Here is a 57,671-nt window from a genome sequence, read left to right as displayed (position 1 = left end):
CCGCCGGCTCCTGGATCTACATCGGCACCCAGGGCATCCTCCAGGGCACCTACGAGACCTTCGCCGCCGTCGCCGCGAAGAAGTTCGGCGGCACGCTCGCCGGGACGATCACCCTGACCGCCGGCCTCGGCGGCATGGGCGGAGCCCAGCCGCTCGCCGTCACCATGAACGACGGCGTGGCCATCTGCATCGACTGCGACCCGCGCGCCATCGACCGGCGCATCGAGCACCGCTACCTCGACGTGAAGGCCGACTCCCTGGAGCAGGCCCTCCAGCTGGCCGTTGAGGCGCGCGACCAGCGCAAGGCCCTCTCCATCGGTGTCCTCGGCAACGCGGCCGAACTCGTCCCGCAGCTGCTCGCCATGAGCGCGCCCATCGACATCGTCACCGACCAGACCTCCGCCCACGACCCGCTGTCCTACCTCCCGGTGGGCGTCGACGTCGAGGACATGGCCGACGCCGCCGCCAAGGACCCGGCCGGCTTCACCACCCGGGCCCGCGAGTCCATGGCCCGGCACGTCGAGGCCATGGTCGGCTTCATGGACGCCGGCGCCGAGGTCTTCGACTACGGCAACTCGATCCGTGGCGAGGCCCAACTCGCCGGGTACGAGCGGGCGTTCGCCTTCCCCGGGTTCGTCCCCGCCTACATCCGGCCGCTGTTCTGCGAGGGCAAGGGCCCGTTCCGCTGGGCCGCGCTGTCGGGTGAGGCGTCCGACATCGCCAAGACCGACAAGGCGATCCTGGAACTGTTCCCCGAGAACGAGTCCCTGGCGCGCTGGATGAAGATGGCCGGCGAGCGCGTCCACTTCCAGGGCCTGCCCGCGCGCATCTGCTGGCTCGGCTACGGCGAGCGCGACAAGGCGGGCGAGCGGTTCAACGACATGGTCGCGAGCGGTGAGCTCCAGGCGCCGATCGTGATCGGCCGCGACCACCTCGACTGCGGCTCCGTCGCCTCCCCGTACCGGGAGACCGAGGCCATGCTCGACGGCTCCGACGCGATCGCCGACTGGCCGCTGCTGAACGCGATGGTGAACGTGGCGTCGGGCGCGTCGTGGGTGTCGATCCACCACGGTGGCGGCGTCGGCATGGGACGGTCCATCCATGCCGGCCAGGTGACGGTCGCCGACGGCACCGCGCTCGCCGGGGAGAAGATCCGGCGGGTGCTCACCAACGACCCCGGCATGGGCGTGATCCGGCACGTGGACGCCGGGTACGACATCGCGGAGTCGGTGGCCGGCGAACGCGGAGTGCGCGTGCCCATGCGCGAGGGTGAGGAGGCGTGACGCGGCATCCGGCCGACCCGAGCGAGGTCCGCCCGGCCGCGACGCGGACCCCGTCGCCTGCCGTGGGCGACTCCTTCCACACGATGTGGCGGGAACTGCTCCCCGTCGGGCGCCACCCCGAGTCCGGCGGCTACCGGCGATTCGCCTGGACCGCGGCCGACGCCGAGTGCCGTGCCTGGTTCCGGCAGCAGGCCGAGGACCGCGGGCTGGCCTACGAGGTCGACCGCAACGGCAACCAGTGGGCCTGGCTCGGGGATCCCGCGGCCGGGGACGCCGTGGTCACCGGGTCGCACCTCGACTCCGTGCCCGACGGCGGGGCCTTCGACGGCCCCCTGGGCGTCGTGTCCTCCTTCGCAGCCCTCGACGAACTGCGCGGCAGGAACGCGCGGTTCACCAAGCCACTGGCCCTCGTCAACTTCGGCGACGAGGAGGGCGCTCGGTTCGGGCTGGCCTGCACCGGCTCGCGGCTGACCGCCGGACAGCTCACCGTCGAGCAGGCGCACCGGCTCACCGACGCCGACGGGGTCACGCTGCCCAGGGCCATGGAGGCCGCCGGGTACGACCCCGACGCCATCGGCCCCGACCCGGAGCGGCTCGCGCGCATCGGCGCCTTCGTCGAACTGCACGTCGAGCAGGGACGCGCCCTCGACCTGACCGGCGACCGCGTCGGTGTGGCCAGCGCCATCTGGCCGCACGGGCGGTGGCGGTTCGACTTCCGGGGCGAGGCCAACCACGCGGGCACCACCCGGCTCGTCGACCGGCGCGACCCGATGCTGTCGTATGCCGAGACCGTGCTCGCCGCCCGGCGCGAGGCAACGCTCGCCGGTGCCGTCGCCACCTTCGGCAAGATCGCCGTCGAGCCGAACGGCGTCAACGCGATCCCGTCCCTGGTGCGCGGCTGGCTCGACTCCCGCGCCGCCGACCAGGCGACCCTGGACACCGTGGTCACCGGCGTCGAGAAGGCGGCCCGCGAGTACGCCGCCGCGCACGGCGTCGACCTGGACGTGGTCCGCGAGTCCTTCACGCCCGTCGTCGAGTTCGACCACGCCCTGCGCGACGAGCTCGCCCGCCTCCTGGGCACGGACACTGACCTGAAGGTGCCGGTGCTCGGCACGGGCGCCGGACACGACGCCGGAATCCTGTCCGGGAGCGTCCCGACCGCCATGCTGTTCGTGCGCAACCCCACCGGTGTCTCGCACTCCCCGGCCGAGTTCGCGGCCGAGGACGACTGCGTGGCCGGGGTGCGCGCGCTCGCCGACGTACTGGAAGGGCTGGCCTGCACGTGACCCCCACCGAGCAGACGCGGACGTACTGGCTGGAGCAGGCCTGGCTCGGCACCCATGTCGAGCCGGGCGTGGCCCTCGACGTGCGCGGCGGCCGCATCGCGGCCGTCCGCACCGGCGTGCCCGTCCCGCCGCCGGGAGCCGAGGCGCTGCGGGGACTCACGGTCCCGGGACTCGCCAACGCGCACAGCCACGCCTTCCACCGGGCTCTGCGCGGCACCGTCCAGGTCGGCTCCGGGACGTTCTGGACCTGGCGCGAGGTCATGTACGCCACCGCCGGCCGGCTCAGCCCCCAGACGTACCACGCGCTGGCCCGCGCGGTGTACGCCGAGATGGCGCTGGCCGGCATCACCGCCGTCGGCGAGTTCCACTACGTCCACCACGCTCCGGGAGGCGCCCGGTACGCCGACCCGAACGCGATGGGCGAGGCGCTGATCGAGGCCGCCGCCGAAGCCGGAATCCGCATCACCCTCCTCGACACCTGTTACCTGTCCTCCGGGTTCGGTCAGCCGCCCGACACCCACCAGCTCCGCTTCTCCGACGGGACGGCCGAGGCCTGGGCCGAACGCTGTTCAGTTCTCAAGGAACGGGATCACGCGCGGATCGGTGCCGCCGTGCACTCCGTACGGGCCGTGCCCGCGCGGGAACTGGCGACGGTGGCGCGGTGGGCCGAGGAGCGGCGGGCCCCGCTCCATGTGCACCTGTCGGAGCAGACCGCCGAGAACGACGCCTGTCAGGCCGCCCACGGCTGCACCCCGGCGCGGCTGCTGGCCGACCACGGCGTGCTCGGCCCGCGCACGACCGGCGTGCACAACACCCACCTGACCGACGAGGACATCGCCCTGCTCGGCGGATCCGGCACCGGCACCTGCATGTGCCCGACCACCGAGCGGGACCTGGCCGACGGCATCGGGCCCGCCGCCGCCCTCCAGCGCGCCGGCTCCCCGCTCTCCCTCGGCTCCGACAGCCACGCCGTCGTCGACCTGCTCGAAGAGGCCCGCGCGATGGAGCTGAACGAGCGGCTGCGCACCCGCACCCGCGGCCACTGGACGGCCGCGGCCCTGCTGCGCGCCGCGACCGCCGACGGGCACGCCGCCCTCGGCTGGTCCGACGCCGGCAGCCTCACCCCCGGCGCCCTCGCCGACTTCACGACGATCGCGCTGGACTCGGTCAGGACAGCGGGGACGCTGCCCAGGCTCGGCGCCGAGACGGCCGTATTCGCGGCGACCGCCGCGGACGTACGCCATACGGTCGTGGCCGGTCGGCACATCGTGCGGGACGGCGCCCACACCCTCGTACCCGACGTGCCGTCGGCGCTTGCAGGCGCCGTCGAGGCACTGCGCGGATGAATCCCCCCGTCACCCTTGAGGACACCATGAGCAGCACCGTCATCACCAACATCGCCACGCTGGTCACCAACGACCCCTCCCTCGGTGACGGATCCCCCCTCGGACTGGTCCGGGACGCGGCCGTCGTCATCGAGGGCGACCGCATCGCGTGGACCGGTGAATCCAGCAAAGCACCCGCCACTGACAACCGGGTCGACGCCGGCGGCCGGGCGGTGATCCCCGGCTTCGTCGACTCCCACTCCCACCTGGTCTTCGCGGGCGACCGCACCGAGGAGTTCAACGCCCGCATGTCCGGCCGGGCCTACAGCGCGGGCGGCATCCGCACCACGGTCGCCGCCACCCGCGCCGCCACCGACGCGGAGCTGGAGGCGAACCTCACCCACTACCTCGCCGAGGCCCTGCGCCAGGGCACGACCACCTTCGAGACCAAGTCCGGCTACGGCCTCACCGTCGCCGACGAGGCCCGCGCCCTGCGCATCGCCGCCGCGCACACCGACGAGGTCACCTACCTCGGCGCCCACATCGTCTCCCCGGACTACGCCGAGGACCCGGCCGCGTACGTCGCCCTGGTCACCGGGGAGATGCTGGACGCCTGCGCCCCGCACGCCCGCTGGGTCGACGTCTTCTGCGAGAAGGGCGCCTTCGACGGCGACCAGGCCCGGGCGATCCTCACCGCGGGCAAGGCCAAGGGCCTGCTCCCGCGCATCCACGCCAACCAGCTCACCTACGGCCCGGGCGTCCAGCTCGCCGTCGAGCTGGACGCGGCCAGCGCCGACCACTGCACCCACCTGACCGACGCGGACGTGGACGCGCTGGCGAACGGGGACACGGTCGCGACCCTCCTGCCCGGCGCCGAGTTCTCCACCCGCGCCCAGTGGCCCGACGCCCGCCGCCTCCTCGACGCGGGTGTCACGGTCGCCCTGTCCACCGACTGCAACCCCGGCTCGTCGTTCACCTCCTCGGTGCCCTTCTGCGTCGCGCTCGCCGTACGGGACATGGGCATGACCCCCGACGAGGCGGTCTGGGCGGCGACGGCGGGCGGTGCGAGGGCCCTGCGCCGCGACGACGTCGGCCGTCTGTCCCCGGGCGCCCGCGCCGATCTCGCCGTCCTGGACGCGCCCAGCCACGTCCACCTGGCCTACCGGCCGGGCGTTCCGCTGGTCACCCAGGTCTGGCGGCGCGGCGTACGCGAGGTCTGAGCAGGGCCCGTCCGGCGGATCGAGCCGCAGGAGACCGAGGGAAGGCGCCCCACCGGCCGCCCGGGTCCCGCCCGGGACCGGTCAGGCGCTGCCCGCCCGCCACTTCTGCGCCGTACCCCCGCCGCGCGGGTCGAGGGAGAGGTAGCCGTCCGTGTGCGGGGTGAGAGCGGTCCCGGTGGCAATGGCCGGGCGGATCACGCCGTCCGGGTCGACGGTGAAGCGCAGATTGAGGCCGTTCCTGCCGTCGACCGACGAGCACCTCCAGATGCCGACGCCGTTGTCCACGGAACCGCGGCTGTCCAGGCAGAAATCGGGGTCCGCCGCCGACTGGAGCACCTGGCGCGAGGCGTCGAACCGCCAGAGCTGGCTGGACGCGGGCCCGCACGGGGCGGTGACGACGTCCGTGCCGTTGTCGAAGTCACCGGCCACGTCCAGGCAGCGGTCCGAGGCGGCGTTCACCACCTGCGCGTAGGACGCTCCGGGTGGATGCACCGGCGAGGGCGACGGGCTGGGCGGCGGCTTCGGGTGCGCCGTCCGGGAGCGGCCCGGCGTCGGTTCGGGGGACGGATGCCGGGAGGGGGGCCGGGAGGTCGCGGACGGAGAGGGTGCGGGCGGGGTCGCCGACACCGTGGCGGTCACCGTGACCCGTACCGGCGGCGTGGGCACGGTCACCGCGCCCGCCGCCCGCTGGTGCGGTGTGCCGTCGTTCGAGGTGAGCAGGAACAGCAGCAGCGGCGCGAGGGCCACGCCGAGCGCCGCCGAGGCCAGCACGTAGCGGCGGGAGGGCGGCCAGGCGGCGGCCCGCGCCCGGGCTCCCGGAGGCGGATCGGCCGGACGCCGTGCGACGTAGGCGGCGCCGCCCCAGGGCAGCAGGCCCTCGGCCACCGCGGTGCGCGGGTCGTCGCGCAGGGCGGACTGCTCCTCGAACGCGGCCGAGCAGTGGCCGCAGCGCGCCATGTGGGCGTGCAGGTCCAGGCTCGCGCGGGGGTGGTCCGGCCGTACCGCCTCCTCGATGAGCCGGCGGAAGTCACCGCAGCGCGGGTCGTCCGAGGCGGCCAGACGTGTCCTCAGACAGGCCTGGGCCAACGCCTTGAGCGCCTGCGGGGTGCCGTGCACCACGTCCTGGCGGGTGAGGCCGAGGAACCTGGCCGTCCGCTCCTCGGGTTCCTGCTCCGCGATCCCGTACCAGACCAGGCCCTGGACGCGGGTCGGCAGCGACCGGAAGGCGCTGAGCAGAGGCGGTACGGGGCCCTCGGGGCCGGCCGTGTTCAGGACCAGCAGCAGCCCGGGGTCGACGCCGCCGGACCGCTCGTCCCGCGCCCAGGCGGCGGTCAGCCGGGCGGTGAGCAGCAGCAGGCGCAGCCGGACCGGGACGCCCGGGTCCGCACCGCGCGCCGTCTCGCGGGCGGCGAGGGTGAACGCCTGCGCCGCGAGTTGACGGGCGGCCGACTCGCCGGCGGTGCAGTGCCGGGCGTGGGCCAGGACCGGGGGCAGGTGGCGGGCGCGCAGTTCGCGCAGTGCCGGATAGACGGTGGGGGTGTCGGCGCGGAGCAGTTCGGTGAGCCATGTGTCCGAGGCGTCCTCGTACGGTCCACCGCCCGTGTCCCCGGTCTCGACGCCGTCGTCGGTCCCGTCGGCCCGAGCCATTGACCCGCCCTCCTCGCACCCCTGGTGACACGGCCGGACTCCGGACGTACCGGCCGGTAGGGAGTGACCCATAGTGGGGGAAGCAGGCCCCGGGGGAAAGAGGTTGCCCAGGGTTTCCCGGGGTAACGGTGCCGGGGCGGCGGGCTTCTCGGCGCACGCCCCGCACGCCTCGCACGCCCCGCACGCCCCGCAGCCACGCAGGCCCCACACACTCCGCACGCCCCGCACGCGCCGGGCGGGCCGAGGTGCTGGGGCCGCGGTCCGCCCGGCGCCACTGACGGCACCGGACGGAAACGTCCCCTTCACCCCATCACGCCTTCACCCGGTCACTCCTCGAGTGTCAGACCCTTGCGCAGTTGTCCGAGCGTCCGGGAGAGCAGCCGAGAGACGTGCATCTGCGAGATGCCGAGTTCCTCGCCGATCTCCGACTGGGTCATATTGGCCACGAACCGCAGGGACAGGATCTTCCGGTCCCGGGAGGGCAGCTGGGCGATCAGCGGCTTCAACGCCTCGACGTACTCGATGCCTTCGAGCCCGTGGTCCTCGTAGCCGATGCGGTCCGCGAGGGCGCCCTCGGAGTCGTCCTCCTCGGGCTGGGCGTCCAGCGACGACGCGGTGTAGGCGTTCGAGGCGGCCATGCCTTCCACCACCTCGTCGTTGGACAGCCCGAGGTGCTCGGCGAGTTCGGCGACCGTGGGGGCGCGGTCGAGCCGCTGGGCCAGTTCGTCACCGGCCTTGGCGAGGTCGAGGCGCAGTTCCTGGAGCCGGCGCGGGACGCGCACGGACCACGAGGTGTCGCGGAAGAACCGCTTGATCTCGCCGATGATGGTGGGCATCGCGAACGTCGGGAACTCCACGCCCCGGGACAGTTCGAACCGGTCGATCGCCTTGATCAGGCCGATGGTGCCGACCTGGATGATGTCCTCCATCGGCTCGCTGCGGGAGCGGAAGCGGGAGGCGGCGAACTTGACGAGCGCGAGGTTGAGCTCGACGAGCGTGTTACGGACGTACGAGTAGGCGTGGGTGCCTTCCTCGAGGAACTCAAGCCGCTCGAAGAGGGCCTTGGACAAGGCCCGGGCGTCGTCGGGGGCCACCTCGTCGTACGGGGGGATGTCCGGAAGTCCGGCCAGTGCGTCGGCCTGATCGGCCCGCTCGGCGCGTACGTCGTGGAACTCGATGGGATCCAGGTGCTCCGCTGGGGATGCCGACGTCGCCATCTGGGTATGCGATGCGTCGAGCCGGGGTGACATGATGTCCTCCATCGTTCTCGGCATATGGCTGCCGAAGCCAATTCGTGCACTGCGGTGTGCGGCGCCTCCAAAGCCGGCCGTGTCGGGTGCGGGTCCCTACTAGCCCTACCCGCTTTCCCAACACCGCCGCAAGTTCCTTATGTGGGGGTATGTCCGTTTGTGTGCGGATGTTCGGCTGTCGGAGCGGTGAGGGAAGGCGTAGTGTTCGAGGGCGTCAGACAGCAGCCAAGACCCCGGGAGAGAGAGACGGCATGGACCGCGGGACGGTCGGCAGCGCACAGTCGGGCCGGCTTCTGGTGGAGGTGCGGCAAGAGGGTTCCAGTGCCGTCGTGACGCCGGCGGGTGAGCTCGATCACCACACGGCCGACCTGCTGCGCGAACCGCTCGAGGAGTGCCTCGACAAGGGGCGCTCGCGCCTGGTGGTGGATTGTTCACGCCTGGAGTTCTGCGACTCCACGGGGCTGAACGTGCTGCTGGGCGCGCGGCTGAAGGCAGAGGCGGCCGGAGGGGGTGTGCATCTGGCCGGGATGCTGCCGGTGGTGGCCCGCGTGTTCGAGATCACAGGGGCGGACGCGGTCTTCACCGTGCACGACTCCCTGGAGGATGCCCTGGCCGACGAGGCCGACTGAGCCGGCCTCGGGTTCGTTGACGTGCCCCTTCCGTGTTTCGCGCCCGGCGTATGCCGGGCGCACGTACGGCGGGCCGAAAACGGGGGTGTTCCCCCCGATCGGTCGGGCAGGAGACATCCTGAGTGGATCGGTCGCCCTCGCGGGAGCCGGCGACCGGGGTTTCGGCATGTGTACGGACGTACCGAGTGTGTACGTGTGAAGTGACTGGTGACTTTTGAATCGTGAACTGGTGAATCGGTGAGGTGAAGCGCTGATGAGCACCACCCGGCCTTACTCGCCGGGCGACCGCGGCCCGGAGCCCAGCGGCGCTTCCGGGGCGTCCGAGGGGGACGCGCCGACGGGCGCGGTACCCACAGGGGGTGCGACGGCCGTGCCGGCGGCCCCGTCCGGGAGTCGCCAGATCCGCAGGCTGAGCTTCGATGGCGAGAGCGGCGTCGTGCCGCTCGCCCGCGACTTCACCCGCCAGGCACTGTACGCGTGGGGCTGGCTGCCCGCCGCGACCGCCGACCAGCGGGCCGCCGCCGAGGACGTGCTCCTCGTTGTCTCCGAACTGGTCACCAACGCCTGCCTGCACGCCGAGGGTCCCGACCAGATGGAGATCACCTGCGACAACAAGGTGATCCGCATCGAGGTCTCCGACCGCGGCACCGGCCAGCCCGCCCCGCGCACCCCGCACCGCGCCGGCCGCCCCGGCGGCCACGGCATGTTCATCGTCCAGCGGCTGTGCCTGGACTGGGGCGTCGTCCGCGCTCCCGGCGTCACCGGCAAGAGAGTGTGGGCCGAGCTGGGGGCGCCCGCCTGAACGCGGAGCCGCTCGGCGAGGCCCGACGGCGACCGCGACACCAGGACCGCGACACCAGGACCGCGACACCAGGACCGCGACACCAGGACCGCGACACGAAAGGGCCGCCCCACGAGGGGCGGCCCTTTCGGCGATCGGGGGGTGACGTCAGTGGACGTCGCCCATCAGGGACTTCACCTTCCGGCGGTACATGTAGACCGCGACACCGGCGAGGGCGGCGAGGACCGCCTCCAGGGTGACCGCCCCCGTGCCGCTGAGGTCGACCCCGGCCACGGCGGGGTTGGACAGCAGGCTGGTGATGGAGTCGCCCGCGGTGACCGCGAGGAACCACACGCCCATCATCTGGCTGGCGTACTTGGCCGGCGCCATCTTCGTCGTCACCGACAGGCCGACCGGGGAGAGGCACAGCTCGCCGACGGTCTGGATCAGGTAGATGCCGACCAGCCACATCGGGCTGACCAGGGTGTCACCGTTGGCCATGCCCAGCGGCAGCAGGAAGAAGAAGAACGAGACGCCGATGAAGAACAGGGCGGCCGCGAACTTCGCGACGGTGCTCGGCTCCTTGCCCTTGCGGCTCAGCCACAGCCAGAACCAGGCGAAGACCGGGGCCAGGGCCATGATGAACACCGGGTTCAGCGACTGGTACCAGGAGGACGGGAAGTCGAAGCCCAGCAGCGAGGAGGAGGTCTTGGTCTCACCGAACGCCTGGACCGTGGAACCGCCCTGGTCGTAGATCATCCAGAAGGCGGCGGCCGCGACGAAGAACCAGATGTAGCCGGTCATCTTGGACTGCTCGACGGTCGACAGCTCCTTGTCGCGCTTGATGCGCAGCAGGACGCCGGCCGGGATGACCAGACCGATGACGGTGAGCGGGATCATCGCCCAGTTCAGGGTGAAGTGGCCGGTGAAACCGACGATGCCGTAGAAGACGGCGGCGATGGCGAGCCAGGTCAGGCCCTTGCGCAGCCAGGAGGCACGCTCGGCGGTGTCCAGCGGCTTGGGCACGACGTTGCTCTGCGGGCTCAGGTTCCGGGTGCCGATGAGGAAGGCCGCGAGGCCGATCGCCATGCCTACGGCGGCGAGGCCGAAGCCCAGGTGCCAGCTGACCTGCTGGCCGACGGTGCCGATGATCAGCGGCGCGAAGAAGGCACCCATGTTGATGCCCATGTAGAAGATCGTGAAGCCACCGTCGCGGCGCGGGTCGTCCGGGCCCTTGTAGAGGTGGCCGACCATGGTGGAGATGTTGGCCTTCAGCAGGCCGGAGCCGAGCGCGACCAGCGCGAGACCGGCGAAGAAGGGCGCCTGGCCGCCGGGCAGCGCCAGCACCGTGTGGCCCGCCATGATCGTGATCGCGGCGATCGCCACCGTCTTGCGGGGACCCCAGACGCGGTCACCCAGCCACCCGCCGGGCATGGCGAGCAGGTACACCATCGACAGGTAGACGGAGTAGATGGCGGTGGTGGTGGCCAGATCCATGCCGAGGCCACCGGTCATGCTCCCCTTCTTGGCGTCGGGGCCGCCGGAGAGCAGGTACACGACGAGAAGGGCTCGCATGCCGTAGAAGCTGAAGCGCTCCCACATCTCGGTCATGAAGAGGGTGGCCAGGCCGCGGGGGTGGCCGAAGAAGGTCTTTTCGGAACCGGGGGTGCCCGGATGGACCGAGTCCTTCGTCAGGCTGGACGCCATGGTCGTTCCTTGCTGGTCGGGACGCGCCGCCCTCGGCGGGTACGCGCCCGGTGGGGGTGGCCGGCACCGGCAGGCCCGAGGTCCACCCCACGCCCAGGGGGATCCCGCTCCGGATCGCGAAGCGGCGGACGACGGCCACCGGGATCCACACCTCTGCCCGCGTCGACGCGCGTACGAGGCCCGGCCCTAGGTCATTCTTCCCGGGCCGGTTGGGGCCGACCCGCCCACAAAAGAGACCTTCAGCGTCAAGACGATCGCCAAAGGTCCCCTGTGTGCATCAGACGTTCAAGCCACCATACGGCAGGACACTGCCGGATATGGAAGGACTTGAGACACGGATCACAAGTCGCTCGGGAACCCTGCCCGGCTTTCGAAGGTCTATTACCAAGGCCTCAAAGGATCGCATTCCGCGCCGACCGGTCCGTGCCACGGGGCCGCACAGGCGGCCCCCGACCGGCCGCAAGGTAAGAACCGTGCGTGCCGATCAGACCGCGGGACCACCCCAGCGGGCGGCGCGGGCGGACTACCATCGGCTCATGACCCGTGTACTGCTCGCCGAGGACGACGCGTCCATCTCGGAGCCGCTGGCCCGCGCACTGCGCAGGGAAGGTTACGAGGTCGAGGTGCGTGAGGACGGACCCGCCGCGCTCGACGCCGGAATGCAGGGCGGTGTCGACCTGGTCGTGCTGGACCTCGGGCTGCCCGGCATGGACGGCCTGGAGGTCGCCCGTCGGCTGCGCTCCGACGGCCACACGGTGCCCATTCTGATCCTGACCGCACGCGCCGACGAGGTGGACACCGTCGTCGGCCTCGACGCGGGCGCCGACGACTACGTCACCAAGCCCTTCCGGCTCGCCGAACTGCTCGCCCGTGTCCGGGCCCTGCTGCGGCGCGGCGCCGCCGAGCCGCAGCAGCCGCCCGCCACGCACGGCGTGCGCATCGACGTCGAGTCCCACCGCGCGTGGATGGGCGACGAGGAGCTCCAGCTCACCGCCAAGGAGTTCGACCTGCTCCGGGTGCTCGTACGGGACGCGGGCCGGGTCGTCACCCGCGACCAGCTGATGCGCGAGGTCTGGGACACCACCTGGTGGTCGTCCACCAAGACCCTCGACATGCACATCTCCTGGCTGCGCAAGAAGCTCGGCGACGACGCGGCGAACCCCCGGTACATCGCGACCGTGCGCGGCGTGGGATTCCGATTCGAGAAGAGCTGAGCCGGCCGCCCCGCGCTTTCGTCAGGTAGGAGGACATGCGCCGCCGACTGATCCAGTCCACGCTTGCCGTGGTCCTGGTCGTGATCGCCGTCTTCGGCTTGTCCCTGGTGATCGTCGAGACCCGCACCATCAGCAGCAGTGCCCAGGAGCGGGTCGACTCCGAGGCGCTGCGGCTGGCCAGCATCGTTGACAGCAGGCTGCTCGGCGCGGCCACGGTCAACGCCGACGTCCTGCGCAACCAGGTGGCCGACGGCCAGTACGCCGTGATCGGCATCCCCGGGCAGCAGCCCATCAAGGTCGGCGCCAAACCGTCCGGCGACGTGATCCACTCCACGGCCAAGGGAGAGCAGGGCGAGACCGTCCGGGTGGAGGAGCCCCGCTCCTCGGTGACCCGCGAGGTCGGCCGCACCCTGCTGATCATCGGCCTGGTGGCGCTGCTCGCGGTGGTCGCCGCGGTGCTGCTCGCCGTCCGCCAGGCCAACCGGCTCGCCTCCCCGCTGACCGACCTCGCCGAGACCGCCGAGCGCCTCGGATCCGGCGACCCGCGCCCCCGCCACAAGCGCTACGGCGTGCCGGAGCTGGACCGGGTCGCGGACGTGCTCGACGGATCGGCCGAGCGCATCGCCCGCATGCTGACCGCCGAGCGGCGGCTCGCCGCCGACGCCTCCCACCAGCTGCGTACGCCGCTGACCGCGCTGTCCATGCGTCTGGAGGAGATCACCCTCACCGACGACCCGGACACGGTGAAGGAGGAGGCGAACGTCGCGCTCGCCCAGGTCGAGCGGCTGACCGACGTGGTGGACCGCCTGCTGACCAACTCCCGCGACCCCCGTACCGGCTCCGCCGTCTCCTTCGACCTCGACGAGGTCATCCAGCAGCAGATCGCCGAGTGGCGCCCCGCCTACCGCAGCGCCGGCCGGGCGATCGTCAGCTCCGGCAAGCGGCACCTCCAGGCCGTGGGCACCCCGGGCGCCGTCGCACAGGTGCTGGCCGCGCTGATCGAGAACTCCCTGATGCACGGCGGCGGCACGGTGGCGCTGCGCACCCGCGTGACCGGCAACCAGGCCGTGGTGGAGGTCACCGACGAGGGCTCCGGCGTCCCCGCCGACCTGGGCGCCCGTATCTTCGAGCGCACCATCAGCGGCCGCAACTCCACGGGCATCGGGCTGGCCGTCGCCCGCGACCTCGCCGAGGCCGACGGCGGCCGCCTGGAACTGCTCCAGGCCCAGCCGCCCGTCTTCGGCCTGTTCCTGTCCCGCACCCCGCCGTCGAAGAAGCAGTCGGAGGACCACCCGACGGTGCGCTGACCGCGGCCGGCACCGACGGGACCCAGCGGAAGAGCCAGGACCGGCAGGTCCTAGCGGAAGACCTCGGGCCGGGGCTTCTTCGACTCGGTCTCGAGGAAGTACTCCGCGCCCGCCACGGTCTCCCGGGCCGGCAGGGTGCGGAAGACCCAGGTGCGGTACGACCAGAAGCGGAACAGGGTCGCGACGCCGATGCCGAGGAACTTGAAGACGTTGCTCTGCAGCGGGCTGTCCCAGCCGAAGCCGTACGTCGCCAGGTACAGCACGCCGTTCTCGATCACCAGGCCGACCACGCTGAACAGGAGGAACAGCGTCAGTTCCCGGGTGCGCCCGCTCTTCTCGCGGTCCCGGTACGTGAAGTAGCGGAAGCCGACGTAGTTGAAGGCGATCGCGACGACGGTCGCGATGACACTGGCCCGCACCACCTGAAGTCCGGTCACGTGCCGCACCAGGTTGAACACGAGCAGGTTGACCAGCAGCCCCGCTCCGCCCACCGCGCCGAACTTCACGACCTCGCGCCACAGCTGGTCCACGCGCCTGCGAAGCGCGCCGCGGGGCGCCTGGGGCGCCGGTCGAAGCCCCGAGGAACCATGTTCCATGGTCGTGCAGGCCCCCGTCTCGGTCGGTTCGGTCAACCCGGCCATGCTAACCAGCGCTCCACACCCGCGCCTGTGGACAAGGCATCAGCTCGGGAACAGGTCGGAAAGAGTCCGGGAAAAGGCGGGAAAGAGCCGTCGAAGCGACTGGTAAGAGCGCCGACGGGCACGCCGGCGCGGTCGGGTGCGTACGTCCGTGCGGCGGGTGACGTCCCCGCGAGGCGTCGGCGCGGCCCCGGCGGGCGCGGAAGCGGGCCGCACTGCGGCGGCCGATACCCTAGGAGCGTGACATTCCCGGTAGTCGGCATGGTCGGCGGGGGTCAGCTCGCTCGTATGACACACGAGGCGGGCATCCCGTTGGGCATCAGGTTCAAGCTCCTCAGTGACACTCCCCAGGACTCCGCGGCACAGGTGGTGAGCGACGTCGTCATCGGCGACTACCGCGACCTGGACACGCTGCGCGCGTTCGCGCGGGGCTGCGACGTGATCACCTTCGATCACGAGCACGTCCCCACCGAGCACCTGCGGGCCCTGGAGGCGGACGGCATCCCCGTACGCCCCGGCCCCGACGCGCTCGTGCACGCCCAGGACAAGGGCGTGATGCGCGCGAAGCTCGACGCGATCGGCGTGCCGTGCCCGCGGCACCGGATCGTGACCGACCCGCAGGACGTGGCTGCGTTCGCGGCCGAGGGCGACGGTTTCCCCGTGGTCCTCAAGACCGTCCGCGGCGGTTACGACGGCAAGGGCGTGTGGGTGGTCGACTCCGCCGAGGAGGCCGCAGAGCCCTTCCGCGCCGGCGTGCCCGTCCTCGCCGAGGAGAAGGTCGACTTCGTCCGGGAGCTGGCCGCCAACGTCGTACGCTCCCCGCACGGCCAGGCCGTGGCCTACCCGGTCGTGGAGTCGCAGCAGGTGAACGGTGTCTGCGACACCGTGATAGCCCCGGCCCCCGACCTGGACGAGAGCCTCGCCCTCCAGGCCGAGCAACTCGCGCTGACCATCGCCAAGGAACTCGGTGTCGTCGGCCACCTCGCCGTCGAGCTGTTCCAGACCCGCGACGGGCGCATCCTCGTCAACGAGCTGGCGATGCGCCCGCACAACTCCGGCCACTGGTCGATGGACGGCGCCATCACCTCCCAGTTCGCCAACCACGTCCGCGCGGTCCTCGACCTGCCGCTCGGCGACCCCCGCCCGCGCGCCAGGTGGACCGTCATGGCGAACGTCCTCGGCGGCGACTACCCCGACATGTACTCCGCGTACCTGCACTGCATGGCCCGCGACCCCCAGCTCAAGATCCACATGTACGGCAAGGACGTGAAGCCCGGCCGCAAGGTCGGCCACGTCAACACCTACGGCGACGACCTGGACGACGTGCTGGAACGCGCCCGTCACGCAGCCGGCTACCTGAGAGGCACCATCACCGAATGAGCCCAGTTGTTGGCATCGTCATGGGGTCGGACTCCGACTGGCCCGTCATGGAGGCCGCCGCCGAGGCGCTCGACGAGTTCGAGATCTCCTACGAGGTCGACGTCGTCTCCGCGCACCGCATGCCGCGCGAGATGATCGCGTACGGCGAGCGTGCGGCGGAGCGCGGACTGAAGGCGATCATCGCGGGCGCGGGCGGGGCCGCCCACCTGCCCGGCATGCTCGCCTCCGTCACGCCGCTGCCGGTGATCGGCGTGCCCGTCCCGCTCAAGTACCTGGACGGCATGGACTCGCTGCTGTCGATCGTGCAGATGCCCGCCGGGGTCCCGGTGGCGACCGTGTCGGTCGGCGGCGCCCGCAACGCGGGTCTGCTCGCCGCCCGGATCCTCGCCGCGCACGACGAGGAGCTGCTCGCCCGGATGCGGGAGTTCCAGCAGGAGCTGAACGACCAGGCCACCGAGAAGGGCAAGCGGCTGCGCGCCAAGGTCGAGAACTCCGGCGCCTTCGGCTTCGGCACGGGGAAGTGACGCCGGTGTCCTCGCTGAACGAAGCCCGGGACCTGCTGCGCGAGTTCCCGGTCGTCGACGGCCACAACGACCTGCCCTGGGCGCTGCGCGAGCAGGTCCGCTACGACCTCGACGCCCGCGATATCGCCACCCCCCAGAACGCCCATCTGCACACCGACCTGCCGCGCCTGCGCGAGGGCGGCGTCGGCGCCCAGTTCTGGTCGGTCTACGTCCGCGCGGACCTGCCCGACCCGGTGCCGGCGACGCTGGAGCAGATCGACTGCGTACGGCAGCTGCTCGCCCGCCACCCGGCCGACCTGGCCCCCGCCCTGACCGCCGCCGACATGGAGGCGGCCCGCGTGGACGGCCGGATCGCCTCCCTCATGGGCGCCGAGGGCGGCCACTCCATCGCCGACTCCCTCGGCACGCTGCGCGGGCTGTACGCGCTCGGCGTGCGCTACATGACGCTCACCCACAACGACAACGTGGCCTGGGCGGACTCGGCGACGGACGAGCCGGGCGTGGGTGGCCTGTCGGCCTTCGGCCGCGAGGTGGTCCGGGAGATGAACCGGCTCGGCATGCTGGTCGACCTCTCCCACGTGGCCGCGACGACCATGCGGGACGCGCTCGACACCACGAGCGCGCCGGTGATCTTCTCGCACTCCTCCGCGCGGGCCGTGTGCGACCACCCCCGCAACATCCCGGACGACGTGCTGGAGCGGCTGCCCGTCAACGGCGGGATCGCGATGGTCACGTTCGTGCCGAAGTTCGTGCTCCAGGCGGCCGTGGACTGGACGTCCGCCGCCGACGAGAACATGCGTGCGCACGGCTTCCACCACCTCGACACCACCGCCGAGGCGATGAAGGTCCACCGTGCCTTCGAGGAGGCGAACCCGCGCCCGGTCGCCACGGTCGCGACGGTGGCCGACCACCTCGACCACATGCGCGAGGTCGCCGGCATCGACCACCTGGGCATCGGCGGCGACTACGACGGCACGGCCTTCACCCCCGACGGCCTGAACGACGTCTCCGGCTACCCGAACCTGATCGCGGAACTGCTCGACCGCGGCTGGTCCAGGACGGACCTGGCCAAGCTCACCTGGCAGAACGCGGTCCGCGTCCTGGGCGCCGCGGAGGACGTCGCCCGCGACCTGCAGGCCACCCGGACGCCGTCCAACGCGACGATCGCCGAACTGGACGGGTGACCCGGTACCGGGCGGCGGGAGGCCGTGTACCTCCTGCCGTCCGGCGCACACGACGGCTGACGGACGCCTCTCAGCAGGCGCACAGGCAGAACGGGTGCCCGGCGGGGTCGGCGTAGACCCGGAAGCCACGCGCCCGGTCCGTCGCGTCCAGCGGTCGCGCGCCGAGTGCCAGCACCCCCTTCTCCGCCGCGTCCAGATCGTCCACCACCAGGTCCAGGTGGGACTGCTGCGAGGCGTCCGCGCCCGGCCACTTCGGCGGCACGAACCCCGGCGCCTTCTGGAACGCCAGCGCCGACCCGCCCGGCACCTTCAGGTCCACCCAGTCGTCCTCGCCCTCCACGGTCCCGCCGAGCACCTCGGCGTAGAAGCCGGCGAGGGCGCGCGGGTCGGGACAGTCCAGGACGACGACACCCAGCTTGGCGAGAGCCATGACTTCCTCCCAGTCGGGGATGGTGTTACCCGTTGAGCCGGGTAACCAGTAACCGTTACTGCATGCTGGCGCATAGCGGGTAACGACGCAACCGGTTTCGCGAGGTACCGTCGCTGACATGAGTGAGAGATCGTCCGCGCCCGGAGGCCTGGCGCTGGTCGAGTCCTTGGTGAACACGCTGGACATCGAGACGGGCGCCGACTCGCTCGACACGGCGGAGGGCCGGGCGCGCCTGGGGATCCCCGAGGCGGAACTGCCGCAGGCGCGCGAGCTGCGCGAGTCGCTGCGCGCCACGTTGCTGGCCCACGCCGGGCATCCGCCCCACCGGACGGTGACACCGCTGGGCGAGCTGCTGGCGGGAGCGCCCCTGCTGGTGGCCGTCGACGCCCGGGACGGCTCCGCCACGCTCGCTCCCGCCGACGACGGCCCCCTGCTCTCCCGGGTCGCGGCCGCCGTCGCCGAGGCCCTCGTCGCGGGCACCTGGGCCCGGCTGAAGGCCTGCGAGGCGGTCACGTGCCACTGGGCGTACTACGACCGCAGCCCGGCCGGCCGCGGCCGCTGGTGCTCGATGCAGGTGTGCGGGGCGCGCGCGAAGATGCGCCGCTATCGGGCGAAGCGGACGTGATCCACGGGGAGTTCACTGCTCACGCCGCGCTCCGGTGGTGCACAATGCGTGCAGACGCCGGTTCGGCCGACTGAGCCTCGGCCGAACCGGCGTCACATGTCTGCGTACGTCTAGGTATGTCTGGGGATGTCCGCCGGTCTGGGGCTATGCGGTCGGGCGTCCCATCGCCCGGTACGTCCACCCGGCCCGCCGCCACAGCTCCGGGTCCAGCGCGTTGCGCCCGTCGAGGATCACCCGGGCGGCCACGGCCTCGCCCAGCCCGGCCGGATCCAGCTCGCGGAATTCCCGCCACTCGGTCAGGTGCAGGACGACGTCCGCGCCGCGCACGGCCTCCAGCGCGGAGCCGGCGTACCCGAGCGTGGGGAACACCAGCCGGGCGTTGTCCATGCCCTTGGGGTCGTAGACCGTCACCTGGCCGCCCTGGAGGTGTATCTGACCGGCGACGTTGAGCGCGGGGGAGTCCCGTACGTCGTCCGAGTCCGGCTTGAAGGTGGCGCCGAGCACCGCGACCCGCTTGCCGAGGAACGGCCCGCCGCCCAGCGCCTGCCGGGCCATCTCCACCATCTGCCCGCGCTGGCGCATGTTGATCGAGTCGATCTCGCGCAGGAAGGTCAGGGCCTGGTCCGCGCCCAGCTCGCCGGCGCGTGCCATGAAGGCCCGGATGTCCTTGGGCAGGCAGCCGCCGCCGAAGCCGATCCCGGCCCGCAGGAACTTGCTGCCGATCCGGTCGTCGTGCCCGATGGCCTCGGCGAGCTTGGCCACATCGCCGCCGGCGGCCTCGCAGACCTCGGCCATCGCGTTGATGAAGGAGATCTTCGTGGCCAGGAAGGAGTTCGCGGAGGTCTTCACCAGTTCCGCGGTCGGGAAGTCGGTGACCACGAACGGGGAGCCCTCGCCGATCGGTGTGGCGTACACCTCGCGCAGCAGCTTCTCCGCCCGCTCGCTGCGCACGCCGACCACGATCCGGTCCGGGTGCAGCGTGTCATGCACGGCGAAGCCCTCGCGCAGGAACTCCGGGTTCCAGGCCAGCTCCACGTCCGCGCCCGCGGGCGCCAGCTCGGCGATCATGCGGGCCAGACGGTCGGCGGACCCCACGGGCACGGTCGACTTGCCGACGACGAGCGCGGGACCGTTCAGGTGCGCGGCGAGCGAGGTGACGGCGGAGTCGACGTAACTCATGTCGCAGGCGTACTCGCCGTGCTTCTGCGGGGTGTTCACGCAGACGAAGTGGATGTCGCCGAACGCGGCCGCCTCCGCGTAGTCCGTCGTGAAGCGCAGCCGCCCGGTCGAGCCCTCGATCCCGGCCACGTGCCGGCGCAGCAGCTCCTCCAGGCCGGGCTCGTACATCGGGACCTCGCCCCGCCGGAGCATCTCGATCTTCTCGGGGACGACGTCCAGACCCAGCACCTCGAACCCGAGGTCGGCCATGGCCGCGGCGTGTGTCGCGCCGAGATAGCCGGTGCCGATCACGGTGATCTTGAGGCTCATGGGTCCTCCAGGGGAGACGATGGTGATGCGGTGCCCGAGCATATCGGGGGCATGCGCGGGGCCTACGCCGGGCAATGTCCCCGCTGTCGCCAAGCTCACGTATCACTGGCGTGAGCGGGCGCCTAAAATTTGGGTTACTTAACGGTAATTAGCGTTGGAGCGTGAGAGACCTTGGCCGGATCGGCTGACTTCGACCTGTACCGCCCGTCCGAGGAGCACGACATGCTCCGTGACGCCGTCCGCTCGCTGGCCGAGGCGAAGATCGCGCCGTACGCCGCCGCGGTGGACGAGGAGGCCCGCTTCCCGCAGGAGGCGCTGGAGGCGCTGGTCGCCAACGACCTGCACGCCGTGCACGTGCCCGAGGAGTACGGCGGTGCGGGCGCGGACGCCCTCGCGACGGTCGTCGTGATCGAGGAGGTGGCCCGCGTCTGCGCGTCCTCCTCCCTCATCCCGGCCGTGAACAAGCTGGGCTCGCTGCCGGTGATGCTCTCCGGCTCCGAGGAGCTGAAGAAGAGGTACCTGGCCCCGCTCGCCAAGGGCAACGCGATGTTCTCGTACTGCCTGTCCGAGCCGGACGCGGGCTCCGACGCGGCCGGCATGAAGACCAAGGCGGTCCGCGAGGGCGACACGTACGTCCTCAACGGCGTCAAGCGCTGGATCACCAACGCGGGCGTGTCCGACTTCTACACGGTGATGGCCGTCACCGACCCGGACAAGCGCAGCAAGGGCATCTCGGCGTTCGTCGTCGAGAAGTCGGACCCCGGGGTCTCCTTCGGCGCCCCGGAGAAGAAGCTCGGCATCAAGGGCTCCCCGACCCGCGAGGTCTACCTGGACAACGTCCGGATCCCCGCCGACCGCATGATCGGCGCCGAGGGCACCGGCTTCGCCACGGCGATGAAGACCCTGGACCACACCCGCATCACCATCGCGGCCCAGGCCCTCGGCATCGCCCAGGGCGCTCTCGACTACGCCAAGGGCTACGTCAAGGAGCGCAAGCAGTTCGGCAAGCCGATCGCCGACTTCCAGGGCATCCAGTTCATGCTCGCCGACATGGCCATGAAGATCGAGGCCGCCCGCAACCTCACCTACGCGGCCGCCGCCAAGTCCGAGCGCGTCTCCGCCGGAGGCGGAGAAAGGGACCTCACCTTCCAGGGCGCCGCCGCCAAGTGCTTTGCCTCGGACGTCGCCATGGAGGTCACCACGGACGCCGTCCAGCTCCTCGGCGGCTACGGCTACACCCGCGACTACCCGGTCGAGCGCATGATGCGCGACGCCAAGATCACGCAGATCTACGAGGGCACGAACCAGGTCCAGCGGATCGTGATGGCCAGGAACCTTCCCTAGCAGTCTCCTGGCACGCGTCCGACGGCCTCCGGCATTTGAGCCGGGGGCCGTTCGCGATGCGCCGGGGGAGGGCCGCCGGGCGCGGGCCGTAAGCCGAACGGCGGTACCCGGTCCGCTGTCCGCGCCGGATGGCGCGGGGACCCGGGCGGGCGTACGACGGAGGGGTACAGGGCCCCGCCCCCGGTGCCCTTCGCCCTCCAGGAGGAGCCATGACCCAGCCCGGAACCATGACCCCCATGAGCAAGGAGATGCAGGACTGCGTCCAGGCCTGCATGTCGTGCCACACCGTCTGCGAGGAGGCCATGAGCTCCTGCATGCAGATGGGCGGCCAGGCGCAGATGCAGATCATGCGCGCGCTCATGGACTGCTCCGAGATGACCCGCATGTGCGCGGACATGATGATGCGCCGCTCGCCCATGGCGGCCGAGATGTGCGCGATATGCGCCAAGGCCTGCGACATGTGCGCCGAGGCGTGTATGTCCATGCCCGACGACAAGATGATGAAGCGCTGCGCTGAGGCGTGTCGCCGCTGCGCCGAGATGTGCCGTGCGATGGCGAGCGTCAGGATGTGACCTGAGCCCGGCCGGACGGCGAGAGCCCCGCGGTGCCGGCCGGCACCGCGGGGCTCTCCTGGCAGGGGTCGGGTCAGTTGCCCGTGACCGTGACCTTCTCGTCGTTCTTCAGCTCATTGACCAGCCTCTTGACCTTCGGCATGTCCCAGGCGAGGTTGCCGCCGGTCGAGCCGGATATCGGCATGTTCATGGAGACGCCGTCGCCGCCGTTGACGTTCTTCATCGCCCAGAACATGGAGGCCAGGTTCCACAGGCTCATGTCCTTGTCGACGATCAGGGAGTCCAGGCCCGCACCCATCGTCGGGTAGAGCTTGAACGGGTTCAGGACCGTCGAGGGGGACGCCACCTGGTGGGACAGCGCGGCGAGGAACTTCTGCTGGTTCTTCGTGCGCTGCAGGTCGGAGGTGGCGAACGCGTGCCGGGTGCGCACGAAGGCCAGGGCCTGCTGGCCGTCCAGCTTCTGCTTGCCCGCCTGGAAGTCGGCGCCCGAGTACTTGTCCTTGAAGCCCTTGTCGATGTTGAGTTCCACGCCGCCGACCGCGTCCACGATGTTCGCGAAGCCGGCGAAGCCGATCTCCACGTAGTGGTCGATGTGCAGGCCGGTGTTGTACTCGATGGTGCGGACCAGCAGCTCCGGACCGTCGAAGGCGTAGGCCGCGTTCAGCTTGTTCGGTCCGAGGGGGCCCTTGATCTTGCCGGACTCCGAGCCGCGGAACTGCGGGATCGTGACGTTGGAGTCGCGCGGCAGGGATATCAGCGTGTCGCCGTTGTCGCCGACGTGCAGGATCATCATCGAGTCCGTGCGCTTGCCCTCGGCGGACCCGGTGTGCAGCTTCTTCTTCTGCTCCGAGGACATGCCCTCACGGCTGTCGGAGCCGACGATCAGGTAGTTCGTGCCCTTGCCGGCCTCCGGCCGGTCGATGACCTTGGACAGGTCGACCTCGCGGCGGAGCTTGGAGTCGGCCCAGAAGTAGGTCGCGACCGAGGTCACCACGAGCAGCGTGACCAGGGTGATCACGGCCCACTTGAAGCGGCGCCCCCAGTTCGGCGCGGGACGGTAGTCGCGCGGGTCGCCCCCGCCCGGTCCGCCGTAGACGTGGCCGCCGTTGTAGCCGCTGTCGTACCCGTCGTAGTTGCCGGGGTCGTCGTACCCGCGGCCGTCGACGTACGACGGTTGCTGCGGAATGCCGTACGGCGGCGCCGAGGGGCCCGGGCCGCCGGGCGGCGGGTATCCGCCCTGCCCGCCGGGTGCCCCCGGGCCGCCGCGCCGTACCTGGCGCATCGCACGCGCCCCTTCCGGCGTCGCGCTGCCGCGTCCGTATCCGGGTCCGCGGTTGCCGCCGGACCACCCCTCGGGCCAATCATTCATGCGCCCCAGTGTGCAGGGCACCGCTGTGTTCCTTACAAGGGGCGTCAGGAAATAAGGGCACCGCTGTTGCGAAGCTGACACAAATTCCCCGGATGCCGCCTCGGCATAAGGTAGGGGTCATGACAGAGCAGGCCTCCACCGCGGAATCTGAGATTCCGGACATCCCCGGCAAGCCGACTTCGGCGTCCCGGACCACCCTGAGCCACATCATGACCCACAACGACACCAACCTGCTGGGGACGGTGCACGGCGGTGTGATCATGAAGCTGGTCGACGACGCGGCGGGCGCGGTGGCCGGCCGGCACAGCGGCGGGCCCGCCGTCACGGCGTCCATGGACGAGATGGCGTTCCTCGAACCGGTCAGGGTCGGTGATCTCGTCCATGTGAAGGCCCAGGTCAACTGGACCGGCCGGACCTCCATGGAGGTCGGCGTGCGGGTCCTCGCCGAACGCTGGAACGAGTCCACCCCGACCACCCAGGTCGGCTCGGCGTACCTGGTCTTCACCGCCGTGGACGCCGACGGCAAGCCGCGCCCCCTGCCGCCCGTCCTGCCCGAGACCGACCGGGACCGGCGGCGCTACCAGGAGGCCCAGATCCGCCGCACCCACCGCCTGGCCCGCCGCCGCGCCATCATGGAACTGCGCGAGAAGCGCGCGGCCGAGGGCTACGAGGACTGACGCCGCCAGGTCGTCACTCCGTCAGCCGCACAGCACCTCGTCGCCCGTCATGGCGGCACCCTGCACCTGGTCCTCCACCCGCACCTGGCGCACCTGGCGGTAGTCGCTTCCCGCGATCACCTTGAGCGTGGCGCCCTGCCCCGGCGCGGCGCGCAGCTCACTGCCCGGCAGCGCCGCGGCGAGCGACTTCGCCGACCGGTCCCACCGGGGGTCGTAGAGCACGACGGTCCGCCGCGCAGTGGGCTGCTTGGCGTCAGCGGGCGCGCCCGTCGTACGGAACCCGGCCGCCGCCAGCGCCTGGTCCACCCGTTTGCCGAGCCCGGTCGCGCCGGTGCCGTTCTGCACCTGGACGCGGATCTGCTGCGGGGCGACCCGCACGGTCACCGCGGGGTTCGCCTGCCGCGGCCGCCGCACGGTCAGCGGCCGGTCCTCCCGCAGCGACTGGAAGAGCCGGTCGGCCTTGGCCCGGTCCCACTTCACCGTCGAGCCGACGCCGTTGACGGGGTAGGACGGCTGCGCGATCGGGACGGTGGCGAACTCCGAGGAGGACGGGGAGAAGTTGCGCATCGCCCGCCCGAGGTCCAGCAGCTCGTCGGTGTGGAAACCCTGGTCCGCCCGTACCGAGCTCAGCACGGTCAACGCCACGTTCCGGAACTTCATGGGGTTCAGCAGCACCTGGGAGGAGGTCGCCCGCTCGATCAGGGCGGCCAGGAACCGCTGCTGGCGCTTCATCCGGCCGAGGTCGCTCGCCGCGTCGACGTGCCGGGAGCGGACGTACTGGAGGGCCTGGCCGCCGGAGAGCGTGTGCGTGCCGGCCGCCAGGTCCAGGCCGGAGTAGCTGTCCTTCATCGGTTCGGCGGTGCAGATCTGCACCCCGCCGAGGACGTCCACGGTCCGCATGAAAGTGGTGAAGTCCACCTCCAGGTAGTGGTCGATCTTCAGCTGGGTCAGGTCCTCGACCATGCGCACGGTCAGATGGGGGCCGCCCTCCGCGTACGCCGCGTTGAGCTTGACGGGGTGCGGCCCGTGCCGCCGGCCCGTGTTCTGGTCGACGTGACCGGGCAGCTCGGCGTAGGAGTCCCGGGGCAGGCTCACCACGCTGGCCCGCTGCCGGTCCTGTGACACATGCACGATCATCATCGTGTCGGTGCAGTGGCAGGCCTGGCCGCCCAGCCGGTACTGGCGCCGCTCCTGCGCGCTGATACGGTCCCTGCCGTCGGTGCCGACCAGCAGGACGTTCATGCCGTGGCCCGCCCGCGGGCGGTTCTTCATGTCCTTGAAGGGGTCGACCCGGGCGATGTCCGCGTCCAGGCCGGAGACCACCGCGTGCCCGATCCCGGCGGAGGCGAGCACCACCGCCGACAGTGTGGTCGCCGCCCGCATGGCCCAGCGCGGTCTCCGGCGCGGTGCGGACGCGTGCGGGACCCGGGCCGGCCGCGGCGGTGCGGCGCGGCGCTGCGGGGCGCGCGGTGGCCGCGGGCGGGGCCGGGACGGCGTGGGGGGCATGGGGACACCTCCGCATGGGCGTGGGTGGGCACCGTGAGCACCGTAGGGCCATACGATCTGCTGACCGGCGCAGTGACCCCCACGGCGCGCACCGGTGTCCCCCGTTCGCGGTAACGTGAGCACCGATGAACGCCAAGCCCGACGTGCGACTCCCCGCCGTTTCTGTGATCATGCCCGTCCTCAACGAGGAACGGCACCTGCGCGGGGCCGTCGAAGCGATCCTCGCGCAGGAGTACGGCGGCGAGATGGAGGTCGTGATCGCCCTCGGTCCGTCCGCGGACCGCACGGACGACATCGCCGCCGAACTCGTGGCCGAGGACCCGCGCGTGCACACGGTCCCGAACCCCACCGGCCGCACCCCCGCCGCGCTCAACGCCGCGATCAAGGCCTCCCGCCATCCGATCGTGGTCCGTGTCGACGGCCACGGGATGCTTTCGCCGGACTACATAGCCACCGCGGTACGGCTCCTGGAGGAGACCGGCGCGCAGAACGTCGGCGGCATCATGCACGCCGAGGGCGAGAACGCCTGGGAGCATGCCGTCGCCGCCGCGATGACCTCGAAGATCGGGGTGGGCAACGCCGCCTTCCACACCGGCGGCCAGGCCGGCCCGGCCGAAACGGTCTACCTGGGCGTCTTCCGCCGCGCGGCCCTGGAGCAACAGGGCGGCTACAACGAGGAGTTCATCCGCGCCCAGGACTGGGAGCTCAACTTCCGCATCCGCGAGGCGGGCGGCCAGATCTGGTTCTCGCCCGAGCTGCGGGTGTCCTACCGGCCCCGCCCGAACGTCAAGGCCCTCGCCAGGCAGTACAAGGACTACGGCCGCTGGCGGCACGTCGTCGCCCGCTACCACCAGGGATCCATCAACCTGCGCTATCTCGCCCCGCCGGCCGCGGTGTGCGCCATCGCGGCCGGGATCGTGGTGGGCGCGACCCTGACCCCGTGGGCTCTGGTGGTCCCCGGCGGCTACCTGGCGGCGATCGCCGCCGGATCGGTCCCCGCCGGCAAGGGCCTTCCCCTGGCGGCACGGCTGCGCATCCCGGTCGCCCTGGCCACCATGCACATGTCCTGGGGCTGGGGTTTCCTGACCAGCCCCAAGTCGCTGGCCAGGAGGGTCATCGCCGCCCGGAGGCCGGCGGTCACCGCCGCCGACTGAGCGTTCGCGCCGGGAGTTCTCAGGGCCCCTCTCCACGGGAGAGGGGCCCCGCTCGTGCTACCAGCGGTAGGGCGCGTACACGTCCATGCACTGGCTCTCGTCCGAGCCGTTGATGGCGTCGGAGTTGTCGGGCAGGTCGCCGGCCTTCGGAGCGGCCTCCTTCGGATAGGTGCTCCCCGTACGCCAGTCGGCGCCGACGACGACGGTGACACCGGAGACATCGGTCGACTTCCGCACCGAACTCAGCGGAATCCCGAGGGCCTTGGCGACGCTCTGCGCGTCGCCCTCCAGGTCCGCGCTCGGGTAGCGCACGAGCGTCTCCTCCTCCGACAGCGCCGCCGAGGTGTCGGAGGAGGCCCGGGTGAAGCCCTTGCCCGCCAGCTCCTGGCCGATCTCGCGCGCCCGGCCGCCGACCGGGGCCTGGGTGGCGGTGCGGGTGCCGTTCTGCACCAGTACGCCCAGCCGGTCGGCCGGGACCGAGGGAGTCCTGTCCGCGGCGCTCTCGCCCGTACGCTTCTTTGAGTTCTTCGCGTCCGGCGCCGGGCCCTTGTCGTCGAAGGGCACGTCGTCGCGGAGCATCTTCCACACCTTCGTGGCGCCGGCGCCGTCCGGGACGACGTGGTTGTCGTCCTGCGGGTCGGCGACATTGGGCATCGTCGTCATGGTGATGCGGTCGGTGGGGACCGTCTTGAGCTGCATGGCCAGGTGGTACAGCTTCTCGACGGTGCCGATCTCCTCGGAGACCTGGAGCGACTTCGTCGCCGCCTCCGCGAGGCCCATGAGCCGGCCGGAGTCGGTGAAGACGTTCTGGCTCCGCAGGGTGCGGATCATCGAGTTCATGTACATGTGCTGGGCCCTGGCCCGCAGCAGGTCGCTGCCCCAGGCGTGCCGGGTGCGCAGCCACTGGAGGGCCTCTTTGCCCTTGACCTTGTGCTTGCCCGCCGTCAGCTTCAGGCCGGAACCCCCGGGCGCCAGGGGCGTGGGGCGGTCCCACACGTTCTGCTTCACACAGACCTCGACGCCGCCGATGGCGTCCGCCATCTTCACCACGCCCGCGAAGTCGATCGTCATCCAATGGTCGATGTACACACCGGTGAGGCTCTCCCAGGTGGCGAGCGTGCAGCCGGCGCCGCCGCGGGCCAGCGACTCGTTGATGATCTCGTTGACGGGCGGATAGACCTTGCCGGTATCGGGGTCGGTGCACTTGGGGATGTCGACGCGGGTGTCCCGCGGGATGCTCACCACGGCGGCGCTCTTGCGGTCGGCGGCCAGGTGGATGAGCATCTGCACATCGCCCCGCGGCGGGGTGCCGCGGTTGTCCCGGCTGCCGCCCAGCGCGACGTTGGCGTCGGAGTTACGGCTGTCGGAGCCGATCAGCAGGATGTTCACGGGCGTCTGGCCGGCCGAGTTGGGCCTCGCCCTCTGCGCCTTGGAGTCACCGCTGCTGCGCTGGCCCTTGCGGATATTGCCGTTCAGGTGCTGGTAGTAGAGGTATCCGGCGCCGGCCGTGCCGAGTACGACCAGCGCGAGCACCATGGCCGACCAGCGCAGTACGCGCCGCGCGGGGCCTCTGCCCGCGGCATCGCGCTTCTTCCCGCCGCGTCCTCCTCCGCCGTGCCGGCCGCGGCCGTCCGAAGTGCTGCCCTTGCGCGGCGCGGGAGGTATCGCTTCCTCGACCGCCGACCCCTCCCCGCGCAGACTGCTCTGCGTCACTCCCCGTCCTCCCACCCTGGTGCCATGCCATGAAACAGGCCTGCCGTGCGCCGGGTTAGACGCATGACAGGCCCATAAGGTGGTGCTGTGCGCTCAACTTGCGCACTCGACCTTGTCCGCCGTGGACTTCCCGTCGACCTCCGGGGCCTTCGTCGGCGGCGTGAGCGGCACACCGGCACCCTTGAAGTCCTTGCCCAGGGTCAGCGTCATCGTGGGCATCCCCTGGGAGTTGGTGAAGCTCTCGCCCGGCTTCAGCGCGGCCCCGGACAGTCCCATGAGCGCGGCGAGCTTACGGGCCTGCGGCGCCTGGTCGGGCGCGTACTCGAGCGTGGTCTTGGCGATGCTCTCGGGTGCGTTGGCCGCGTTCTCCGACTTGAGCACGCCCACGGAGGTCTGCAGCCAGCTGACGGTCTCCTGGGCGGCACCGCCGGCGGCCCCTCCGTTGAAGACCCGGACCCGCACCTCGGAGGCCTCGGACTGGGTGCCCTTGAGGCGGGCCGCCTCGGCGCTCTTCTCGGCCTTCTTCTTTTTCTTCACGGCGGTGAAGGAGACGTCGTTGGCGATGGCGTCGAAGACCGGGGAAGCCTGGGTTGGATGGACTACGACAGTCGCGCGGACCTTTTCGGCCGGGTTGTCCACGACCGGGACCGTCAGGAAGGTGATGTTCTTCGTCGGCACCTTCTTCAACTCCTGCGCCACGTCCATGAGGGTGTTGACATTGCCGATGCCCTTGTCGACGGTCAGGGCCTTGGTGGCCGCGTTCGCCAGCTTGAACAGCTTGGTCGGGTTCGTGAGCGTGTCACCGGAGGTCATCTTGCGCATCAGTGAACTGAGGAACTGCTGCTGCACCTTGATCCGGTCCAGGTCGCCCTGGTTGCCCCAGGCGTGCCGGGTGCGGACAAAGGCCAGAGCCTGCTCGCCCTCGATCGTGTGCTCACCGGCCGTCAGGTCGAGGTGCGATTTCTTGTCGTTCACGGAGTTCTTGAGACACACGTCGACTCCGCCGACCGCTGTCGTCAGCGTCTTGACCGCGTTGAAGTCGGCCATCATGAAGTGGTCGGGCGCGATGCCGGTCATCTCTTTGACCGTGCGCATCGTGCAGCCCGCATCACGGCCGTCCTGGCCGAGACTCGTGTTGAAGCGGACGTTGTCCGTGCCCTGGACGACCTTGGTGCTGCCGTCGGGCTGCTTGGTCGGGCAGTCCGGTACGTCCACGATCAGGTCGCGCGGGATGCTCAGCGCGGTCGCGTTCGTACGGTCCTTGGAGACGTGCAGCAGGACGTTGGTGTCGGCGTGGCCCGCGCTGCCCTTGTCGCCGTAGCCCTCGTTGCCTTTGCCGGTGCGTTTGTCCGTGCCGATGATCAGTATGTTGAAGGCTTCGTCCTTGCTGAAGCCGTTCTTGGCCGCGCCGCCCACGTCGGTGGTGGTGACGTTTCCCTCGAGGTGCTTGAGGACCAGGTAGCCGGCCGTGCCGACGCCGACCAGGACGAGCGCCATGGTGCCGCCGGTCCACATCAGGACCTTCTTGGTCTTCGACTTCTTCTCCGGCCGGCGTCCCCGCCGCCCGGGCGGCTCCTCCGGCGGCGCCGCCCGGCGGCGGGGACGGACGGGCACGGCTTCGGAGGAGGTGGCCTGGCGGGTCTGCTGCCGCCCGGGCGCCGCCGGGCGCTGCCTGGACGCCGTGCCTCCGGCTCTGCGGGAGGAGGCCCGACGGGGGCCCGGTACCGCCGACTGCGGAGCGGAAGGGGTCAGTTGCAGTTCGTATTCGCCAGTGTCCGGATTGAGCACCCACTGGTCTGCGGGGTCGACATTGTCCGCCCGCCCACGGCCTTGCGCGTCCACGGTTGTCCGAATCCTCCGTTGGGGCCACGCGGCGCCTTGCCCCTCTTGGCGCCAGGTCTGCTTCGCATAGTGCGCGACCCCAGGAAGACCTCGCGGCCAGTCGCACCGGATCGCTCACACTATCCGGCAGATTCAACACCGAGCGACGCTGGTGACAAATTCCACTTCCCTACAAGGGGGCAATCCGCCCATTTCCTTGGACAAAAGTTCGCCTTTGGCCGTGGCTTTACCCGCAGAGGCGCCCGAGTTGGCCGTGTCGTCGCGGAACGGCGTCGTGGGCCAGGGTGCGAGCCGTGGATCGCCAGGGTGCTCGACCCGCGTCGTGCAACCCCCGGGAAATACCCACCGTAGTCGTGCGACTGCGCAGACGAATCCCTTTCCGGCCCGGAATCCGAATCCGCGGCGGCCGAATTCGCGCCGTTCGCCCCGAATCCCGCATTCCACGGGATTGGGGGCGGGCGTGTTGTCCGGAGATCCGGGCCCGGAGCCCGGGCGCGTCATCTGGCCGTGGCCGTGACCCGCTCGGACTCGATGCGCTTGGCCAGGGCGTCCTCGGGCAGGCGGTCGAGGTTGCGGCACAGGACGACCGAGGCGCCGGCGGTGAGCGGCGCGTACAGGCCCGCGCTGAGGCCCTCCCAGGTGTCGTACGGCAGCGCCGACAGCAGGCGGGAGGCCGGCCCGGTCAGGTTCAGCTCCGGGGCGTCGCCGCGGGCCCGCTCCACGACCTCCGCCGCCGTGTACTCGGCCCCGGCCACGATCAGCGCCGGGTCCTCCGGGTCCACCGGCGTGAAGGGCGCGAACACGTCGCCCTGCCCCGGCACCTCGACGGCGTAGTCCAGGAAGCCCTCCGGCGGTTGCGGGAACCGCCCGCCCAGCGGCCGCAGCGCCAGCGCCACCCGTTCCCCGGAGCACGCGCGGGCCGCGTCCAGTGTGTCCGGTCCGCTGACCACGACATCGGCGACGCCCGCGTTCCCGTCGACGTCCGCCACCGCGCCCACCGACGCGCACGCCAGCAGCCACACGGCCGTCTGCCAGTGCGCCGGCAGTATGAGCGCGACCCGGTCGCCGGGTCCGGCGCCGAGGTCCCCCTGGAGGAGGTTCGCGGTCTTGGCCACCCAATTGGAGAAGGTGGCCACGGACAATTCGACGCGTTCGCCGGTGGCGTCGTCGTAGAAGGTCACCAGTGGGCGTCCGGGATCCGCGGCGAGCGCGGAACGCAGCAGGTCGGCAAGGGTGCGTTCGGTGGCGTTCACCCGCGCAAGCGTACGCGGCGACGGCCCCGCCCACCGCGTGGTCGGCCACGTGCGGGTGAGCCGCGAGCCACCGGTTCGGCGCAACGGCAGTCGACGGCCCGTCAAGTCCCCGATGGACAGGTTTGTCTGACTATGTCCAAGATCAGGAGCATGCGTCGATACGGATTCCTTGCGTGCTCGATCGGTGCCACGTGCGCGGCCGCCCTCGTCCTCACCCCCGGCATGACGGGCGGTCAGGCGGGCGCGGTGCCGGCGTCGGCATCGGCGACCGGGGCGGCGGCCGTGCCCGGCAGCACCCGGTCCCTGCCCCTCGTCCCGCTCACCCGCGACCCCGGCCCCGGCCGCGGGTCCGTCCTCGAACAGGGCCTGCGCCGCGCGGACGTCCGCCACTTCTCCCTGGTCGGCGTCGTCTGGGACGACCCGGACGTCGAGTTGCACGGCAGCGTCCGGATCCGCACCCGCTCCGCCGCCACCGGCGTCTGGTCCGGCTGGCAGGACATCAGTACCCACAGCGCCGACCACGGCGCCGACCCCGGCACGGCCGAGCGCACCTCCGGACACGTGCGCGGCGCCACCGCGCCGCTGTGGGTGGGCGACTGCGACGGCGTCGAGGTGCGCGTCCGCGCCGACGCCGGGAGCCGCGACCCGGCTGCCCGGCCGGTCCCGCTGCCCTCGGGCCTGCGCCTGGAACTCGTCGACCCCGGCACGCAGCTCCCGGCGCGGGGCACCGGGAGGGGCACCGCACGCGCAGGCGGTCCGAACGAGGAGGGGTCCGCCGCCGACGCCGCTCCGGCCGCGCCCGGCGGGGACCCGACCGATCAGCGGCGCGCGCAGTCCTACGTCGGACCGCGCCCGGGTATCGTCACGCGCCGCAGCTGGGGCGCGGACGAGTCCCTGCGCGAGAAGGGTTTCGTCTACACCAAGAAGATCAAGGTGGCGTTCGTGCACCACACCGACTCCGGCAACAACTACAGCTGCGCGCAGGCTCCGGCGGTGATCCGCGGCATCTACCGCTACCACGTCAGGAGCATGGGCTGGCGCGACGTCGGCTACAACTTCCTGATCGACAAGTGCGGGACCATCTACGAGGGCCGGGCCGGCGGTGTGGCGAAGCCCGTGCTGGGCGCCCACACCATGGGGTTCAACAGCAACAGCGCGGGGATCGCCGTCATCGGCACCTACAACACGTCCAAGCCCTCCTCGGCCGCGGTGACGGCCATCGCGCGGCTGACCGCGTGGAAGCTCGGGCTCTACGGGATGAATCCGCGCGGAAAGACATATCTGACCTCCGGCGGTGGCAACCTCTACCAAAAAGGAAAGAGCGTACGCCTGAACGTGATCTCCGGCCACCGGGACGGCTTTGCCACCGACTGCCCGGGACAGCAGCTCTACGGCAAGCTCGGCACGGCCCGCTCGGCCGCGGCGCGCTACCAGGGCCGCTGAGGACGGACGAGGACGGACCGAGGACGAACAGGAAGCGGAGACGACAGGTGACAGAAGCGATCCTCCTGGTCGGCGGCAAGGGCACCCGGCTGCGCCCCCTCACGGTGCACACGCCGAAGCCGATGGTGCGGGCGGCGGGAGTGCCGTTCCTCACCCACCAGCTGGCGCGGGCGAGAGCGGCGGGCGTCGAGCACGTCGTGCTCGCCACCTCCTATCTGGCCGAGGTCTTCGAGCCGTACTTCGGCGACGGCTCCTCGCTCGGGCTCCACCTGGAGTACGTGACGGAGGAGGAGCCCCTGGGCACGGGCGGCGCCATTCGCAACGTCGCCTCGCGCCTGCGCTCCGGCCCCGACGAGCCGGTCCTCGTCTTCAACGGCGACATCCTGACCGGGCTGGACATCCGGGCGCTGGTGCGTACCCACGAGACCACGGGCGCGGACGTCTCCCTGCACCTGACGAAGGTGCCGGACCCCCGCGCGTACGGCCTGGTCCCCACTGACGGGACCGGCCGTGTCCTGGCCTTCCTGGAGAAGCCTCAGACCCCCGAGGAGATCGTCACCGACCAGATCAACGCGGGGGCGTACGTCTTCCGGCGCTCGGTCATCGATGCGATCCCGCAGGGCCGCCCGGTCTCGGTGGAGCGGGAGACGTTCCCCGAACTGCTCGCGGCGGGCGCCCACTTGCAGGGCATGGTCGACTCCACCTACTGGCTGGACCTGGGCACCCCGGCCGCCTTCGTACGCGGCTCCGCGGACCTGGTCCTCGGCCGCGCCCCCTCCCCGGCCGTACCCGGTCGGTGCGGCGACCGCCTGATCCTGCCCACGGCCGTCGTCGCCCCCGGCGCCAAGCTGACCGGCGGCACGGTGGTGGGCGAGGGCGCGTTCGTCGCCGAGGGCGCGCGGGTGTTCGGCAGCGCGATCCTGCCCGGTGCCGTCATCGAGCCCGGCGCCGTCATCACCGACTCCCTCATCGGCAGCCGCGCCCGCGTCGGCACCCGCTCCGTCCTCAACGGCACGGTCATCGGCGACGGCGCGGTGGTCGGCGCCGACAACGAGCTGAGAAACGGCGCGAGAGTGTGGTGCGACGCGAGAATCCCGGCCGGGTCCGTGAGGTTCTCCTCGGACCAGTAGCCGGCCGGGTGGGCGGCACGACCGGCCGCGGCGGCCCGCGAGCGCGGTGAGCCGGCCCGCCTCGTGTCGACCGCACCGCGGGAACCTGTCGACGCGGGTGACCCGGCCCGGCTCAGAGGCGCCCGATGTCGCCCTTCGGCATCCGCGGCGCCCGCCGGGGCGGCACCCGCCCGCTCAGCAGGATCAACCGGGCCGCCCGATGCCGCTGCCCGGCGTACGGCTCCAGCAGGCGCAGCATCTCCGCGTCGTCGGCGTTCCGATCCCCGGCCAGCGCCCATCCCACGATGCCCGGCAGATGCAGATCGCCGACCGTCACGGCGTCCGCCGCGCCATGACTGCGCTGCACGGTCTCCGCCGACGTCCACGGTCCGATGCCGGGCACCAGCTCCAGCCGCTCCCGCGCCCGCTCCGGAGGCATCCGCGCCGCCTCCTCCAGCCGCGCGGCGACCCGCACCGCTCGCAGCACGGTCGACGCCCGCTTGTCGTCGACCCCGGCCCGGTGCCACTCCCACGACGGGATCAGCGCCCACGTCCGCGGCGCCGGCATGACGTACATGCGGCCGGCGGCGGGTCCGGGCGCCGGCTCCCCGTACGTGCGCACCAGCATCCGCCAGGCCGCGTACGCCTCGACCGTCGTCACCTTCTGTTCCAGGACCGACGGGATCAGCGACTCCAGCACCAGCCCGGTCCGGGTCAGCCGCAACCCCGGGCGCCGGTGCCGGGTCAGCGCGAGCAGCCGGTGCCGCGGTACGAACGCGGACGGGTCGTCGGCGGCCCCGAGCAGCTCGGGCAGCTGCTCCAGCAGCCATTCGGCGCCCGGCCCCCACGCCTCGCCGCGGACCTTCCCGCCATGAGCGGACACCCGCAGCGTCCCAGGCCCGAGCGGTGTGCGGCCGGTGCGCCACACCGAACCGTCGGGCGTCGCCCGGAACGTGGGATCGCCCTGCCCCCGCCGCAGCGGTCCGAGCACGAGCCCCAGGTCCAGCGGCCCGTCCGGCGCCCAGGTGCGGACCCGCCCCGGCGCGGCCGCCTGCCGGGGCACGGCCGCGGGCACGCCGGCCTGCCCACCGCGCACGGTCGGACGCGGGGGCCGCGGAGCGAAACGTCCTGCCACGAATGAGATCCAGGGTTGCCTTGAGATGCCGTACGAGACTATGCGGTCACAGGGAGAGGACGAACGCCCCCGCGTCCCGCTCCGGTCGCGGCTTCGGTTGCTCCGCCGGATGCCCGACGGCTACCGCTCCCATCGGATCCCAGTCCGCGGGCAGCCCGAGCACCTCTCGCACCACGTCCCGGCAGAACATCGTCGAGGACACCCACGCCGAGCCGAGCCGCTCCCCGGCCAGCGCGACCAGGAAGTTCTGTACCCCGGCCCCGGCGGCGACCACGAACATCTCCCGCTCGGCGCCGTCCCGCCGCTCGTCGCCGTACTCGTGCGAGCCGTCCATGACGAGGCACGGCACCGCGAGGTACGGCGCGTTGCGCAGCACGTCCCCGCGCCGGATCCGCCGGGCGATCGACTCCTCGCTCTTTCCGTCCCGCCGCAGGTCCGCGATCCAGGCCTCCCGCATCGCGTCGAGCAGCCGGGTGCGTGACTGCGCGGACTCGAGGAGCACGAACCGCCACGGCGTGGTGTGGTGCGGCGCGGGCGCGGTCACCGCCGCGGCCACCGCCCGCCGCACCGCGCCGGGGTCGACGGGCTCGTCGGTGAAGGACCGCACGGTACGCCGCTGGGTCACCGCCTCCCGCACGGCCTCGGAGGTCCCCAGCCGGAACATGTCGTCGCGCGCGTCACGCACCATGGCCCGTGCTCCTTCCCCGTCCTCTGCGTTCTCTCCGTCCGCACCGTTCTCCTCGGTCACCACGTGCCGCAGCCCGCGCACCACGGCGACCGGCAGCCCGGCGGCCTTGCCCTTGACCAGGTCGCCCGCGGCGGCGAGTTCGTCGGCGGTGGCGACGACGGTGGTGCTCAGCGGGTTGCCGTGCGCGTCCGTGCCGCCGCGCAGATCGTCCAGCACGCGTACGCCCGCGGCGCCGATGGCGACGTCGGTGAGCCCCGCGCGCCAGGGCCGCCCGAAGGTGTCGGTGACGAGCACTCCGACGGTGACGCCGAGGGCGTCGCGCAGCCCGTCCCGGATCGCGCGCGCGGACGCATCCGGGTCCTCCGGCAGCAACAGCACTGTGCCGGCAGGGGTGTTGGACGCGTCGACGCCGGCGGCAGCCATGACGTGCCCCTGCCGGTTCTGCACGATCCGCAGCGCTCCGCGCCGGGCCACGACCCGCACGGTCTCGGCGTCGATCGCGGCCTCCCGGTCGGCCGCTCGGACCAGCCGCCCCTCGGCCTTGGAGACGATCTTCGAGGTGACGAGCAACACGTCCCCGTCGGTCAGTCCGGGCTCCGCGCCGGCGATCAGCTTGGCCAGATCGTCCCCCTGCGCGACCTCGGGGATCCCGGGCACCGCCCAGACCCGGAACTCCGGGGCGGCGGCCGGAGACTCCTCCGTCGTGCCGCTCATGCTCCGCGCACCTCCTCGGCCAGCGCGAGCGCCTCGCCCGCCATCCGGGCGGCGGCGTCGACGTCGGTCATCATCAGCGGCACCGCCCTGCACCGGATGCCCGCGGTCTCGACCCGCTCGACCGAGGCCTCGTCGACCGTGTCGACGAGCCAGCCGTCCAGCAGTCCCGAGCCGTAGTGCTCGGCCACCGCCGCGGCCGTGGACTCCACGCCGACCGCGGCGAGGACCTTGTCGGCCATGCCGCGCACGGGCGCGTCCCCGACGATGGGGGACAGGCCGATCACCGGCACTCCCGCGTCGGCGATGGCCTCCCGGATGCCGGGCACCGCGAGGATGGTGCCGATGGAGACGACGGGGTTGGACGGCGGGAAGAGGATCACGTCGGCCTGGGCGATCGCCTCCAGCACGCCCGGGGCCGGCTTGGCCTGCTCCGCGCCGACCGGCACCACGGCTTCCGCCGGTACCGAGGCCCGCAGCCGCACCCAGTACTCCTGGAAGTGGACGGCCTTGCGCTCGCCGGGGCCCGGGGTGGCGCCGCTGTCGGGCAGGGTGACCGCGACATGCGTCTCCACCCGGTCGTCGGTCATCGGGATCAGCCGCACCCCCGGCTTCCACCGGTCGCACAGCGCCTCGGTCACCGCGCTGAGCGGATACCCGGCGCCGATCATCTGAGTGCGCACGATGTGCGTGGCGAAGTCGCGGTCGCCCAGGCCGAACCAGTCCGGTCCCACGCCGTACGCCGCGAGTTCCTCCTTGAGATGGAAGGTCTCGTCGGCCCGGCCCCAGCCCTGCTCCTCCTCGATGCCGCCGCCGAGCGTGTACATCACCGTGTCCAGGTCCGGGCAGATCTTCAGCCCGAAGAGGTGGATGTCGTCGCCGGTGTTGCCGATGACCGTGACGTCCGCGTCCGGCACGGCCCGCTTGAGACCGCGCAGGAACCGGGCACCACCGATGCCGCCTGCCAGAACCACAATCCGCATGGAAACAGTGTGTCAGCCGCCGGGCCGACTCGTTGCGGCCTGTGGACGAGGGACAAGTGCCCCGCGGCGGCTCAGGCGCCGGCCGCGCCCGCCGGGTCGGGGAGGACCCCCGCGCACTGAGCGGCGGTGCGGGCCGCCCCGGTCGAGGACCGGGCGTGCATGGGCATCTCGGTCAGACCGGGGAAGTACACGTGCAGGCTGACCGCCGGCTCCAGCGTGTCGTTGACGACCTCGTGCGCGTACCCGGGTGCGAACACGCGCTGCGCGCCCGCGCCCAGCGCGCGCGTGCCCCGTGCGGTGCGCTCGGTCAGCTCGCCGTCCAGGACCGTGAGCACGCCGGAGGAGGGGCCGTGGTCGTGCGGTCCGCTGCCCTGTCCGGGCACCCAGGACAGCAGCCACACCTCGTAGCCCGGGCCGGTGCGCAGCCGGTGGTACCAGCGGGTCGTCGCGTCGTAGCGGACGAGGTGCGCCCACTGGGCGCGGTCGGCCGCGAGGGAGCGGGCCAGGCCGACGAACTCGGCCACGGTGGAGGGGTGTTCGCGGGGGGCCTGGAGCAGGTGCGGGACTTCGAGGATGTCGCCGGCGATCTGGAGGTCGCTGTCGCTGTTCATGAGGGTGGGGTGGTTCCTCGTGAAAGAAGGTCAGGGGGAACGGGGGCCCGGCCGAAAAGGTCCGGACGACGGCTGGAGCACGCGTGACGCGCGGGGGCTCAACAACCGCAACAGCGACAGCTACAGCGAGCGTGGGCAGCACCGAGGGACCCGGCGGTGCGGGTCGTGGTGAGTGCCGAGTTCGCGAGCATGCCCTCTAGGCAAGCGGCTCACACCCCCACTGTCAACCTGACGCCCGGATTGTGGGACATGTTTCACCTCATCCGGTTCATCTCCCAGATGAAAGGTTTGCTCGCGGGGCTACCGGGACACATGGCGCTCATGCCGGGCGCGCAAGCCCCGTTGCGATCCCGTGATCAGACCGTGATCCAGATCGCTTCGGCGTGCGCGTCGGAACGAGATCGAAGTCCGAGGCGTCCTTCCCTGTGCGGGCTCCGTGCGGGGCGCGAGACCCTCGGAGCCTCGGCCATGTGTCAAGGTTTATGCCGATTTGCACACTTTCCGCATGGCCTTGGTTCCGCAGAGTGAATAAGGGGCTCAATAGCAGATCTCGGCTTGACTCGCCCGGAGCAGCACACTTGTAATTTCACTCGTGTCGTTCAGCCGGACAGATAACGGCTGCATCACGGGGACGCGAAAGACAGACGAGGGGCGCACATGACCGAGCTGGTGCAGCAACTGCTGGTCGACGACGCGGACGAGGAACTCGGCTGGCAGGAGCGCGCGCTGTGCGCCCAGACCGACCCCGAGTCCTTCTTCCCCGAGAAGGGCGGCTCCACCCGCGAGGCCAAGAAGGTCTGCCTCGCGTGCGAGGTCCGCTCCGAGTGCCTCGAGTACGCCCTCGCCAACGACGAGCGCTTCGGCATCTGGGGCGGCCTGTCCGAGCGGGAGCGCCGCCGGTTGAAGAAGGCGGCCGTCTGACCGCCGTACCACCGCAGGCTCCGCTCACATCCCCCGGAAAACGTCACGAACGGCCCGTCGCAGGTGGGTTATCCACAGGCGGCGGGCCGCCCTGTTGGTCAGCCGATAGTGTGGTCGCTCGTCCAGCACGCCCCCCTGCCCCCGCCGGGCACAGGCGTCCACCGAAGTCCACCGAACCGGGGCCCGTACATCGATGTCCGTGCACAGCCATACGGCAGCCCACTACGACGGCGCTGCCCCAGTGCCCGACCCCGCGCGCGCGACGGCGTCCGACCAGACCGGCACACCGGAGTACCCGCGCCACGTCGTCACCGCCGTGCTCGTCTCCCATGACGGCGCGCGCTGGCTGCCCGACGCGCTCGCCGGCCTGCTCGGCCAGGAGCGGCCCGTGCAGTACGCCGTGGCCGCCGACACCGGCAGTGCGGACGAGTCCGCCCAGGTGGTCACCGACGCCCTCGGCGCCGACCGCGTTCTGCACCTCGCCCGGCGCACCGGCTTCGGACAGGCCGTCGAGGAGGCCGTCCACAGCGCCCCGGTCCTCGCCCCGGACGACCTGCCGTACCTCAAGCGCCCCAGCAGCTGGGACCCCGTCACGCGCACGTGGCGCGACGACGCCTACGACCTCCCCGAACTGCCCTACGGGGAGCCGGTGCAATGGCTGTGGCTGCTGCACGACGACTGCGCACCCGAGCCCGACGCCCTGGCCCAGCTGCTGCGCGTCGTGGAGAACGAGTACGAACTCGGCCGCGACGACGTGGCGGTGGTCGGCCCCAAGCTGCGCGGCTGGTACGACCGCAGGCAGCTCCTCGAAGTGGGCGTCAGCATCGCCAACTCCGGACGCCGTTGGACCGGCCTCGACCGGCGCGAGCAGGACCAGGGCCAGCACGACCACGTGCGGCCCGTGCTGTCGGTGTCCACCGCCGGAATGCTGATCCGGCGTGACATCTTCGAGGAGCTGGGCGGGTTCGACCGCCGGCTCCCCCTGATGCGCGACGACGTCGACCTGTGCTGGCGTGCCCTCTCCGCCGGCCACCGTGTCCTGGTCGCCCCCGAAGCCGTCGTACGGCACGCCGAGGCGGCCTCCCGCGAGCGCCGCACCGTCGACTGCGTCGGCCGCACCGCCGCCTCCCCGCACAAGGTCGACAAGGCCGGCGCCGTCTACACCCTGCTCGTCAACACCCGTACGGCAGCGCTGCCCTGGGTGCTGCTGCGCCTGGTCCTGGGCACCCTCCTGCGGACCGTCGCCTACCTCGTCGGCAAGGTGCCGGGACAGGCCGTCGACGAGATCCGCGGCCTGATGGGCGTCCTGCTGCGGCCCGAGCGGATCATCGCGGGCCGCAGCAGGCGCGGCAAGCCGCAGATCGACAAGGGTGAGCTGCGGGCGCTGCTCCCACCGCCGGGCGCCACCATCCGCGCCACCGTGGAACAGGTCGCCGGCAACCTCGTGGGCGGCTCCGACGCCGAGGCGTCCTCGGCAGGCCGGCACGGCGGCGCGATCGAGTCCGGGCCCGGCGGCGACGACGCCGACTTCCTGGAGATCGAGCAGTTCGCCCGGCTCAAGCGCATCGCCCGCAAACCCGGCCCGGTGCTCTTCCTGGTGCTGCTGTTCGTCTCCCTTGCCGCCTGCCGCGGTCTGCTCGGCGGCGGCGCGCTCGCGGGCGGCGCCCTGCTGCCCGCGCCCGCCGACTCCTCCGAACTGTGGTCGCGCTACCTCGACTCCTGGCACCCGGTGGGCGCGGGCGGCACCCCGTCCGCGCCTCCGTACCTGGCGATGGTCGCTGCGCTCGCCTCCCTGCTGCTCGGCTCGACCGGGCTCGCGGTCACCGCCCTGCTGGTCGGCTCGGTACCGCTGGCCGGATTCACCGCGTACTTCGCCTCCCGCCCGCTGGTCCCCTCCCGCCTGCTGCGCGCCTGGGCCGCCGTCGCCTACGCCTTCCTGCCCGCCACCACCGGCGCGCTGGCCGGCGGCCGCATCGGCACCGCCGTCCTGGCCGTGCTGCTGCCGCTGATCGCTCGCGCGGGAGTCGCGGCCGCCGGCCTGGCCAGAGTCCCCGGCACCCGCGGCAGTTGGCGCGCCACCTGGGCGTACGCCCTGCTGCTGACCGTCGCGACCGCGTTCACGCCGATCGTGTGGCCCATCGCGCTCCTGCTCGGCCTCGGCGTGCTGGTCGTGCGCCGCGACGACATCGTGGCCCACGGGCTGCGCTTCCTGGCCCAGTTGGGCACCCCGCTGCTGGTCCTCGCGCCCTGGTCGCTGTCGCTGCTGCCGTTCGGCTTCTTCCACGAGGCCGGCCTGGAGTACGGCTCCTCGGCCGCCTCCGCGCTCGACCTGCTCGGCGCCGGCCCGGGCGGACCCGGCACGGTGCACGGGCTGATGCTCATCGGCATCGTCCTGGCCGCGTTGGCCGCCCTGCTGCGCTCCGAGCGCCAGTCCGCGATCTGGACGGCCTGGGCGGTCGCCCTGGTGGCGCTCGTCTTCGCCGCGCTGTCCAACGGCTCCACCTGGGCCGGCCCGGCCACCCTCGTCTACGGCCTCGCCCTCCTCGCCGCAGCCGCGCTGGGCGCCGACGGGGCACGTGCACGCGTGGCCGAGCAGAGCTTCGGCTGGCGCCAGCCGGTCGCCGCGCTGATCGCCTTCGCCTCGGCCGCCGGACCCCTGCTCGTCGCCGCCGGCTGGATGATCCGCGGCGCCGACGGCCCGGTGGAGCGGCGCGACCCCGTGCAGGTGCCCGCGTTCGTCGCCGAGGAGAGCGGCACCCGCGACCAGGCCCGCACCCTGGTCCTCGACAGCGACTCGCCCGCCCACGTCGGTTACATGCTCGTACGCGGCTCCGGCGCCCGCATGGGCGACGCCGAACTCGCCGCGGTGAACGGCGGGAACAAGCAGCTGGACAAGGTCGTCGCCAACCTGGTCGCCGGCTCCGGCGCCGACCAGGCCGGCCAGCTCGGCGGTTTCGCCGTCCGCTACGTCCTGGTCCACAAGGGCGCGCCCCGCGACGTCAGCCGCGTCCTGGACGCCACGCCCGGCCTCACCCGGCTCAGCCAGCAGGACGGCAGCGCCCTGTGGCGGGTGAACCAGGAGGTCTCGCGCGCCGCCATCGTGCCTGCCGCGGGCTCCGGTACCGCCGAGCCCGTCGCCGCCGGACCCGTCGAGATCCACACCACGATCCCGTCCGGGGCCGAGGGCCGCGTGCTGCGCCTGGCGGACTCCGCCGACGCGGGCTGGACGGCCACCCTGGACGGCAGGCCGCTCACCCGCACCACCGTCGACGACTGGGCCCAGGGCTTCCAGCTCCCCGCCTCCGGCGGCAAGCTGGACGTCACCTTCGAGGACCCGTTCGGCCACACGGCCTGGCTGTGGGCCCAGGGCGCCCTCGCCGTCGTTCTCGTCGTGCTCGCCCTGCCCGGCCGGCGCCGCGACGTCGACGACGACCTGCCGGAGGAGGAGCTCGTTCCCGCCCAGGCCGTCGCCGGGGAGGGCCGCCGGGCCCGCAGGCTGCGGGCCCAGGCCGAGGCCGAGGCGGACGAGGCCGGACAGGGCGAAGCCGGTCAGGAGGGGTTCGGTCAGGAGGAGTTCGGACAGGGGGAGTACGGACAGCAGGAGTTCGCGGCGGAACCGGGCACCGTGCCGCCTCCCGCCCCGGACGAGGCACCCGCCGCCGTCCCGCACCAGCAGTCCTACGACGAGTGGGACACCACCGCCTACGCGGGAGCCGCGACCGAGTACGGCGCCTACGGCGACGGCCAGTACCCGGGTGACGGCCAGTACCAGGGCGCCCAGCCCCAGCAGTACCCGGCGGGCGGCTACGACCAGGCGTACCAGGCCGACCCGTACCAGGGCGGCCAGTACGACCCGTACGGCTATGGCGGCCAGACCCCGGCGGCGCCCTACGACCAGACGTACCAGCAGGGGTACGAGGAGCCGTACGACCCGGCTCAGCACCACCCGCACGGCAACGGCAATGAGCGCCCCGACGGGAGCCAGCAGTGAACCGCACGACCCTGTCCCTGATCGCCGGCGTGACCGCGCTCGCCGCCGTCACCGGATTCGCCGCGCTGGACACGCCGGACGCCGCGGGCGCCGGCCCCGCCACGGCGGCCGCGCAACTGCCCGTCGAGCGCACGACCCTGGTGTGCCCGACACCGAGCACCTCCGACATAGCCGACACCGCGTACACGTCCTTCACGCCCGTGACCGCGGGCACCAGCGGCACGGGCAAGGCCCAGCTCCTGCCCGCCACCGAGCAGTCGGGCACGGGCGACGGGAAGGACGCGGCCAAGGGCGGCTCCACGGGCAAGACCAAGGACGGCGGAAAGAACAAGACCGCCAAGTCCGTCCTGGAACCCAAGGAGCCCGGCACACCCGTCACCGGTGACACCTCGGGCGGGGACGCGCCCGCTCTGATCGGCACGGCCGAGGGCAAGTTCGCGCCCGGCTGGACGGTGCAGCAGACCACCGAGGTCGCCGCGGGCGCCGGTCGCGGGGTGCTGGGCGTGACCTGCACCGCGCCGGACACCCAGTTCTGGTTCCCCGGCGCGAGCACGGCCGCCGCCCGGTCCGACTACATCCACCTGACCAACCCGGACGACTCCCCGGCCGTCGTCGACATCGGGCTCTACGGCGCGGAGGGCGCCGTGAAGTCGCCCGCCGGCGAGGGCGTCACCGTTGCGCCGCACTCCAGCGAGCCGATCCTGCTGTCCACGCTCACCGACTCCGCGCAGCAGGACCTCACGGTGCACGTGAGCGTGCGCAGCGGCCGGGTCGGGGCGGCGGTGCAGGCCCTCGACAACAGTCTGGGCGGGGACTGGCTGGCGGCGTCCGCGGACCCGGCGGGCAGCCTGGTGCTCCCGGGCATCCCCAAGGACGCCACGGACGTACGGCTGGTCGCCTTCACACCCGCCGACTCCGACGCCGACCTGAAGGTGCGCCTCGCCTCCCCGTCCGGGCTGATCACGCCAGCGGGGCACGAGACGGTCCACCTCAAGGGCGGCATGACGACCGCCATCGACCTCGGCGAGATCACGCGCGAGGAGGCGGGGTCGCTGGTGCTGACCCCGACCTCGCGGTCGGTGCCCGTGGTCGCGGCGCTGCGGGTCCTCAGGGGCAAGGGTGACCGGCAGGAGACGGCGTTCATCCCGGCGGCCGGCCCGTTCGTGACCCGGGCGACCTCGCCCGACAACAGCGCCAAGGGCTCGACGCTGTCGCTGACGGCCCCCACGGCCACCGCACAGGTCAAGGTCACCGCGTCGGCGGGCAGCGGGGGCGGCACGGCCGTCTCGAAGACCTACACGATCAAGGAAGGCACGACCCAGGACATCGCCCCGCCGGTGCCGTCCGGCCTGAAGGGGACGTACGCGCTCACGGTGGAGCGGATCTCCGGCGGCTCGGTCTACGGGGCGCGCACCCTCACGGCGTCGCGGGAGGGCAACCCCGGCTTCACGATCCAGACGCTGCCGGACGACCGGGGGATGGTGGCGGTGCCGCACGCTGAGCAGGACCTGTCGGTGCTGCAGAAGTGAGCCTGCCGGCTCGGGGGCGCCCCGGCGACGGGCCGGGACGGTCCTCGCCGTGCCGGGGCGGTCAGTCCTCGCCGTACCGGGGGTCGACCGTCTCCGGGGTCAGCCCCAGCAGCTCGGCCACCTGCTCGACGACGATCTCGTGCACCAGGGCGGCCCGCTCGTCGCGGCCCTTGGTGCGGATCTCCACCGGCCGCCGGTAGACGACCACGCGGGCGCGTCGCCCCTCACGCGACGCGACCGTGCCCCCGAGCGGCACCGCCTCGTCGCTCCACGGCTGCCCCGGCCCGTCCAGCCGCGGCACCTCCACCACGAAGAAGTCCACGTCGGCCAGTTGCGGCCAGCGCCGCTCCAGACGGTCCACGGAGTCCTGCACCAGATCTGCGAACGCCTCGGCGCGGCTCGCGGCGAGCGGCACCTGCGGCGGGGCGATCGGGCCGCGCATGCCCCGGCCGTGGCGATCACGTCGGCGGGGCCCGGGGCCGGCGGCACGGGGCGGTACACGGTTGTCCATCACTGGTGAAGGGTAGTCCCCGGCGTCCCCGCGTGCCCGGCTGCGCGCATCACCCGGGACCCCGCGCCGGAGGCCGTCCCCGCCCCGCCACGGCCGGTCGCCCGGTGAGCATTTCAGCCAAGCTGGGGCTCGATTCCATATCTCTCCAGGGCCGTCGATATCAAGGTAATTGACTGATTTTGTACCCGGTCGTGACCGGATCCGACGTGTTCGAGATCCCGTCAGGGGACGTTCACGCAGGTCAGCGAAGTGTGACAGAAGGTGTGTCTGGGACGTTTCATACCGCGACACGGTGGAGTGGCCTGGTGGAGAGTCGTCGCGGCCCGCTCAAGAGTGCGGTACCGTCCATCGTCGTGAGCCTTGTACGTCGCTGTTCGCGCACCGCTTGCGGCCGTCCCGCCGTAGCGACGCTGACGTACGTCTACGCCGACTCGACCGCTGTCCTCGGCCCGCTCGCCACCTACGCCGAACCCCACTGTTACGACCTGTGCGCCGAGCATTCCGAGCGCCTCACCGCGCCCCGCGGCTGGGAGGTCGTCCGGCTCCTCGACGGCTCGGCTCCCGCGCGGCCCAGCGGTGACGATCTGGAAGCGCTTGCCAACGCCGTGCGCGAGGCGGCCAGGCCCCAGGAACGAGCGGCCGAGGCCGGTGGCGGCGCACGTACCGCGGACCCGATGGAGGTGGCCCGCCGCGGCCATCTGCGCGTGCTCCGCTCGCCCGACAACTGACACCGGGCAGCCGCGAAATCCTTCCGCCACTCGCGGCCCTCGCCTCCGCCGCCTTCTGTTCGCATGCCGACGGTAGTTTGTGGTGACCGATAGGACCTCAGAAGGGCTGGCCGTGGCTGCTGATCTGTCGCAGATCGTGAAGGCGTACGACGTACGCGGGGTGGTCCCGGACCAGTGGGACGAGCCGCTGGCCGAACTCTTCGGGGCGGCCTTCGCCCAGGTCACCGGCGCCGAAGCCCTCGTGACCGGCCACGACATGAGGCCCTCCTCGCCCGGCCTGGCCCGGGCCTTCGCCCGCGGCGCGGCACGGTATGGCGCCGACGTCACCGGGATCGGCCTGTGCTCGACGGACCAGCTGTACTACGCCTCCGGCGCCCTGGACCTGCCCGGCGCGATGTTCACGGCCTCGCACAACCCGGCCAGGTACAACGGCATCAAGATGTGCCGCGCGGGCGCGGCCCCCATTGGCCAGGACTCCGGGCTGGTGGAGATCCGCGAACTGGTCGAGCGGTGGCTCGCCTCGGGCGCCCCCGAGCCGGCCGCCCGGCAGGGGACGATCAGCCGGCGCGACACGTTGCACGACTACGCGGCGTACCTGCGCTCCCTCGTCGACCTGGAGTCCCTCCGCCCCCTGAAGGTCGTTGTCGACGCGGGCAACGGCATGGGCGGCCACACCGTCCCGACCGTCTTCGACGGCCTGCCGGTCGACCTCGTCCCGATGTACTTCGAACTGGACGGTACCTTCCCCAACCACGAGGCCAACCCCCTGGACCCGGCCAACCTCGTCGACCTCCAGAAGCGGGTCCGCGCGGAGGGCGCCGACCTCGGCATCGCCTTCGACGGCGACGCCGACCGCTGCTTCGTGATCGACGAGCGCGGCGAGCCGGTCTCCCCGTCCGCGATCACCGCGCTGGTCGCCGCCCGCGAGCTGGCGAAGAACGGCGGCAAGGGCGTGATCATCCACAACCTCATCACCTCCTGGTCGGTCCCGGAGGTCGTCGAGGAGAACGGCGGCACGCCCGCCCGCACCCGCGTGGGCCACTCCTTCATCAAGGCCGAGATGGCGAGGACCGGGGCGATCTTCGGCGGCGAGCACTCCGCGCACTACTACTTCAAGGACTTCTGGAACGCCGACACCGGCATGCTGGCCGCCTTGCACGTCCTCGCGGCCCTGGGCGGCCAGGACGGCCCCCTGTCGGCCCTCGTCGCCCAGTACGACCGCTATGCCGGTTCCGGCGAGATCAACTCCACGGTCGACGACCAGACCGCCCGCCTCGCCGCCATCAGGTCGGCCTACACCGACCGCGCGGACGTCACCCTCGACGAACTCGACGGCCTCACCGTCACCGCCGCCGACTGGTGGTTCAACGTCCGCCCGTCCAACACCGAACCGCTGCTGCGGCTGAACGCCGAGGCCCGCGACGAGGCGACGATGGCCAAGGTGCGGGACGAGGCCCTGGCGATCATCCGGGGCTGAGTGGCCGTCCACCCCCATCAGGGCGGCGCCCCGGCGTGCGGGCCACGGCCCGACCCCGCCACGCCGCCCCCACCGGCGGTACCCTGACCAGGCACGTCCGTACGACCGCACCGACGCACCCACGCCGCCCGCCCGAAGGGAAACCCCATGCCGCTCGAAGCCGGCCTTCTGGAGATCCTCGCCTGCCCGGCCTGCCACGCCCCTCTCAAGGAGCAGGACACCGAGCTGGTCTGCACCGGGCAGGACTGCGGTCTGGCGTACCCCGTCCGCGACGGCATCCCCGTCCTGCTCGTCGACGAGGCCCGTCGCCCAGCGTGACGCAGACCCGTCCGGAAGAGGCCCACCGCCTCGCCCGGACGGGTTCCGCTGTCCGCATGAAGACGACCCGGCGCTCGGTGCCCGATCGGGAGGCTGCCGCCCATGCTCGACGAATCGCTGCTCGACGCCCCGGAGGGGCTCGCCCAGGCCGACCGCCGCGGACTGCTCCGCGGCGCGGCCGAGGCCGGCGCCCGCGTCCGGACCGCCGCCCGGAACGCCGTTGAGGCGGGCGTGAGCGGCCTCAGGCCCGACGGCCGCCCCCGCGCCGTCCTGATCGCCGGCCCCGGCGCCGCCGCCACCCACGCGGCCGACCTGCTCGGCACGCTCGCCGGCGCCGGCAGCCCCGTCACCCGGCTGGCGCCCACGGGCGTGGCCTCCGCGGCCGGCGCCCTGCGCTGGGAACTGCCCGGCTGGGCCGGCTCCGTCGACCTGCTGCTGATCGCCACCCCGGACGGCACCGAGCCGAGCCTCTCCCTGCTCGCCGAGCAGGCCTACCGGCGCGGCTGCACGGTCGTCGCCGTGGCCCCCGCGGGGACCCCGCTCGCCGAGGCCCTCGAGGGCGCCCGCGGCCTGTTCATCCCCATGGCCACGGCCCCCTACGACCACGGCGAACCCCTCGCCGGATCCGCCCCGGGCGTCCTGTGGGCGCTGCTCACGCCGTTGCTGGCACTCCTGGACCGCGTGGGCCTGCTCACCGCCCCACCCGACTCCCTGGAGAAGGTCGCCAACCGGCTGGACCACATCGCCGAGCGCTGCGGACCCGCCATCGTCACCTACAGCAACCCGGCCAAGACCCTCGCCGCCGAACTCGCCGACGCGCTGCCGGTCATCTGGACCGAGGGCGCCTCCGCGGGCCCCGCGGGACGCCGGTTCGCCGCCGGGCTCGCCGAACTGTCCGGCATCCCCGCGATCGTCGCCGAACTGCCCGAAGCCCTCGCCGCGCACACCGCGCTGCTCGCCGGTCCGCTGGCCGCCAGCGCCGACCCGGACGACTTCTTCCGCGACCGCGTCGAGGAGCGGCCCGCCCTGCACGCGCGCGTGGTGCTGCTGCGCGACCGCCCGCTCGGCGGCCTGACGGCAGCCCCGGCCGCCCGGGACCTGGCTCTCAGCCACGACACGCCGATCAGCGAACTGGAGCCGGACCCCGGCGACGAGATCGAGACCCTCGCGGAGCTGATCGCCGTCACGGATTTCACCGCCGTTTACCTGGCGCTCGCCTCCCGCACCTGATCTGTCCTTGAGCGCAGACGAGAACAGCCGAGAACAGCTGAGAACGCCGAGAACAGCCCAGAACCGCAGAGAGAAGCGCATGGACCGCCTCGACAACACGATCCGCCCCTACGCCTGGGGTTCCACCACCGCCATCCCGCACCTGCTGGGTGTCGAACCGAGCGGCGAACCCCAGGCGGAGCTGTGGATGGGGGCCCATCCGGGCGCACCCTCGCGCACCGCACGCGGCACCCTCGCCGAGGTCATCAAGGCCGGCCCGGAGGAGGAACTGGGCGCCAAGGCGGTCGCGAAGTTCGGCCCGCACCTGCCCTTCCTGCTCAAGATCCTCGCCGCCGGCGCCCCGCTCTCCCTCCAGGTCCACCCCGACCTGGCACAGGCCAAGGAGGGATACGCCGACGAGGAGCGCCGAGGCGTCCCCGCCGACGCCCCGCACCGCAACTACAAGGACGCCAACCACAAGCCCGAACTGGTCTGCGCGCTCACCGAGTTCGACGGCCTGTGTGGTTTCCGCGCGCCGAGCCGGGCCGCCGAACTGCTCGACGCCCTCGGTGTCGACTCCCTCAAGCCGTACGTCGACGTGCTGCGCGCCCGCCCCGAGGAAGCCGCCCTGCGCGAGGTCCTCACCGCCCTCCTCACCGCCGACCGCGAGGAGATGGCCGCGACGGTCGCCGCGGCCGCGGCCGCCTGCGCCCGCCTCGGCGGCGACCACGCCCCCTACGCCGGCATCGCCCGCCACTACCCGGGCGACCCGGGGGTGCTGGCCGCGATGCTCCTCAACCACTTCCGCCTCAAGCCGGGCGAGGCGGTCTTCCTCGGCGCCGGCATCCCGCACGCCTACCTCAACGGCCTGGGCGTGGAGATCATGGCCAACTCCGACAACGTCCTGCGCTGCGGCCTGACCCCCAAGCACGTCGACGTCCCCGAACTCCTGCGCATCGTCCGCTTCGAGGCCCGCGACCCCGGCATCCTGTGCCCGGAGGCCGGCCCGGACGGCGAGGAGGTCTACGACACCCCCGTCGACGAGTTCCGCCTGTCCCGCTACGTCCTGCCCGAGGGCACCGACGCCGTCCGCGACCTCACCCTCGACACCCCGCAGATCCTGCTCTGCACGGCCGGCTCCGTCGGGGCCGGCGAACAGGAACTCGCCCCGGGGCAGTCGGTGTTCGTCCCGGCCGGCGAAAAGACCGAAGCGTCCGGCACCGGCACCCTGTTCCGGGCCACCGTCGTCGTCTGACCGCGCGGGCGGCGGCCCAACCGGCCGCCGCCCGGGTAACCGCCGCCGAACCGGGCTGCGACAATGACCCACCGGCCGAGGACGGGCCAAGGCCGCAAGCGAGTACGACGGCGAAGGGACAACGCGAACAGATGAGCGCGTCAGGCGGCACCAGGGCGATCATGGCGGCACTCGGCGCCAACCTCGCCATCGCGATAGCCAAGTTCGTGGCATTCGCCTTCAGCGGCTCCTCGTCGATGCTCGCCGAGGGCGTGCACTCCCTCGCCGACTCCGGCAACCAGTTCCTGCTGCTGATCGGCGGCAAGCGGGCCCAGCGCGAGGCGACCCCGCAGCACCCCTTCGGCTACGGCCGCGAACGGTACGTCTACGCCTTCCTCGTCTCCATCGTCCTGTTCTCCATCGGTGGCATGTTCGCCATCTACGAGGGCATCGAGAAGATCCGCAACCCGCACGAACTGGAGCACTGGTACTGGCCGGTGGGCGTCCTCGTCTTCGCGATCGTCGCCGAGGGCTTCTCCTTCCGCACGGCCGTCAAGGAGGCCGACCAACTGCGCGGCAAGCTCTCCTGGCCGCAGTTCATCCGCCGCGCCAAGGCCCCCGAACTGCCGGTCGTGCTCCTGGAGGACTTCGGCGCGCTGATCGGTCTCGTCCTCGCCCTCGGCGGCGTGGGCCTCGCCCTGCTCACCGGCGACGGGATCTGGGACGGCATCGGCACGGTCTGCATCGGCGCCCTGCTCGTGCTGATCGCCCTCGTCCTGGCCGCCGAGACCAAGTCCCTGCTGCTCGGCGAGGCCGCCGGCACCGATGTGGTCCGGCAGATCGAGACCGCCATGGTCGACGGCGACACCGTCACCGGCGTCATCCACATGCGCACGCTCCACCTCGGCCCCGAGGAACTGCTCATCGCCGCCAAGATCGGCGTGCAGCACGACGACACGGCCGCCGAGATCGCCGCCGCCATCAACGCCGCCGAGGCCCGCATCCGCGCCGCCGTCCCCATCGCCCGCGTCATCTACCTGGAACCGGACATCTACAGCGAGGCCGAGGCGGCCAAGGGCCCGGACCGCGAGGCCACCCCCGGCGGACCCGCCCCGCACCCCACGGGCCACTGACCCGGGCCGGCCCCGGCAACGATCACGAGGCCTCGCGCACGGCCCGGTGTGTCCGGACACGGACTGTGGGCCGTCGTGCCTCGCGGTGTAGCTTGGGACGGAGCCAGACGTCGCTGCTGATGGCGGTCGGGCGGCCCGAGAAGGGGCCGACCGAGGGAGAGAGGGCCTCCGACGGACTGCGCTGCGCGCACGCGGGCATGCCTGTGTCCTCTTCGGGCACCCCTGTGTCCGCCGCCGCGCAGGTCAGCCGTACCCACCTCGCCCCAACCCCGAGGAGCAGCACCCCATGACGACTGTCGAGAACCGACAGGACTTCAAGGTCGCCGACCTGTCCCTGGCCGAGTTCGGCCGCAAGGAGATCTCCCTCGCCGAGCACGAGATGCCGGGCCTGATGGCGATCCGTGCGGAGTACGCCGAGCAGCAGCCGCTCAAGGGCGCCCGCATCACCGGCTCCCTGCACATGACCGTGCAGACAGCCGTCCTGATCGAGACTCTGACGGCCCTCGGCGCGCGGGTCCGCTGGGCGTCCTGCAACATCTTCTCCACGCAGGACCACGCGGCCGCCGCCATCGCCGTCGGCCTCAACGGCACCCCCGACGACCCGCAGGGCATTCCGGTGTTCGCCTGGAAGGGCGAGACCCTCCAGGAGTACTGGTGGTGCACCGAGCAGGCGCTGACCTGGCCGGACAGCCCCACCGGCGGCCCGAACATGATCCTGGACGACGGCGGCGACGCCACCCTGCTGGTCCACAACGGCGTCGAGTACGAGAAGGACGGCAAGGTCCCCTCGCCCGACACGGCCGAGTCCGACGAGCATCGTGTCATCCTCGAGCTGCTGACCCGCACCCTGGGCGAGAACCCGCAGAAGTGGACCCAGCTGGCCTCCGAGATCCGGGGCGTCACCGAGGAGACCACCACCGGCGTGCACCGCCTGTACGAGATGCAGCGCGAGGGCACCCTCCTGTTCCCGGCGATCAACGTCAACGACTCGGTCACCAAGTCGAAGTTCGACAACAAGTACGGCTGCCGGCACTCCCTGGTCGACGGCATCAACCGCGCCACCGACGTCCTGATCGGCGGCAAGACCGCGGTCGTGTGCGGCTACGGCGACGTGGGCAAGGGCTGCGCGGAGTCCCTGCGCGGCCAGGGCGCCCGCGTGATCATCACCGAGATCGACCCGATCTGCGCCCTCCAGGCGGCGATGGACGGCTACCAGGTCACCACGCTGGACGATGTCGTCGAGACGGCCGACATCTTCGTCACCACCACCGGCAACAAGGACATCATCCTTGCCTCCGACATGGCGAAGATGAAGCACCAGGCGATCGTCGGCAACATCGGCCACTTCGACAACGAGATCGACATGGCCGGCCTCGCCAAGATCCCCGGCATCGTCAAGGACGAGGTCAAGCCGCAGGTCCACACCTGGACCTTCCCGGACGGCAAGAAGATCATCGTGCTGTCCGAGGGCCGCCTGCTGAACCTGGGCAACGCCACCGGTCACCCGTCGTTCGTGATGTCCAACTCCTTCGCGGACCAGACCCTGGCCCAGATCGAGCTGTTCACCAAGCCCGACGAGTACCCGACCGGCGTCTACGTGCTGCCCAAGCACCTCGACGAGAAGGTCGCCCGCCTCCACCTGGACGCCCTCGGCGTCAAGCTCACCACACTGCGTCCCGAGCAGGCCGCGTACATCGGCGTGGAGGTCGACGGCCCGTTCAAGTCGGACCACTACCGCTACTGACCGCCGCCGAGCCGCACCCGCGTCTCAGCCAGGTCCTTCGAGGCAGGCCCCCGCACCCCCGTGTCGGGGGCCTGCCCCTTTCAACCGGACCGGTGACTTCGACCGGAACGGCGGCCGTCACGCCCGCCTGCCCGAAGCGCCGAGGCGGCCGGACCACCCCGTCACACCCCAGGACCCCCATGCCCCGCGGCCGTTATTCGCTTCACGATCCGCACGATCACACCCCCCTCGCGGAAGAGCACTTCCACTGCGCCCCCGGCCCCTCCGGCTGGCGCTACGTATCCCAGCTGACCACCCCCTCGGGCGCTCATCACGGCTCCGTCGACCTGGCCCTCGACGACCTCGGCCGCCCCATCCGCCTCGAACTCCACGCGGGAGGTTGGCAGGTGCGCGGTGCCGCCCTCGACGGCGTCACCTGGGTCCGCACCGACCCCACCGGCATCCATGCCACCGAAGGCACTGTGCGCGCCCACGCCTTCACCGGCACATCCCCCGCGTTCCTCATCGCCACCGCCCGTCTCCTGCGCCTCGCCCCCTCCGTCTCCGCGACCCGCGTCCGCCTCGTGGCCTTCACGGATCCGGTCCTCGCCCCCCGCACCGTGGACCAGTCCTGGGCTCTGGTGGAAAGAGAAGCACACGTCACTGACAACGGCCCGCTGACCGTGGACGAATACCAGGTCACAGCCTTGGACACGGGCGAACAGCACACCGTGCACATCGCAGGGGACGTGGTTCTGGCGGCCCCCGGCATCGAGCTGGAGGACCTTCAGTCACCCCCGTCGGTCTTCGACTCCTGAGCCTGCGGGGTGGAGAAGACCGGGAGAGGGTGAAGGAGATGGATGGACCCGGACCGGCCGACGCGTCAGGCCGGCGGCACGAACCCGGTGCCGGGACGCTCGGTCCGCGAAGTGTCCTCGGAGGCCGCGTGCTGCTGCGGGACATCTGTGGACGGGGCAACCCAGGAAGCGGTGTCCTGGGGCACGGCAGGTGAAGCCTCCGCGGCGGACATGGGAGTCCCCGACTGCTCGCCGACGCCGTACGCCGGCGGCTGTGGCACGCCGTAGGCCGACGGTTGCGGCGCCGGGAAGCCGGGAGCACCGGGCGCCGCGCCGGACCCGGCGACCGGGACGCCGGCCTCTCCGGTGGACGAACCGGCCGCGGAGCCGCCGAACGCGCGCCGGGCTTCACGCGCCTGCCGCTCCTGCAACACGGCCGCCAGATACATGGCCGGCGGAACCTCGCGCGGCGCCGGAGTCCCGGTGCGGGCGGCGAGATCGGCGGCGAGCCGTTCGGCCATGCTCCAGCCGACCTGCGGATCCAGATACTGCATCCGCGTCAGGTACTGCCGGACCGCCAGCCACAGCCCGTCGGGAACCGCCGACAGATCGAGCGCCGAGAAACGCCCCGCCACCCAGGGCGGTGGTGGAGGTACCGCGGTCGCCTGCCCGGCCGGCACCCGCTCCCGCACGACCAGGGTGCCCGCGAACACGTCACCCAGCCGGCGCCCCCGCGCCGACACCAGCGAGGCGATACAGGCGACGACCCCGGACGTCAGCAGAATCTCGACCACACCGATCGCCCCACGCACAAGCGCGTGCCGGAACCGGATCGGCCCGCCGTCGTCCCGGACCACCCGCAGCCCGCATGCCATCTTCCCGAGCGACCGTCCGTGGCTGAGCGTCTCCACGGCTATCGGCCCGCCCACCAGCACGAGCAGGAATGTCGCGATCGACACCGCGACCCGCGCGGCCTCGTCCAGGGAAGCCGTGGACGCCATGAGAGCCAAGGACACGACGATGTAGACCATCACCGTCACGACGAGGTCGAGCAGCACCGCCAGTGCCCTGCTGGGCAGCCTCGCCGGGCGCACCTCCAGCGCCACGGCCTCACCCGTCACCAGCTCACTCACGCCCGTCGTCCTTCCCCTGGCCTGCCCCGAGAACGGCCAGTCTGCCAAGCTGAGGGCGACCGCGCCGCAGTAGGACAAGTTGACACAGCCGACGAGTTGTCGAACAACCAGCCGAGGAGCAGGCAGACACGATGGACCTGGACGTCTTCGTCTCCGCCCACCGAGCGAAATGGGACCGCCTCGACACCCTGCTCCGCCGCCGACGCCGGCTCACCGGCACGGAGGCCGACGAGCTCGTCGCCCTCTACCAGCGCACCGCCACCCACCTCTCCCTGATCCAGTCCAGCGCACCCGACCCGCAGCTGACGGGCCGGCTCAGCCAGCTCGTGGCAGCCGCGCGCAGTGCCGTGACCGGGACCCGCCGCGCCTTGTGGCGGGACGTCACCCACTTCCTACTGAAGGGCTTCCCCGCGGCGGTCTACCGGGCCCGCCACTGGTGGGTTCCCACCGCGCTCCTGTCCACCGTCGTCGCGGCGCTCCTGGGATGGTGGATCGGTACCCACCCCGAGGTACAGGCCGCGATCGCGGCCCCGAACGAGCTGCGGCAGCTCACCCGCCCCGGCGGCGAGTACGAGACCTATTACTCCAGCCACCCCGCGGCCGCCTTCGCTGCCCAGGTCTGGACGAACAACGCCCAGGCCGCCGCGATGTGCCTGGTCCTGGGCGTCTTCTTGGGACTGCCGGTCCTGTGGATCCTCTTCCAGAACATGCTCAACCTCGGTGTGGGCATCGGCCTGATGTCCTCGGCCGGCCGGCTCGACACCTTCCTCGGCCTTGTTCTCCCGCACGGTCTGCTCGAACTGACGGCGGTCTTCGTCGCCGCCGGTACCGGGCTGCGCCTCGGCTGGACGGTCATCGATCCCGGCCCCCGCTCCCGCCGTACCGCTCTCGCCGAAGAAGGCCGAGCCGCGCTGGGCATGGCGATCGGTCTGGCTCTCGTCCTCTTCGTCTCGGGAGCCATCGAAGGCTTCGTCACGCCGTCTGGCCTGCCCACCTGGGCCCGCATAGGCATCGGGATCGTCGCTGAGCTGGCCTTCCTGGCCTACGTCTACGTCCTCGGCGGTCGAGCGGCCCGGGCCGGCGGTACGGGGGACGTTGCGCCGACCGAGCGAAGCACGACCGTGCCGACGGCCGCCTGATGTGCGTCTGGGCCCGCCGAGCTGCTACTCTCCTCTTCGCCGCACCGGAACCGTTGACACGGGTCGGGTGGGGAGGTAGATTCAAACAGTTGCCCGGAGATGGACACGGTCCACGAGGGTGACAGTGAGCATCTATCAGCTTCTACTCATGTCGACGAGATCGATCATGAAGAAGCCTCTCCCGATAAATCGGAAACGAGGGCCGGTCAGACCGGCTCAAAAGTTCTGATAAAGTCGGAACCGCCGGAAAGGGAAACGCGAGAGCGGAAACCTGGAAAGCACCGAGGAAATCGGATCGGAAAAAGATCTGATAGAGTCGGAAACACCGAAGGGAAGCGCCCGGAGGAAAGCCCGAGAGGGTGAGTACGAAGGAAGCGTCCGTTCCTTGAGAACTCAACAGCGTGCCAAAAGTCAACGCCAGATATGTTGATACCCCGTCTCCAGCAATCTGCTGGGACGAGGTTCCTTTGAAAAACACAGCGAGGACGCTGTGAACCGAGGGGATTATTCCTCCTCTTGGTTCCGCTCTCGTGGTGTTCGCCCCGATTACGGGGAAGCATTCACGGAGAGTTTGATCCTGGCTCAGGACGAACGCTGGCGGCGTGCTTAACACATGCAAGTCGAACGATGAACCACTTCGGTGGGGATTAGTGGCGAACGGGTGAGTAACACGTGGGCAATCTGCCCTGCACTCTGGGACAAGCCCTGGAAACGGGGTCTAATACCGGATACGAGTTTCACAGGCATCTGTGATTCTGGAAAGCTCCGGCGGTGCAGGATGAGCCCGCGGCCTATCAGCTTGTTGGTGAGGTAACGGCTCACCAAGGCGACGACGGGTAGCCGGCCTGAGAGGGCGACCGGCCACACTGGGACTGAGACACGGCCCAGACTCCTACGGGAGGCAGCAGTGGGGAATATTGCACAATGGGCGAAAGCCTGATGCAGCGACGCCGCGTGAGGGATGACGGCCTTCGGGTTGTAAACCTCTTTCAGCAGGGAAGAAGCGAGAGTGACGGTACCTGCAGAAGAAGCGCCGGCTAACTACGTGCCAGCAGCCGCGGTAATACGTAGGGCGCAAGCGTTGTCCGGAATTATTGGGCGTAAAGAGCTCGTAGGCGGCTTGTCGCGTCGGTTGTGAAAGCCCGGGGCTTAACCCCGGGTCTGCAGTCGATACGGGCAGGCTAGAGTTCGGTAGGGGAGATCGGAATTCCTGGTGTAGCGGTGAAATGCGCAGATATCAGGAGGAACACCGGTGGCGAAGGCGGATCTCTGGGCCGATACTGACGCTGAGGAGCGAAAGCGTGGGGAGCGAACAGGATTAGATACCCTGGTAGTCCACGCCGTAAACGGTGGGCACTAGGTGTGGGCGACATTCCACGTCGTCCGTGCCGCAGCTAACGCATTAAGTGCCCCGCCTGGGGAGTACGGCCGCAAGGCTAAAACTCAAAGGAATTGACGGGGGCCCGCACAAGCGGCGGAGCATGTGGCTTAATTCGACGCAACGCGAAGAACCTTACCAAGGCTTGACATACACCGGAAAGCATTAGAGATAGTGCCCCCCTTGTGGTCGGTGTACAGGTGGTGCATGGCTGTCGTCAGCTCGTGTCGTGAGATGTTGGGTTAAGTCCCGCAACGAGCGCAACCCTTGTCCCGTGTTGCCAGCAGGCCCTTGTGGTGCTGGGGACTCACGGGAGACCGCCGGGGTCAACTCGGAGGAAGGTGGGGACGACGTCAAGTCATCATGCCCCTTATGTCTTGGGCTGCACACGTGCTACAATGGCCGGTACAATGAGCTGCGAT

47 protein-coding genes and 1 rRNA gene (1 of these 48 running past the window's edge) are annotated in these 57,671 nt (G+C 71.6%); 31 read left to right on the top strand and 17 right to left on the bottom strand.

Translation table 11 applies throughout. From position 1 onward, the window contains the following. From hutU to hutI, 4 genes are all read left to right on the top strand, one after another. Window positions 1-1,283, top strand: the 3' portion of a protein-coding gene (gene hutU, locus ABZ818_RS07010; RefSeq protein WP_361411755.1) for a urocanate hydratase. 382 nt of this gene lie to the left of the window's left edge; 1,283 of the gene's 1,665 nt are visible here — the last part of the coding sequence; its start codon lies off the left edge, out of view; its stop codon occupies window positions 1,281-1,283. Window positions 1,284-1,366: 83 nt separating this feature from the next. Then, the gene (locus ABZ818_RS07005; RefSeq protein ID WP_361412068.1) at window positions 1,367-2,569 is read left to right on the top strand and encodes an allantoate amidohydrolase; all 1,203 of its coding nucleotides are present in this window, start codon (window positions 1,367-1,369) and stop codon (window positions 2,567-2,569) included. Then, window positions 2,566-3,915 (top strand): formimidoylglutamate deiminase, encoded by a 1,350-nt coding sequence (locus ABZ818_RS07000; RefSeq protein ID WP_361411753.1) that lies wholly within the window; start codon window positions 2,566-2,568, stop codon window positions 3,913-3,915. The genes ABZ818_RS07005 and ABZ818_RS07000 overlap by 4 nt, the downstream gene beginning before the upstream one ends. A gap of 26 nt (window positions 3,916-3,941) precedes the next feature. Next, window positions 3,942-5,114, top strand: a complete 1,173-nt coding sequence (gene hutI, locus ABZ818_RS06995) for an imidazolonepropionase (protein WP_361411751.1) — start codon at window positions 3,942-3,944, stop codon at window positions 5,112-5,114. A gap of 81 nt (window positions 5,115-5,195) precedes the next feature. On the opposite strand, the gene ABZ818_RS06990 is transcribed toward hutI, so the two are convergent. Both ABZ818_RS06990 and ABZ818_RS06985 read right to left on the bottom strand, forming a co-directional pair. After that, window positions 5,196-6,761: an RICIN domain-containing protein gene (locus ABZ818_RS06990; RefSeq protein ID WP_361411749.1), complete on the bottom strand. Its 1,566-nt coding sequence runs from the start codon at window positions 6,759-6,761 to the stop codon at window positions 5,196-5,198. Between the two features lie 326 nt (window positions 6,762-7,087). Continuing rightward, window positions 7,088-8,023, bottom strand: coding sequence for an RNA polymerase sigma factor SigF (locus ABZ818_RS06985; RefSeq protein WP_361411747.1), 936 nt, complete (start codon window positions 8,021-8,023; stop codon window positions 7,088-7,090). Between the two features lie 239 nt (window positions 8,024-8,262). Between ABZ818_RS06985 and ABZ818_RS06980 the strand changes: the two genes are divergently transcribed. Then, window positions 8,263-8,640 (top strand): STAS domain-containing protein, encoded by a 378-nt coding sequence (locus ABZ818_RS06980; protein ID WP_361411745.1) that lies wholly within the window; start codon window positions 8,263-8,265, stop codon window positions 8,638-8,640. Window positions 8,641-8,893: 253 nt separating this feature from the next. Next, window positions 8,894-9,442 (top strand): ATP-binding protein, encoded by a 549-nt coding sequence (locus tag ABZ818_RS06975; protein ID WP_361411743.1) that lies wholly within the window; start codon window positions 8,894-8,896, stop codon window positions 9,440-9,442. A gap of 147 nt (window positions 9,443-9,589) precedes the next feature. On the opposite strand, the gene ABZ818_RS06970 is transcribed toward ABZ818_RS06975, so the two are convergent. Continuing rightward, complete coding sequence (locus ABZ818_RS06970) at window positions 9,590-11,128, bottom strand: oligopeptide:H+ symporter (protein WP_361411741.1); 1,539 nt, start codon at window positions 11,126-11,128, stop codon at window positions 9,590-9,592. Between the two features lie 536 nt (window positions 11,129-11,664). On the opposite strand from ABZ818_RS06970, the gene ABZ818_RS06965 reads away from it, so the two are divergent. Both ABZ818_RS06965 and ABZ818_RS06960 read left to right on the top strand, forming a co-directional pair. Next, on the top strand, window positions 11,665-12,342 hold the full coding sequence (locus ABZ818_RS06965) for a response regulator transcription factor (protein ID WP_100571005.1): 678 nt from the start codon (window positions 11,665-11,667) through the stop codon (window positions 12,340-12,342). Window positions 12,343-12,377: 35 nt separating this feature from the next. Then, a complete protein-coding gene (locus ABZ818_RS06960) occupies window positions 12,378-13,649 on the top strand; it encodes an ATP-binding protein (protein ID WP_361411739.1) in 1,272 nt (423 codons plus the stop codon). Window positions 13,650-13,699: 50 nt separating this feature from the next. Here the strand turns inward: ABZ818_RS06960 and ABZ818_RS06955 are convergent, their stop codons facing one another. Next, window positions 13,700-14,245 carry a GtrA family protein gene (locus ABZ818_RS06955; RefSeq protein WP_361412066.1) on the bottom strand — a complete coding sequence of 182 codons (546 nt, stop codon included), beginning with the start codon at window positions 14,243-14,245 and terminating at the stop codon, window positions 13,700-13,702. Between the two features lie 282 nt (window positions 14,246-14,527). Between ABZ818_RS06955 and ABZ818_RS06950 the strand changes: the two genes are divergently transcribed. From ABZ818_RS06950 to ABZ818_RS06940, 3 genes are read left to right on the top strand one after another with little or no spacing between them, the layout of a single operon-like run. Further along, window positions 14,528-15,667, top strand: a complete 1,140-nt coding sequence (locus ABZ818_RS06950) for a 5-(carboxyamino)imidazole ribonucleotide synthase (RefSeq protein ID WP_361411737.1) — start codon at window positions 14,528-14,530, stop codon at window positions 15,665-15,667. Continuing rightward, window positions 15,664-16,191 carry a 5-(carboxyamino)imidazole ribonucleotide mutase gene (gene purE / locus ABZ818_RS06945; RefSeq protein ID WP_361411735.1) on the top strand — a complete coding sequence of 176 codons (528 nt, stop codon included), beginning with the start codon at window positions 15,664-15,666 and terminating at the stop codon, window positions 16,189-16,191. Before ABZ818_RS06950 ends, purE begins: the two co-directional genes overlap by 4 nt. 5 nt (window positions 16,192-16,196) lie before the next feature. Then, window positions 16,197-17,375: a dipeptidase gene (locus ABZ818_RS06940; RefSeq protein WP_361411733.1), complete on the top strand. Its 1,179-nt coding sequence runs from the start codon at window positions 16,197-16,199 to the stop codon at window positions 17,373-17,375. Between the two features lie 70 nt (window positions 17,376-17,445). Here ABZ818_RS06940 and ABZ818_RS06935 read toward each other — a convergent pair whose 3' ends face one another. Beyond that, complete coding sequence (locus ABZ818_RS06935) at window positions 17,446-17,805, bottom strand: VOC family protein (RefSeq protein ID WP_361411731.1); 360 nt, start codon at window positions 17,803-17,805, stop codon at window positions 17,446-17,448. 118 nt (window positions 17,806-17,923) lie between these two features. On the opposite strand from ABZ818_RS06935, the gene ABZ818_RS06930 reads away from it, so the two are divergent. Continuing rightward, entirely contained in the window at window positions 17,924-18,430 is a 507-nt protein-coding gene (locus ABZ818_RS06930) for a CGNR zinc finger domain-containing protein (RefSeq protein WP_361411729.1), read from the top strand. Window positions 18,431-18,574: 144 nt separating this feature from the next. Here ABZ818_RS06930 and ABZ818_RS06925 read toward each other — a convergent pair whose 3' ends face one another. Then, window positions 18,575-19,918 carry a UDP-glucose/GDP-mannose dehydrogenase family protein gene (locus ABZ818_RS06925; RefSeq protein WP_361411727.1) on the bottom strand — a complete coding sequence of 448 codons (1,344 nt, stop codon included), beginning with the start codon at window positions 19,916-19,918 and terminating at the stop codon, window positions 18,575-18,577. A gap of 171 nt (window positions 19,919-20,089) precedes the next feature. Between ABZ818_RS06925 and ABZ818_RS06920 the strand changes: the two genes are divergently transcribed. Further along, a complete protein-coding gene (locus ABZ818_RS06920) occupies window positions 20,090-21,262 on the top strand; it encodes an acyl-CoA dehydrogenase (protein ID WP_361411725.1) in 1,173 nt (390 codons plus the stop codon). Window positions 21,263-21,471: 209 nt separating this feature from the next. After that, entirely contained in the window at window positions 21,472-21,834 is a 363-nt protein-coding gene (locus tag ABZ818_RS06915) for a four-helix bundle copper-binding protein (RefSeq protein WP_361411723.1), read from the top strand. A 73-nt stretch (window positions 21,835-21,907) separates the two neighbouring features. Here ABZ818_RS06915 and ABZ818_RS06910 read toward each other — a convergent pair whose 3' ends face one another. Then, window positions 21,908-23,203, bottom strand: coding sequence for an LCP family protein (locus ABZ818_RS06910; protein ID WP_361411721.1), 1,296 nt, complete (start codon window positions 23,201-23,203; stop codon window positions 21,908-21,910). 119 nt (window positions 23,204-23,322) lie between these two features. On the opposite strand from ABZ818_RS06910, the gene ABZ818_RS06905 reads away from it, so the two are divergent. Next, window positions 23,323-23,880, top strand: coding sequence for an acyl-CoA thioesterase (locus tag ABZ818_RS06905; protein ID WP_361411719.1), 558 nt, complete (start codon window positions 23,323-23,325; stop codon window positions 23,878-23,880). Between the two features lie 21 nt (window positions 23,881-23,901). Here ABZ818_RS06905 and ABZ818_RS06900 read toward each other — a convergent pair whose 3' ends face one another. Then, window positions 23,902-25,386 carry an LCP family protein gene (locus ABZ818_RS06900; protein ID WP_361411717.1) on the bottom strand — a complete coding sequence of 495 codons (1,485 nt, stop codon included), beginning with the start codon at window positions 25,384-25,386 and terminating at the stop codon, window positions 23,902-23,904. A gap of 125 nt (window positions 25,387-25,511) precedes the next feature. Here ABZ818_RS06900 and ABZ818_RS06895 point away from each other — a divergent pair, with 125 nt between their 5' ends. Then, a complete protein-coding gene (locus ABZ818_RS06895; RefSeq protein WP_361411715.1) occupies window positions 25,512-26,540 on the top strand; it encodes a glycosyltransferase family 2 protein in 1,029 nt (342 codons plus the stop codon). 57 nt (window positions 26,541-26,597) lie between these two features. Here the strand turns inward: ABZ818_RS06895 and ABZ818_RS06890 are convergent, their stop codons facing one another. The 3 genes from ABZ818_RS06890 to ABZ818_RS06880 form a co-directional block, all read right to left on the bottom strand. Beyond that, entirely contained in the window at window positions 26,598-28,253 is a 1,656-nt protein-coding gene (locus tag ABZ818_RS06890) for an LCP family protein (RefSeq protein ID WP_361411713.1), read from the bottom strand. A 93-nt stretch (window positions 28,254-28,346) separates the two neighbouring features. Then, window positions 28,347-30,095 carry an LCP family protein gene (locus tag ABZ818_RS06885; RefSeq protein WP_361411711.1) on the bottom strand — a complete coding sequence of 583 codons (1,749 nt, stop codon included), beginning with the start codon at window positions 30,093-30,095 and terminating at the stop codon, window positions 28,347-28,349. Window positions 30,096-30,592: 497 nt separating this feature from the next. Then, complete coding sequence (locus ABZ818_RS06880; RefSeq protein ID WP_361411709.1) at window positions 30,593-31,348, bottom strand: TIGR03089 family protein; 756 nt, start codon at window positions 31,346-31,348, stop codon at window positions 30,593-30,595. A 150-nt stretch (window positions 31,349-31,498) separates the two neighbouring features. On the opposite strand from ABZ818_RS06880, the gene ABZ818_RS06875 reads away from it, so the two are divergent. Together ABZ818_RS06875 and ABZ818_RS06870 are read left to right on the top strand one after the other, a co-directional pair. Beyond that, on the top strand, window positions 31,499-32,791 hold the full coding sequence (locus ABZ818_RS06875) for an N-acetylmuramoyl-L-alanine amidase (RefSeq protein WP_361411707.1): 1,293 nt from the start codon (window positions 31,499-31,501) through the stop codon (window positions 32,789-32,791). Window positions 32,792-32,838: 47 nt separating this feature from the next. Then, the gene (locus ABZ818_RS06870) at window positions 32,839-33,921 is read left to right on the top strand and encodes an NDP-sugar synthase (protein WP_361411705.1); all 1,083 of its coding nucleotides are present in this window, start codon (window positions 32,839-32,841) and stop codon (window positions 33,919-33,921) included. Window positions 33,922-34,033: 112 nt separating this feature from the next. Here the strand turns inward: ABZ818_RS06870 and ABZ818_RS06865 are convergent, their stop codons facing one another. The 4 genes from ABZ818_RS06865 to ABZ818_RS06850 all read right to left on the bottom strand — a co-directional run bounded on the left by ABZ818_RS06865 (window position 34,034) and on the right by ABZ818_RS06850 (window position 38,028). Beyond that, complete coding sequence (locus ABZ818_RS06865) at window positions 34,034-35,035, bottom strand: DNA-3-methyladenine glycosylase 2 family protein (protein ID WP_361411703.1); 1,002 nt, start codon at window positions 35,033-35,035, stop codon at window positions 34,034-34,036. Between the two features lie 46 nt (window positions 35,036-35,081). Beyond that, window positions 35,082-36,437 carry a coenzyme F420-0:L-glutamate ligase gene (locus tag ABZ818_RS06860; protein WP_361411701.1) on the bottom strand — a complete coding sequence of 452 codons (1,356 nt, stop codon included), beginning with the start codon at window positions 36,435-36,437 and terminating at the stop codon, window positions 35,082-35,084. Beyond that, window positions 36,434-37,417, bottom strand: coding sequence for a 2-phospho-L-lactate transferase (gene cofD, locus ABZ818_RS06855; RefSeq protein WP_361411699.1), 984 nt, complete (start codon window positions 37,415-37,417; stop codon window positions 36,434-36,436). Before cofD ends, ABZ818_RS06860 begins: the two co-directional genes overlap by 4 nt. 71 nt (window positions 37,418-37,488) lie before the next feature. Further along, entirely contained in the window at window positions 37,489-38,028 is a 540-nt protein-coding gene (locus ABZ818_RS06850; RefSeq protein WP_361411697.1) for a cysteine dioxygenase family protein, read from the bottom strand. Window positions 38,029-38,685: 657 nt separating this feature from the next. Here ABZ818_RS06850 and ABZ818_RS06845 point away from each other — a divergent pair. From ABZ818_RS06845 to ABZ818_RS06835, 3 genes are all read left to right on the top strand, one after another. Next, window positions 38,686-38,949 carry a WhiB family transcriptional regulator gene (locus tag ABZ818_RS06845; protein WP_003975777.1) on the top strand — a complete coding sequence of 88 codons (264 nt, stop codon included), beginning with the start codon at window positions 38,686-38,688 and terminating at the stop codon, window positions 38,947-38,949. 193 nt (window positions 38,950-39,142) lie between these two features. Next, on the top strand, window positions 39,143-42,940 hold the full coding sequence (locus ABZ818_RS06840; protein ID WP_361411695.1) for a glycosyltransferase: 3,798 nt from the start codon (window positions 39,143-39,145) through the stop codon (window positions 42,938-42,940). Further along, a complete protein-coding gene (locus ABZ818_RS06835) occupies window positions 42,937-44,469 on the top strand; it encodes a DUF5719 family protein (RefSeq protein ID WP_361411693.1) in 1,533 nt (510 codons plus the stop codon). Before ABZ818_RS06840 ends, ABZ818_RS06835 begins: the two co-directional genes overlap by 4 nt. 61 nt (window positions 44,470-44,530) lie before the next feature. On the opposite strand, the gene ABZ818_RS06830 is transcribed toward ABZ818_RS06835, so the two are convergent. Continuing rightward, complete coding sequence (locus ABZ818_RS06830; RefSeq protein WP_361412064.1) at window positions 44,531-44,980, bottom strand: metallopeptidase family protein; 450 nt, start codon at window positions 44,978-44,980, stop codon at window positions 44,531-44,533. 305 nt (window positions 44,981-45,285) lie between these two features. On the opposite strand from ABZ818_RS06830, the gene ABZ818_RS06825 reads away from it, so the two are divergent. The 8 genes from ABZ818_RS06825 (at window position 45,286) to ABZ818_RS06790 (ending at window position 53,620) form a co-directional block, all read left to right on the top strand. Then, window positions 45,286-45,708 (top strand): DUF3499 domain-containing protein, encoded by a 423-nt coding sequence (locus tag ABZ818_RS06825; RefSeq protein ID WP_141360459.1) that lies wholly within the window; start codon window positions 45,286-45,288, stop codon window positions 45,706-45,708. 112 nt (window positions 45,709-45,820) lie between these two features. After that, window positions 45,821-47,185, top strand: coding sequence for a phosphomannomutase/phosphoglucomutase (locus ABZ818_RS06820; RefSeq protein WP_361411691.1), 1,365 nt, complete (start codon window positions 45,821-45,823; stop codon window positions 47,183-47,185). Window positions 47,186-47,332: 147 nt separating this feature from the next. Further along, window positions 47,333-47,503 carry a Trm112 family protein gene (locus ABZ818_RS06815; protein WP_141360461.1) on the top strand — a complete coding sequence of 57 codons (171 nt, stop codon included), beginning with the start codon at window positions 47,333-47,335 and terminating at the stop codon, window positions 47,501-47,503. Window positions 47,504-47,605: 102 nt separating this feature from the next. Beyond that, entirely contained in the window at window positions 47,606-48,733 is a 1,128-nt protein-coding gene (locus ABZ818_RS06810) for an SIS domain-containing protein (protein WP_361411689.1), read from the top strand. Between the two features lie 79 nt (window positions 48,734-48,812). Further along, window positions 48,813-49,967: a mannose-6-phosphate isomerase, class I gene (manA, locus tag ABZ818_RS06805; RefSeq protein WP_361411687.1), complete on the top strand. Its 1,155-nt coding sequence runs from the start codon at window positions 48,813-48,815 to the stop codon at window positions 49,965-49,967. 131 nt (window positions 49,968-50,098) lie between these two features. Beyond that, window positions 50,099-51,079 carry a cation diffusion facilitator family transporter gene (locus tag ABZ818_RS06800; protein ID WP_361411685.1) on the top strand — a complete coding sequence of 327 codons (981 nt, stop codon included), beginning with the start codon at window positions 50,099-50,101 and terminating at the stop codon, window positions 51,077-51,079. A 286-nt stretch (window positions 51,080-51,365) separates the two neighbouring features. Continuing rightward, complete coding sequence (ahcY, locus tag ABZ818_RS06795) at window positions 51,366-52,823, top strand: adenosylhomocysteinase (protein ID WP_361411683.1); 1,458 nt, start codon at window positions 51,366-51,368, stop codon at window positions 52,821-52,823. A 179-nt stretch (window positions 52,824-53,002) separates the two neighbouring features. Next, window positions 53,003-53,620, top strand: a complete 618-nt coding sequence (locus ABZ818_RS06790; protein ID WP_361411681.1) for a hypothetical protein — start codon at window positions 53,003-53,005, stop codon at window positions 53,618-53,620. A gap of 65 nt (window positions 53,621-53,685) precedes the next feature. On the opposite strand, the gene ABZ818_RS06785 is transcribed toward ABZ818_RS06790, so the two are convergent. Further along, window positions 53,686-54,732, bottom strand: coding sequence for an RDD family protein (locus ABZ818_RS06785; RefSeq protein ID WP_361411679.1), 1,047 nt, complete (start codon window positions 54,730-54,732; stop codon window positions 53,686-53,688). Window positions 54,733-54,863: 131 nt separating this feature from the next. Between ABZ818_RS06785 and ABZ818_RS06780 the strand changes: the two genes are divergently transcribed. Together ABZ818_RS06780 and ABZ818_RS06775 are read left to right on the top strand one after the other, a co-directional pair. Beyond that, window positions 54,864-55,871, top strand: a complete 1,008-nt coding sequence (locus tag ABZ818_RS06780; protein WP_361411677.1) for a stage II sporulation protein M — start codon at window positions 54,864-54,866, stop codon at window positions 55,869-55,871. 559 nt (window positions 55,872-56,430) lie between these two features. After that, window positions 56,431-57,671, top strand: a 16S ribosomal RNA gene (locus ABZ818_RS06775); the annotation flags it as partial.

Origin of the sequence: Streptomyces sp. NPDC047453 (assembly GCF_040643155.1) — a bacterium.
Classification (GTDB): domain Bacteria; phylum Actinomycetota; class Actinomycetes; order Streptomycetales; family Streptomycetaceae; genus Streptomyces.
Note: the sequence above shows the minus strand (reverse complement) of the source record. Positions and strands in the feature narration are given on the sequence as shown.

Excerpts from the sequence above, each read along its gene's own strand:
- ABZ818_RS06780 (WP_361411677.1), top strand. The coding sequence starts at position 54,864 with ATGGACCTGGACGTCTTCGTCTCCGCCCACCGAGCGAAATGGGACCGC.
- ABZ818_RS06910 (WP_361411721.1), bottom strand. The coding sequence starts at position 23,203 with ATGAATGATTGGCCCGAGGGGTGGTCCGGCGGCAACCGCGGACCCGGA.
- ABZ818_RS06965 (WP_100571005.1), top strand. The coding sequence starts at position 11,665 with ATGACCCGTGTACTGCTCGCCGAGGACGACGCGTCCATCTCGGAGCCG.
- ABZ818_RS06790 (WP_361411681.1), top strand. The coding sequence starts at position 53,003 with ATGCCCCGCGGCCGTTATTCGCTTCACGATCCGCACGATCACACCCCC.
- ABZ818_RS06860 (WP_361411701.1), bottom strand. The coding sequence starts at position 36,437 with ATGAGCGGCACGACGGAGGAGTCTCCGGCCGCCGCCCCGGAGTTCCGG.
- ABZ818_RS06800 (WP_361411685.1), top strand. The coding sequence starts at position 50,099 with ATGAGCGCGTCAGGCGGCACCAGGGCGATCATGGCGGCACTCGGCGCC.
- ABZ818_RS06840 (WP_361411695.1), top strand. The coding sequence starts at position 39,143 with ATGTCCGTGCACAGCCATACGGCAGCCCACTACGACGGCGCTGCCCCA.
- ABZ818_RS06980 (WP_361411745.1), top strand. The coding sequence starts at position 8,263 with ATGGACCGCGGGACGGTCGGCAGCGCACAGTCGGGCCGGCTTCTGGTG.
- ABZ818_RS06990 (WP_361411749.1), bottom strand. The coding sequence starts at position 6,761 with ATGGCTCGGGCCGACGGGACCGACGACGGCGTCGAGACCGGGGACACG.
- ABZ818_RS06905 (WP_361411719.1), top strand. The coding sequence starts at position 23,323 with ATGACAGAGCAGGCCTCCACCGCGGAATCTGAGATTCCGGACATCCCC.
- hutI (WP_361411751.1), top strand. The coding sequence starts at position 3,942 with ATGAGCAGCACCGTCATCACCAACATCGCCACGCTGGTCACCAACGAC.
- ABZ818_RS06895 (WP_361411715.1), top strand. The coding sequence starts at position 25,512 with ATGAACGCCAAGCCCGACGTGCGACTCCCCGCCGTTTCTGTGATCATG.
- ABZ818_RS06815 (WP_141360461.1), top strand. The coding sequence starts at position 47,333 with ATGCCGCTCGAAGCCGGCCTTCTGGAGATCCTCGCCTGCCCGGCCTGC.
- ABZ818_RS06845 (WP_003975777.1), top strand. The coding sequence starts at position 38,686 with ATGACCGAGCTGGTGCAGCAACTGCTGGTCGACGACGCGGACGAGGAA.
- ABZ818_RS06975 (WP_361411743.1), top strand. The coding sequence starts at position 8,894 with ATGAGCACCACCCGGCCTTACTCGCCGGGCGACCGCGGCCCGGAGCCC.
- cofD (WP_361411699.1), bottom strand. The coding sequence starts at position 37,417 with ATGCGGATTGTGGTTCTGGCAGGCGGCATCGGTGGTGCCCGGTTCCTG.
- ABZ818_RS06985 (WP_361411747.1), bottom strand. The coding sequence starts at position 8,023 with ATGGAGGACATCATGTCACCCCGGCTCGACGCATCGCATACCCAGATG.
- ABZ818_RS06935 (WP_361411731.1), bottom strand. The coding sequence starts at position 17,805 with ATGGCTCTCGCCAAGCTGGGTGTCGTCGTCCTGGACTGTCCCGACCCG.
- ABZ818_RS06925 (WP_361411727.1), bottom strand. The coding sequence starts at position 19,918 with ATGAGCCTCAAGATCACCGTGATCGGCACCGGCTATCTCGGCGCGACA.
- ABZ818_RS07005 (WP_361412068.1), top strand. The coding sequence starts at position 1,367 with ATGTGGCGGGAACTGCTCCCCGTCGGGCGCCACCCCGAGTCCGGCGGC.
- ABZ818_RS06955 (WP_361412066.1), bottom strand. The coding sequence starts at position 14,245 with ATGGAACATGGTTCCTCGGGGCTTCGACCGGCGCCCCAGGCGCCCCGC.
- ABZ818_RS06930 (WP_361411729.1), top strand. The coding sequence starts at position 17,924 with ATGAGTGAGAGATCGTCCGCGCCCGGAGGCCTGGCGCTGGTCGAGTCC.
- ABZ818_RS06850 (WP_361411697.1), bottom strand. The coding sequence starts at position 38,028 with ATGAACAGCGACAGCGACCTCCAGATCGCCGGCGACATCCTCGAAGTC.
- ABZ818_RS06900 (WP_361411717.1), bottom strand. The coding sequence starts at position 25,386 with ATGCCCCCCACGCCGTCCCGGCCCCGCCCGCGGCCACCGCGCGCCCCG.
- ABZ818_RS06970 (WP_361411741.1), bottom strand. The coding sequence starts at position 11,128 with ATGGCGTCCAGCCTGACGAAGGACTCGGTCCATCCGGGCACCCCCGGT.
- ABZ818_RS06810 (WP_361411689.1), top strand. The coding sequence starts at position 47,606 with ATGCTCGACGAATCGCTGCTCGACGCCCCGGAGGGGCTCGCCCAGGCC.
- manA (WP_361411687.1), top strand. The coding sequence starts at position 48,813 with ATGGACCGCCTCGACAACACGATCCGCCCCTACGCCTGGGGTTCCACC.
- ABZ818_RS06875 (WP_361411707.1), top strand. The coding sequence starts at position 31,499 with ATGCGTCGATACGGATTCCTTGCGTGCTCGATCGGTGCCACGTGCGCG.
- ABZ818_RS06915 (WP_361411723.1), top strand. The coding sequence starts at position 21,472 with ATGACCCAGCCCGGAACCATGACCCCCATGAGCAAGGAGATGCAGGAC.
- ABZ818_RS06830 (WP_361412064.1), bottom strand. The coding sequence starts at position 44,980 with ATGGACAACCGTGTACCGCCCCGTGCCGCCGGCCCCGGGCCCCGCCGA.
- purE (WP_361411735.1), top strand. The coding sequence starts at position 15,664 with ATGAGCCCAGTTGTTGGCATCGTCATGGGGTCGGACTCCGACTGGCCC.
- ABZ818_RS06960 (WP_361411739.1), top strand. The coding sequence starts at position 12,378 with ATGCGCCGCCGACTGATCCAGTCCACGCTTGCCGTGGTCCTGGTCGTG.
- ahcY (WP_361411683.1), top strand. The coding sequence starts at position 51,366 with ATGACGACTGTCGAGAACCGACAGGACTTCAAGGTCGCCGACCTGTCC.